At 41.0% G+C, this 57,671-nt stretch carries 58 protein-coding genes (2 of these 58 running past the window's edge); 7 read left to right on the top strand and 51 right to left on the bottom strand.

The genetic code is table 11. The features are described 5' to 3' along the window. The 17 genes from AN214_RS06325 to AN214_RS06405 form a co-directional block, all read right to left on the bottom strand. Positions 1-63: the beginning of a LamG domain-containing protein gene (locus AN214_RS06325; protein ID WP_054978939.1), read on the bottom strand. It extends 4,002 nt beyond the left edge of the window; only the first 63 of its 4,065 coding nucleotides appear in the window; its start codon is at positions 61-63; its stop codon lies off the left edge, out of view. Beyond that, complete coding sequence (locus AN214_RS06330; RefSeq protein ID WP_054978940.1) at positions 38-475, bottom strand: hypothetical protein; 438 nt, start codon at positions 473-475, stop codon at positions 38-40. Before AN214_RS06330 ends, AN214_RS06325 begins: the two co-directional genes overlap by 26 nt. 8 nt (positions 476-483) lie before the next feature. Beyond that, complete coding sequence (locus AN214_RS06335) at positions 484-1,308, bottom strand: prepilin-type N-terminal cleavage/methylation domain-containing protein (RefSeq protein ID WP_054978941.1); 825 nt, start codon at positions 1,306-1,308, stop codon at positions 484-486. Beyond that, complete coding sequence (locus AN214_RS06340; protein WP_054978942.1) at positions 1,308-1,874, bottom strand: prepilin-type N-terminal cleavage/methylation domain-containing protein; 567 nt, start codon at positions 1,872-1,874, stop codon at positions 1,308-1,310. Before AN214_RS06340 ends, AN214_RS06335 begins: the two co-directional genes overlap by 1 nt. Continuing rightward, positions 1,861-2,328, bottom strand: a complete 468-nt coding sequence (locus tag AN214_RS06345; RefSeq protein WP_054978943.1) for a type II secretion system protein — start codon at positions 2,326-2,328, stop codon at positions 1,861-1,863. Before AN214_RS06345 ends, AN214_RS06340 begins: the two co-directional genes overlap by 14 nt. An 18-nt stretch (positions 2,329-2,346) precedes the next feature. Then, positions 2,347-2,886, bottom strand: a complete 540-nt coding sequence (locus tag AN214_RS23255) for a prepilin-type N-terminal cleavage/methylation domain-containing protein (RefSeq protein ID WP_054978944.1) — start codon at positions 2,884-2,886, stop codon at positions 2,347-2,349. Positions 2,887-2,912: 26 nt separating this feature from the next. Next, positions 2,913-3,527, bottom strand: coding sequence for a type II secretion system protein (locus AN214_RS06355; RefSeq protein ID WP_054978945.1), 615 nt, complete (start codon positions 3,525-3,527; stop codon positions 2,913-2,915). Positions 3,528-3,573: 46 nt separating this feature from the next. Then, positions 3,574-3,957, bottom strand: coding sequence for a hypothetical protein (locus tag AN214_RS06360; RefSeq protein ID WP_054978946.1), 384 nt, complete (start codon positions 3,955-3,957; stop codon positions 3,574-3,576). A 95-nt stretch (positions 3,958-4,052) separates the two neighbouring features. Further along, entirely contained in the window at positions 4,053-5,279 is a 1,227-nt protein-coding gene (locus tag AN214_RS06365; protein WP_054978947.1) for a type II secretion system F family protein, read from the bottom strand. A 4-nt stretch (positions 5,280-5,283) separates the two neighbouring features. Beyond that, the gene (locus tag AN214_RS06370) at positions 5,284-6,993 is read right to left on the bottom strand and encodes a GspE/PulE family protein (RefSeq protein ID WP_054978948.1); all 1,710 of its coding nucleotides are present in this window, start codon (positions 6,991-6,993) and stop codon (positions 5,284-5,286) included. Continuing rightward, positions 6,983-8,146: a lipopolysaccharide assembly protein LapB gene (locus AN214_RS06375; RefSeq protein ID WP_054978949.1), complete on the bottom strand. Its 1,164-nt coding sequence runs from the start codon at positions 8,144-8,146 to the stop codon at positions 6,983-6,985. The genes AN214_RS06370 and AN214_RS06375 overlap by 11 nt, the downstream gene beginning before the upstream one ends. Beyond that, positions 8,143-9,045 carry an ExeA family protein gene (locus AN214_RS06380; protein WP_054978950.1) on the bottom strand — a complete coding sequence of 301 codons (903 nt, stop codon included), beginning with the start codon at positions 9,043-9,045 and terminating at the stop codon, positions 8,143-8,145. Before AN214_RS06380 ends, AN214_RS06375 begins: the two co-directional genes overlap by 4 nt. Beyond that, entirely contained in the window at positions 9,045-10,718 is a 1,674-nt protein-coding gene (mshL, locus tag AN214_RS06385; protein ID WP_054978951.1) for a pilus (MSHA type) biogenesis protein MshL, read from the bottom strand. Before mshL ends, AN214_RS06380 begins: the two co-directional genes overlap by 1 nt. After that, entirely contained in the window at positions 10,702-11,034 is a 333-nt protein-coding gene (locus AN214_RS06390) for a hypothetical protein (protein ID WP_054978952.1), read from the bottom strand. The genes mshL and AN214_RS06390 overlap by 17 nt, the downstream gene beginning before the upstream one ends. Continuing rightward, complete coding sequence (gspM, locus tag AN214_RS06395) at positions 11,012-11,704, bottom strand: type II secretion system protein GspM (RefSeq protein ID WP_054978953.1); 693 nt, start codon at positions 11,702-11,704, stop codon at positions 11,012-11,014. The genes AN214_RS06390 and gspM (AN214_RS06395) overlap by 23 nt, the downstream gene beginning before the upstream one ends. Further along, positions 11,704-12,300, bottom strand: coding sequence for a PilN domain-containing protein (locus AN214_RS06400; RefSeq protein ID WP_054978954.1), 597 nt, complete (start codon positions 12,298-12,300; stop codon positions 11,704-11,706). Before AN214_RS06400 ends, gspM (AN214_RS06395) begins: the two co-directional genes overlap by 1 nt. Next, positions 12,284-13,225 carry a hypothetical protein gene (locus AN214_RS06405; protein ID WP_054978955.1) on the bottom strand — a complete coding sequence of 314 codons (942 nt, stop codon included), beginning with the start codon at positions 13,223-13,225 and terminating at the stop codon, positions 12,284-12,286. Before AN214_RS06405 ends, AN214_RS06400 begins: the two co-directional genes overlap by 17 nt. 88 nt (positions 13,226-13,313) lie before the next feature. On the opposite strand from AN214_RS06405, the gene AN214_RS06410 reads away from it, so the two are divergent. After that, a complete protein-coding gene (locus AN214_RS06410) occupies positions 13,314-14,219 on the top strand; it encodes a 1-aminocyclopropane-1-carboxylate deaminase/D-cysteine desulfhydrase (protein WP_054978956.1) in 906 nt (301 codons plus the stop codon). A gap of 23 nt (positions 14,220-14,242) precedes the next feature. On the opposite strand, the gene AN214_RS06415 is transcribed toward AN214_RS06410, so the two are convergent. Together AN214_RS06415 and AN214_RS06420 are read right to left on the bottom strand one after the other, a co-directional pair. Then, positions 14,243-15,568: an EAL domain-containing protein gene (locus AN214_RS06415; RefSeq protein WP_054978957.1), complete on the bottom strand. Its 1,326-nt coding sequence runs from the start codon at positions 15,566-15,568 to the stop codon at positions 14,243-14,245. A 75-nt stretch (positions 15,569-15,643) separates the two neighbouring features. After that, a complete protein-coding gene (locus AN214_RS06420; RefSeq protein ID WP_054978958.1) occupies positions 15,644-16,453 on the bottom strand; it encodes an ion transporter in 810 nt (269 codons plus the stop codon). Positions 16,454-16,658: 205 nt separating this feature from the next. Between AN214_RS06420 and sbcD the strand changes: the two genes are divergently transcribed. Genes sbcD through AN214_RS06435 form a run of 3 tightly spaced genes read left to right on the top strand, consistent with a single transcriptional unit; the run spans position 16,659 to position 22,008 of the window. Beyond that, positions 16,659-17,870, top strand: coding sequence for an exonuclease subunit SbcD (sbcD, locus tag AN214_RS06425; RefSeq protein WP_054978959.1), 1,212 nt, complete (start codon positions 16,659-16,661; stop codon positions 17,868-17,870). Further along, entirely contained in the window at positions 17,867-21,538 is a 3,672-nt protein-coding gene (locus AN214_RS06430; RefSeq protein ID WP_054978960.1) for an AAA family ATPase, read from the top strand. The genes sbcD and AN214_RS06430 overlap by 4 nt, the downstream gene beginning before the upstream one ends. 11 nt (positions 21,539-21,549) lie before the next feature. Then, positions 21,550-22,008: an RNA-binding S4 domain-containing protein gene (locus tag AN214_RS06435; RefSeq protein WP_054978961.1), complete on the top strand. Its 459-nt coding sequence runs from the start codon at positions 21,550-21,552 to the stop codon at positions 22,006-22,008. Between the two features lie 392 nt (positions 22,009-22,400). Here AN214_RS06435 and AN214_RS06440 read toward each other — a convergent pair whose 3' ends face one another. The 7 genes from AN214_RS06440 to AN214_RS06470 form a co-directional block, all read right to left on the bottom strand. Beyond that, entirely contained in the window at positions 22,401-23,372 is a 972-nt protein-coding gene (locus tag AN214_RS06440) for a hypothetical protein (RefSeq protein WP_054978962.1), read from the bottom strand. A gap of 8 nt (positions 23,373-23,380) precedes the next feature. Then, a complete protein-coding gene (locus tag AN214_RS06445; RefSeq protein ID WP_054978963.1) occupies positions 23,381-23,968 on the bottom strand; it encodes a hypothetical protein in 588 nt (195 codons plus the stop codon). 1,129 nt (positions 23,969-25,097) lie between these two features. After that, positions 25,098-25,889, bottom strand: a complete 792-nt coding sequence (locus tag AN214_RS06450; protein WP_054978964.1) for a CLCA_X family protein — start codon at positions 25,887-25,889, stop codon at positions 25,098-25,100. A 112-nt stretch (positions 25,890-26,001) separates the two neighbouring features. After that, a complete protein-coding gene (locus AN214_RS06455) occupies positions 26,002-27,237 on the bottom strand; it encodes a cysteine desulfurase-like protein (RefSeq protein WP_054978965.1) in 1,236 nt (411 codons plus the stop codon). A gap of 9 nt (positions 27,238-27,246) precedes the next feature. After that, complete coding sequence (locus tag AN214_RS06460; protein WP_010561220.1) at positions 27,247-27,879, bottom strand: 2OG-Fe dioxygenase family protein; 633 nt, start codon at positions 27,877-27,879, stop codon at positions 27,247-27,249. Positions 27,880-28,029: 150 nt separating this feature from the next. Beyond that, the gene (locus AN214_RS06465; RefSeq protein ID WP_054978966.1) at positions 28,030-28,401 is read right to left on the bottom strand and encodes a hypothetical protein; all 372 of its coding nucleotides are present in this window, start codon (positions 28,399-28,401) and stop codon (positions 28,030-28,032) included. Then, complete coding sequence (locus AN214_RS06470) at positions 28,388-29,503, bottom strand: CNNM domain-containing protein (protein WP_054979014.1); 1,116 nt, start codon at positions 29,501-29,503, stop codon at positions 28,388-28,390. The genes AN214_RS06465 and AN214_RS06470 overlap by 14 nt, the downstream gene beginning before the upstream one ends. 258 nt (positions 29,504-29,761) lie before the next feature. Between AN214_RS06470 and AN214_RS06475 the strand changes: the two genes are divergently transcribed. Both AN214_RS06475 and AN214_RS06480 read left to right on the top strand, forming a co-directional pair. Then, positions 29,762-32,227, top strand: coding sequence for a S9 family peptidase (locus tag AN214_RS06475; RefSeq protein ID WP_054978967.1), 2,466 nt, complete (start codon positions 29,762-29,764; stop codon positions 32,225-32,227). Between the two features lie 149 nt (positions 32,228-32,376). Then, the gene (locus AN214_RS06480) at positions 32,377-33,063 is read left to right on the top strand and encodes a response regulator transcription factor (RefSeq protein WP_010561224.1); all 687 of its coding nucleotides are present in this window, start codon (positions 32,377-32,379) and stop codon (positions 33,061-33,063) included. Positions 33,064-33,125: 62 nt separating this feature from the next. Here AN214_RS06480 and AN214_RS06485 read toward each other — a convergent pair whose 3' ends face one another. The 13 genes from AN214_RS06485 to ccoG form a co-directional block, all read right to left on the bottom strand. Further along, positions 33,126-34,838 (bottom strand): hypothetical protein, encoded by a 1,713-nt coding sequence (locus tag AN214_RS06485; protein ID WP_054978968.1) that lies wholly within the window; start codon positions 34,836-34,838, stop codon positions 33,126-33,128. Between the two features lie 84 nt (positions 34,839-34,922). Next, positions 34,923-36,437 (bottom strand): YifB family Mg chelatase-like AAA ATPase, encoded by a 1,515-nt coding sequence (locus AN214_RS06490; protein WP_054978969.1) that lies wholly within the window; start codon positions 36,435-36,437, stop codon positions 34,923-34,925. 59 nt (positions 36,438-36,496) lie between these two features. Continuing rightward, a complete protein-coding gene (locus AN214_RS06495) occupies positions 36,497-37,117 on the bottom strand; it encodes a trimeric intracellular cation channel family protein (RefSeq protein WP_054978970.1) in 621 nt (206 codons plus the stop codon). Positions 37,118-37,119: 2 nt separating this feature from the next. Beyond that, positions 37,120-37,521, bottom strand: a complete 402-nt coding sequence (locus AN214_RS06500; RefSeq protein ID WP_054978971.1) for an ACT domain-containing protein — start codon at positions 37,519-37,521, stop codon at positions 37,120-37,122. Positions 37,522-37,586: 65 nt separating this feature from the next. After that, positions 37,587-38,186 carry a 3-isopropylmalate dehydratase small subunit gene (gene leuD / locus AN214_RS06505; protein WP_054978972.1) on the bottom strand — a complete coding sequence of 200 codons (600 nt, stop codon included), beginning with the start codon at positions 38,184-38,186 and terminating at the stop codon, positions 37,587-37,589. Beyond that, positions 38,186-39,586, bottom strand: a complete 1,401-nt coding sequence (gene leuC / locus AN214_RS06510; RefSeq protein ID WP_054978973.1) for a 3-isopropylmalate dehydratase large subunit — start codon at positions 39,584-39,586, stop codon at positions 38,186-38,188. The genes leuD and leuC overlap by 1 nt, the downstream gene beginning before the upstream one ends. Before the next feature lie 61 nt (positions 39,587-39,647). Continuing rightward, positions 39,648-40,727: a 3-isopropylmalate dehydrogenase gene (gene leuB, locus AN214_RS06515; protein ID WP_054978974.1), complete on the bottom strand. Its 1,080-nt coding sequence runs from the start codon at positions 40,725-40,727 to the stop codon at positions 39,648-39,650. After that, the gene (leuA, locus tag AN214_RS06520; protein ID WP_054978975.1) at positions 40,724-42,271 is read right to left on the bottom strand and encodes a 2-isopropylmalate synthase; all 1,548 of its coding nucleotides are present in this window, start codon (positions 42,269-42,271) and stop codon (positions 40,724-40,726) included. The genes leuB and leuA overlap by 4 nt, the downstream gene beginning before the upstream one ends. 366 nt (positions 42,272-42,637) lie before the next feature. Next, on the bottom strand, positions 42,638-43,744 hold the full coding sequence (locus AN214_RS06525) for an EAL domain-containing protein (protein ID WP_161805663.1): 1,107 nt from the start codon (positions 43,742-43,744) through the stop codon (positions 42,638-42,640). Positions 43,745-43,986: 242 nt separating this feature from the next. Continuing rightward, entirely contained in the window at positions 43,987-44,619 is a 633-nt protein-coding gene (locus tag AN214_RS06530) for a thiol:disulfide interchange protein DsbA/DsbL (protein WP_054978977.1), read from the bottom strand. A 10-nt stretch (positions 44,620-44,629) separates the two neighbouring features. Continuing rightward, positions 44,630-45,256: a thiol:disulfide interchange protein DsbA/DsbL gene (locus AN214_RS06535; protein WP_054978978.1), complete on the bottom strand. Its 627-nt coding sequence runs from the start codon at positions 45,254-45,256 to the stop codon at positions 44,630-44,632. A 9-nt stretch (positions 45,257-45,265) separates the two neighbouring features. Beyond that, positions 45,266-46,240 carry a serine/threonine protein kinase gene (locus AN214_RS06540; RefSeq protein ID WP_054978979.1) on the bottom strand — a complete coding sequence of 325 codons (975 nt, stop codon included), beginning with the start codon at positions 46,238-46,240 and terminating at the stop codon, positions 45,266-45,268. Beyond that, on the bottom strand, positions 46,241-47,665 hold the full coding sequence (ccoG, locus tag AN214_RS06545) for a cytochrome c oxidase accessory protein CcoG (RefSeq protein WP_054978980.1): 1,425 nt from the start codon (positions 47,663-47,665) through the stop codon (positions 46,241-46,243). 127 nt (positions 47,666-47,792) lie between these two features. Here ccoG and AN214_RS06550 point away from each other — a divergent pair, with 127 nt between their 5' ends. After that, on the top strand, positions 47,793-48,140 hold the full coding sequence (locus AN214_RS06550; RefSeq protein WP_152960728.1) for a hypothetical protein: 348 nt from the start codon (positions 47,793-47,795) through the stop codon (positions 48,138-48,140). A 253-nt stretch (positions 48,141-48,393) separates the two neighbouring features. Here AN214_RS06550 and AN214_RS06560 read toward each other — a convergent pair whose 3' ends face one another. The 12 genes in view from AN214_RS06560 to gspD are tightly spaced (at most 25 nt apart) and all read right to left on the bottom strand, a layout consistent with a single transcriptional unit that may run on beyond the window. Continuing rightward, positions 48,394-48,978 (bottom strand): UPF0149 family protein, encoded by a 585-nt coding sequence (locus AN214_RS06560; protein WP_054978983.1) that lies wholly within the window; start codon positions 48,976-48,978, stop codon positions 48,394-48,396. 9 nt (positions 48,979-48,987) lie between these two features. After that, positions 48,988-49,755 carry a type II secretion system protein N gene (locus AN214_RS06565; RefSeq protein ID WP_054978984.1) on the bottom strand — a complete coding sequence of 256 codons (768 nt, stop codon included), beginning with the start codon at positions 49,753-49,755 and terminating at the stop codon, positions 48,988-48,990. A 1-nt stretch (position 49,756) separates the two neighbouring features. Then, on the bottom strand, positions 49,757-50,227 hold the full coding sequence (gspM, locus tag AN214_RS06570) for a type II secretion system protein GspM (RefSeq protein ID WP_054978985.1): 471 nt from the start codon (positions 50,225-50,227) through the stop codon (positions 49,757-49,759). Continuing rightward, on the bottom strand, positions 50,224-51,420 hold the full coding sequence (gene gspL, locus AN214_RS06575) for a type II secretion system protein GspL (protein WP_054978986.1): 1,197 nt from the start codon (positions 51,418-51,420) through the stop codon (positions 50,224-50,226). The genes gspM (AN214_RS06570) and gspL overlap by 4 nt, the downstream gene beginning before the upstream one ends. Beyond that, on the bottom strand, positions 51,417-52,400 hold the full coding sequence (gspK, locus tag AN214_RS06580; protein WP_054978987.1) for a type II secretion system minor pseudopilin GspK: 984 nt from the start codon (positions 52,398-52,400) through the stop codon (positions 51,417-51,419). The genes gspL and gspK overlap by 4 nt, the downstream gene beginning before the upstream one ends. Continuing rightward, complete coding sequence (gspJ, locus tag AN214_RS06585; RefSeq protein WP_054978988.1) at positions 52,400-53,020, bottom strand: type II secretion system minor pseudopilin GspJ; 621 nt, start codon at positions 53,018-53,020, stop codon at positions 52,400-52,402. The genes gspK and gspJ overlap by 1 nt, the downstream gene beginning before the upstream one ends. Then, positions 53,021-53,401, bottom strand: a complete 381-nt coding sequence (gene gspI / locus AN214_RS06590) for a type II secretion system minor pseudopilin GspI (protein WP_235576715.1) — start codon at positions 53,399-53,401, stop codon at positions 53,021-53,023. Beyond that, complete coding sequence (locus tag AN214_RS06595) at positions 53,388-53,972, bottom strand: prepilin-type N-terminal cleavage/methylation domain-containing protein (protein ID WP_010561247.1); 585 nt, start codon at positions 53,970-53,972, stop codon at positions 53,388-53,390. Before AN214_RS06595 ends, gspI begins: the two co-directional genes overlap by 14 nt. A 21-nt stretch (positions 53,973-53,993) precedes the next feature. Beyond that, positions 53,994-54,419: a type II secretion system major pseudopilin GspG gene (gene gspG, locus AN214_RS06600; protein WP_054978990.1), complete on the bottom strand. Its 426-nt coding sequence runs from the start codon at positions 54,417-54,419 to the stop codon at positions 53,994-53,996. A gap of 25 nt (positions 54,420-54,444) precedes the next feature. After that, positions 54,445-55,665 carry a type II secretion system inner membrane protein GspF gene (gspF, locus tag AN214_RS06605; protein ID WP_054978991.1) on the bottom strand — a complete coding sequence of 407 codons (1,221 nt, stop codon included), beginning with the start codon at positions 55,663-55,665 and terminating at the stop codon, positions 54,445-54,447. Between the two features lie 2 nt (positions 55,666-55,667). Next, entirely contained in the window at positions 55,668-57,176 is a 1,509-nt protein-coding gene (gene gspE, locus AN214_RS06610; RefSeq protein ID WP_054978992.1) for a type II secretion system ATPase GspE, read from the bottom strand. Then, positions 57,169-57,671, bottom strand: the 3' end of a protein-coding gene (gene gspD / locus AN214_RS06615; RefSeq protein WP_054978993.1) for a type II secretion system secretin GspD. 1,567 nt of this gene lie beyond the right edge of the window; 503 of the gene's 2,070 nt are visible here — the last part of the coding sequence; its start codon lies off the right edge, out of view — the gene reads right to left on this strand; the stop codon is at positions 57,169-57,171. The genes gspE and gspD overlap by 8 nt, the downstream gene beginning before the upstream one ends.

Raw genomic sequence — 57,671 nt, forward strand, 5'->3', positions numbered from 1 at the left:
AACTAAATTAGGAATCAATAGCAACAGGTAGAAAAAGCTAATTAAGTGTTTTTGCTTCAACATTGATACTTCTCTGCGTTGTCCACTGGCCAGAATCACAACTTACAGTACTGGTGATCCGATACATAGTCACCGTAGAGGTTGGAGAATTTGAATCCGCCACATTATTTACCGAACTACATGACAACTCTACAAATTGGCAATTTTCCATATACTTAGTGGCATTGAAATGGTTTGGCGGCACATCAGCATTACATACGCCGTTTGGCGCATTGAGTGGAAACAACTGTGTGAGTTTCCATTCGACACCACTTTGCGCTGACAAAAATGCTTTAGAGCCATAGTACTCTACCGCATTTGATTGCGCGCCCCCTTCAATAACACGAGTAAGCGCTAATCCGAGTGCCAACAATACAATAGCAACAAATAACGATGTAATTAATAAACTGCCTTGCTGTTTAAACCTTAACGTCATACATTTCTCTAGGGCACGTTTGGAATATGCACTTCATGGTTAAATATCAAGGATTCAGAGCTGTTAAATCCCATCGCCAGCCTTATATTAACAATAGCATTTCGCGTTAAGCTTGCGTCATTAAACTCAAAAACTAAGTGATCTGAAATGTATTTTGCTAATAACTGACCCTTCACTCCATCAAGCACATGTAAAAGCGAGGGTGTTGGCTGATTCACTTCAAAATCATAACCTTGATAATAATACAAACTATCACCTTCAACACAAAAGCTAATTGGGCTGTTATTCAATACAAACAATCGCTGCGTTGGAGAGGCAACTGCAAAGCCATTATCAAATGACCAACGCTGTGTTTTATTTGTCTCTTCTTCAACCGGGTCTGCCGATAACAAGCGAACGCGATTATTACTCAAATCATAAATATCGGCAGGGCTTTGTGGATACAATGTGACACGGTCATTTTCAAACGCTTTATCTTCATTATTAAACGCCACAACAATTAAATCACCTGCACTTGAGGTATCAAGCGGTGGGTTATTGACATAAATACTGCTGGCTTTAAACGGGGTAAACTCTAAGCACTGAAACGCTTGACCTGAAACATTGCCAGCTTGAACTCGAATCGAATTAGGTGTTGCTTGGCGTAACTCTTTACTTAACCGCAGTAAGGCAAAACGCGCTTGTGCTACCACTTCATCACGCTCTGTACCCGTTGCATAAATTTGTGCACCAAACTTTATAAACTGCATCGTGCTAATGCTTACAATACCGATAATAACAATCACAATTATCAGCTCGACCAAACTAAAACCTGTTCGTTTAGCGCGGTTCATTAGTAATTACCTTTGTAGGCAGAAAAACCATATACATCGCCTGTTGGCGCTGTCACAGTTACCGTGATTAGTTTTAAGGTATCAAAATCACCAGATGTATCTGCTATACCATTGGCATCATCATCATAAACAACATTAACTGACAGGCTAAAGCCAGGATAAAGATCTTCAACTGGTTGGCCTAAGCTATTTTGTAAATCTGCGGCTTGGTAATTGCCAATAAAGTCATCTACATCGTTAAGTTTGTTACGAATACATTTTCCGTTAATATCTTTTTCTTCGGGGTCATCACAACCCAAATCACTTGGCAAAGTACATGAACTTGATGCTATACCACATTGCGTATAAGGAGGACTGCGTCGTGATTGCTCGTCAAATGAACGCCCCAAAATCTCGTTCATCATCGCCTGACCTAGTTCATTGGCTTTAACTTGAATCACAGGGTCGGCACTTTGCTTTGCCTGTGGCGCTAGCAGGCCAGTTACTATGGTAAGCACAATCGCCATTAACACTATGCCAAAAATCACTTCAACTAAGGTAAAACCCTTAAGCCTATTCACATGCATAAATGCCGCCTTGTGCAGAAATGCAAATATCCGCCTCACCAAAATCAATTTTGCAATTTGCGGCGCAATTTAAATTTGGTCTACCAAAATCATCAAACTCTAGCTCACTAAAACTGGCACTATTTGAATCAAGCGTTTGAATACGCGTTGCTGTGCTATTAGCTGGAATATTAACAACAAGATAGGCAAAGTCGAGCGCTAAGTTAGCGCAATTATTTGTTATTGCAGGTGCTATTTGAGTGCTACTAAAACACACTTTGTGGGATAAGGTATTATTGGTATTTTGCATTGCGCGAAGTTGCATAGTGCGCAATATGGTAAGGCTTCTGTCGCGGAACTCAAAGCTATCAAAACTTTCGTTTGTAAAAAATTTAGGCACCACGGTTACCGCCAAGGTGCCTAAAATTACCAAGGTTATTATTAGCTCGACAAGACTAAAACCTTGTTGTTTCATTTAAAATCACAAAGTCGATTAACAATCGTTTGTTTGAACCGTTGTAGTTGCGGCATTATAAACAAAGTTAGGTGTAGTACCAGTACGCGTAGCTGGTGCATACCAAACAAAACAACCAGCATCAGTCACAGCTGTTGGCTCTGTTGAACCATTAGCATAAAAAACACCTGCACCACTAACCACATTAAAATTAAAATCAGCAGAGTTTGCAGTTCCACCATTGTTTAAATCAGCAACATTCACGTCCATTGCTACTACAATGCCCGACGCCGCACTACCTGTTAGGTCAACGTCTGGATAACCATATACCAAGCCAATCGATTCACCTGTGTCAGCCGTGATAGTACCTGTAGCTTGCTTCTGTAAGCCTGCAATCACAGATTTACCGTAAACGATTGAGCTTGCACTGTCTGCTGCACCTGCAACACCTTGAATAGTCGAAGCATTAGCATCGCCTTGTAAATCTAAAAATTTAGGTGCAGCTGTTACTGCTAAAATACCTAAAATTACAATAACGATAATTAACTCTACTAGTGTAAAACCTGTTTGCTTTTTCATATTACTTACCTCTTTAAAGCCTATAATTAGTTACCAAAAACTCGCACTACGCCAGTTGCTGGAGAGTATTCAATACCACGTAAATTAGTGTCTAACGCGTTACCAGGTAAGGCTGTTAAGTCTAACGCACTAACCAAGTAATATAAGCAAGTATCACTTGCACCATCAACCGAGCCATTATTAACAAAACGCACTAAATACGTATTTTCTTCAACTGTCGCAGCGGCCGCAGATGTTGTACTTGACGGCGCACTTTGCAGTACAGAATTAAATACGGCTTGGCATTTTGCTGTATTTAACGCAGTTACTTCAGTTGAACCTGCAACTTCATTATTTGCAGCGTCCACACCTGATGTTGGGTAGCCAATATCTGGGTCAATACCAACACGCGTTGTATCATAATCAATAAAGTTGGTAGCAGTATTATTGTCAGGGCGACCTAACACTTCCCACTGACCACGTACTAGGCCAACTGCAGCGGCTAAACCACCAGCAACGCCTTCAACCGTTGAGCGCTCCGCTTCTTCTTGAATATCAATAAAGCGCGGCAATGCCGTCACGGCCAATAAGCCTAAAATTATCACTACAATAATCATTTCGATTAATGTAAAACCTGTGTTCTTTGCTAGATTTTTCTTCATTTGACGCCTCGACGACTTAATTGTAACCAAAGTTTACATTTATGCTCTAACTATTGCTCACTATGCCATTTAAGAACATGTACTTAAATAGTAAAACTGAATTTTTATAGTATTTACAGCCAATTATTTGACCGTGATCTAATATTTCTACACTGTTAACATCCGATAGCGCAATTGACTGTAAGTTTTCGAACAAGCCATCACATTGCGCTTTGGATGAGGTAACTACGTGGGTTACAAATCCATTACGGTTTACACGTGCTTTTAACACCCCTTCGCTACTTAGCGATGACTGTGCGACCAACGACATTTCAACTTCACTTTGCTTATCTCGCATCCATTGATGCCTAATGTGATTGATGCTAGTTACAAACTCATCTTTGGATTTTTTTGCAACTACTTGTTCAACTTCATCATATAAGCCTAGCATTTTTCCTGCCAAGACCCAGTACAGCAGACAAAAAACAATCAGTATGATAATAAAGCGATATAATCCTGTGCTAGATTCTTGCCTATCTACCACATTTATCGTCCTTTAATTGCCGACATCATATCCCACATTGGCGTAAAGATACCCAAGGCTAATACAAGCACCATACCAGCCACAATCGAAATTAAAATTGGCTCAATTTTGGCGGTTAAACTCTTTAAATCAAAATCTACTTCACGCTCGTAAAACTCTGCCGCTTCTTGCAATAGTTCTTCGACTCGTCCGGTTTCTTCGCCTACGGCGACCATTTGTAATACCAATTGAGTAAACAGCTCGCTGTTTTTTGATGCGCGCAATAAGCTTTCACCTTTTTCAATACTGCGCCGCATATCAATTACTTTCTCTTCCATAAAGGCATTGTCAATCGCTTCTGCAACTAATGATAGCCCGGTCGTCATGGGTACGCCTGCGCGCAGAATCATAGCGAACGAACGACTATAGCGAGCCAATAATGAGCGTTCAATAATACCGCCCACAATGGGAATTCTAAGCTTTACCCTGTCCCATTTCAGCCTGCCAACAGGTGTTTTTAGATAACTTCTAACGCCGATAAAAACACCTAAAATACCAAGTAAAAGCACATGCCAATACGTTACAAAAAAGTTGGATGTGCCAATCAAAATTCGCGTCATTAATGGCAGCTCGGCATTAAATTTTGCAAACATCTCAGCAAAGGTTGGAATAACGAAAATATTGAGAATAAACATCGCAATTGCCAACGCAATAACCACAAACGTTGGATAACGCATAGCTGCTTTAATACGTTTACGAGTTTCGTGCTCTTGTTCAAAATACGTCGCAAGTTGCAAAAACGCATCTTCTAACTTACCCGTGCTTTCACCCACTACCACAATCGATACCATTAAACGGTTAAATATCTTTTTGTGACTGGCAAATGCCGCGGATAAATTTCGACCTTGCTCTAGTTGCTTTGCGACATCAAGCAAAGCATCGCGAAAAACGGGGTGTGTAGTGGTTTCAGCAAGCCCAACAATTGCCCGAATAATCGGAATACCCGCTTTCATTAACGAGTACATTTGGCGTGAAAAAACAATCAACTCATCAAGGGTCACTTTTGGCTGAAAAAACGCCATTATCGGCGAGTTTTCGCCTTCTTTTTCACCAGTGCTAGGTTTAATAGACAGCGGTATTAACCCACGCCTCAATAGTACATCTGCAGCCGCATTGTCATCATGCGCCTCAAGCTCACCGTTAACCGGGTTGCCCTGTTTATCTTTTGCTTGATAGGCAAAAAACGGCATCGTCTTAACCTACTAACTCAGGCAAACTTTCAGCCACTCTAAACACCTCTTCAAGTGAGGTAATGCCTTGGCTTGCGTAATCCAATGCCATCACTGATAAAGGTTCAAACTCTGGGTTTGCACGTGCCGCTTCTGAGAATGCTTGTGTATCAGCTAAACGCAGTGCATCCATCATAGGTTCGTTCATTTCGAGTAATTCGAACACACCAATCCGGCCACGATAGCCGGTTTGATTACAACTGTTACAGCCTTTGCCCAACTTAAACTGAGCACCGCTAAAGCGAGGATTGATATGATTTATCCAAGCAAGTTCTTGTGCATCAGGCGTATAATCGCTCGCACATTTATCACATACACGACGCACTAAGCGCTGCGCTAAAATTGCGCGTAAAGAGCTTGCTACCAAATAGCTTGGTGCTCCCATATCAATTAAACGCATGGCGCTGGTAATCGCATCATTGGTATGCAATGTTGATAACACTAAGTGACCGGTTAACGCACCGCGCAAACCAATTTCAACCGTTTCTTGATCTCGCATCTCACCTACCATCAAAATATCAGGGTCTTGACGAAGTGTGGTACGTAATACAGATGCAAAACTTAACCCAATTTTACTGTTTACCTGAACTTGGTTAATGCGCGGTAATCGATATTCCACAGGATCTTCAACGGTAATGATTTTTTTGCTTGATTGGTTTAACTCACTTAATGCACCGTAAAGTGTTGTGGTTTTACCCGAACCCGTTGGTCCTGTAACCAAAATCATGCCGTGCGGTCGCTTTAGCGCATTACGCATTTTATTAAGCACTTTTAAAGGCATACCGGTTTCATCTAACGTTAATAGACCCGCCGACTGATCGAGCAAACGCATTACTACGGACTCACCATGCTGTACCGGCATGGTTGAAACACGCACATCAATATTGTGACCCTTGATGGTGATATTGAAGCGACCATCTTGCGGTAAACGCTTCTCTGAAATATCAAGGCCCGACATTAACTTAAGGCGCAGTACCAATGCCGCTGAAATAGCCACTTGATCAAGGGTATTTTCATGCAAAATGCCATCTATGCGCTGACGAATGCGTAAAATGCCTTCATCAGGTTCAATATGAATATCCGACGCACGCATTTGCACTGCATCTTCAAAAATCGACTGCAGTAATTTTACAACGGTGGCATCTGAGGTGTTTTCGTCTAGCGCATTAAGCTCAAACTCTTCGGTCTCTTGATACTCTTCTTGCAGCTGTGATGCAAAGCTTTCGATGTCTTGGGTACGGCGATATAAATTATCGAATGCATTTAGAATTTGCTGCTCTTGTGCAACAACAATTTCAATTTGCTTTGGCGCAACAATAGGCGCTAGCTGATCTAAACTCGATAAATCAGCCGGATCACTCATCGCAATTTGAATTGACTCACCAAGGTCTGCTAAAGCCAGCGCTCTAAAACGACGAGCGTAAACTTCAGGGATCAGTTTAACCACCTTTGGGTCGAGCTTTTCATTGTCTAAGTTTACAAACGCAACATTAAGTTGCTGCGCTAAAAAGCGTAGTAACTGAGTTTCTTCAATCACTTGCTGCTCAATTAATGTAGCACCGAGCTTTCGCCCCGTTATTTTTTGTGCTTGAAGCGCATCGTTGAGTTGTTGTTCCGAGATGATATGTTCATGAACCAACAAATCACCTAATCGCATTTTTAACCTAGGACGCATCGAGTCGACCTCTTATAAACTGTAAACGCTCAACAGCATAACGCTGTGATGCAGGCGACAAATTGCCAATTTGCGTCGCTGTTGTGTAATATTGCATCGCATTTTGCCATTGTTTTAAAAATTCAGCGGAACGCGCCATTGCTAACCACCACTTGCCTTGCTCAGGCTGCGATAGCGTTAATTTTTTAAAACTGCGTAAAGCCACTTCGTGTTGCTTTAACTGCTGTGCAGCTAAGCCTTTTAATATCCAAAAATCGTTATCACCTTGGCTTTCGTAGCGCTGCGGCAATACACTCAGTACTTCGTTATATTGCTTATTATCAGCGTAAATGCGCGCCAATAGAGTGCGCCACTCCATACTATCGGGTTTTAAACTTAACCCTTGCTCAAGTACATTACTGGCTTTCACGGTGTCTTGGCGACCATAAAACGCCGCAGCCAATAGGCTACGACATTCAATATGTTCATTAAGTACTGCAATACACTGCTCTAACGCGGCAATAGCCTCGCTCACCAAACCAAACGTGAAGGCTTTTTTTCCGGCTTGAAAATATTCATTTGCCTGTTGCGTTGCTGTTATCTTAGTAACTTGCTTCATCGTTGCTTGACGTTCAGTCGGTTGCGCTTTTTTGCGCTCTACAAGCTGAACGGGTGATGCTTCTTCTACAGCAGGTACCACTTTTTGCGACGCTACGCGGGGAGCTTGTGTGGCAGTTGTATCATTACTCACTTCAACACTTTGCGATACTTGTTCTGCTTGCGGTGATGATTGAGATGTTAACGATTTAGATTGCTCAGTTACTTGCTCGTTTTGTTGTTGATTTGCTTGTTCATTTGCATGTTCAGGCATACGATTTGGCATTTCGCTTGTTGGCGCACTTACAGCCAGCTTTTCGTTACTAGCAGTAACAGGAATACTTTCAGCAGCGTTTGGCGATTTTACAAAAAAATGCTGAACTAGATCTTTTTTATAAACTACATAAGCAACAAGCGATAACGCCACCACAGCTAACACTGGAATCGCTAACTTATGCAGTTTTTCGCCGATATCTGAAATTGGTGTTACGCTTACCGTTTGTTCTCGCTCTACGCTTGATGCAGCTTCTGTTTGTCTTTGCTCTAACCCCTTGAGCGTTTTATTCAGTACACTCATAGTTGTTCCTTAACAATTAGCCATGTCGCCGTACCGATTACTAACAACAAAGCTAAGTACATTGGCCAAATACGTGAGCGGGATAAACGGCAATCTTCTGTATCTTGCGCGGCGCTATACACATAGCCTACTTTGGCTTTTTGTGTACCCTCACCATAGCCTTGAATAAGTACTTTATGACTTAACAAATTAACTAAACGTGGAATACCGCGACTCGCTTTTGCAATAAGCAAACACACTTTGTTAGAAAAAAGCTCTTTCGCTTGCTCGGCTCCCGCAACTTCTAACCGATGACGAATATAATAAGCCACTTCAGCATTGGTCATAGCGCGTAAGGTATATGAAAAACTAATACGCTGTCGTAACTGACGCACTTTTTGATTTGCTAAACGGCTATCGAGCTCAGGCTGGCCAAATAACACAACCTGAATCAGCTTACGTGTTTCGGTTTCTAAATTAGTAAATAGTCGCACCGCTTCTAACGCGTCCCAACTTAAACACTGCGCTTCATCAATAATTAAAACAACGCGTTTGCCTTGATGATTTAATGCTAGTAGTTGGTCTTGAATTTTTTGGCTAAGTGATTGCTGATCTAAATCGCTGCTAATATCAATTTGTAATTCGTTAGCAATTGCATAGCGCAGCTCATCAGGACTTAAATACGAATTGGCGATATACGCTACTATGGTTGAGTCATCAAAGCTGTTGAGCAGCTTTCGACATAACAATGTTTTTCCGGTACCTACTTCACCCGTTACTTTTATAAAGCCCTCACCCATATTGAGCGCGGTAATCAGTACATCCATGGCTTCATTATGAGGTGCTAACGCGCAATAAAACTGCGTATTAGGCGTTAGCGAAAACGGTAACTCGGTCAAACCGAAATGCGATAAATACATTACTTACCGTACCAAGAATTCAACAATTTAAGGCTACGTTGCTGCTGTTGTTGCCAAGTATCTGCCATCACCACGGTTGGGCGAATAAGAATGACAAGCTCTTTTTTGTTTTGCACACGACGCACGCTTTTGAATAGATTTCCTAAAATCGGCATATCGCCTAAAACTGGCGTTTTCGATTCTTGATCTGTGGTTAAAGTTTGCATTAAGCCACCAATAATCACTATTTCGCCACTGCCTGCACGGATCACAGTATCGGATTCACGAATGTTACTTTGCGCTAGCGGCAAAACGTAGTCTTGGTCGTTTAGTGTCACGACTTTGTTTTGTTCTTCGGTTTCGGTAACCGATGGGTGAACATGTAAAATAACTGAGCCAAACTCATCAATTTGTGGTGTTACATCAAGCGCAATACCTGAGAAAAACGGCGTTAGTTCAATTTCTGGTGACGTGGTTGTCGCATTGCCCGTTACCGTAGTGCTCGATACTTCCGTAACAAAATACTCGTCTTCACCTACTTTAATCACCGCTTTTTGATTATTCGTTGCAGTTACACGTGGGTTAGAGAGCATTTGCACATCACCCTGTGTCTCAAGCAAGTTAATCACACCGCTGAAATCAGCATTTTTAAAGACTAAGTTAGTCACACCACCTAATTGAGATGAAATAGTATTGCCAACTTGCGCTGCAGCAGTGGTTGAGAAAGTTAGATCAGTCGCGCCAATATGGCCTAACACTTCGGACCAATTAACCCCTTGCTGATATTCATCGTTTAAGGTTACTTCAATAATTTTAGCTTCAAGCACAACTTGGCGCTGCAAACTGTCTTCACTGGCTTTTAAAAACTCTTTTAGCGCGGCAATTTCACTTGGTAACGCATTAACTGTTACTAAGCTTGCTTGCGGACTAACAATAACAAAACGGCCACTGCCCTTACCAATTAAGGACTCCATCGCCAATTGCAAATCTTTCCAAAAATCAGTTTCACTGCTGGTTTGAATGCTAGCACCATTAATTTGCATATTAGAGCCACCACCAAAGGTATTGTTACCACCCATATTTTGGTTATTGCTCGAATTATTGTTGCCAGAATTCCCATTACCGCCTGAGCCACCTTGATCAAACTGGCTCACGCCACCAGCAACAACGCTTACCGTAGATAAGCCGCTACGCTTCATCATTAAATAGTTTACCGGGATCGACTCAGTACGCATTTTCGCTGGTAATACTTGCACCACTTTGCCTTCGCGAAATACATCAATACCGTATAAACGCGATACAATTTTTGTCACTTCATCCATAGTGACGTCTTTTAAAGTGAGTGAAATTTCACCTTCCACCTCTGGGTGAAAAGCAACACTATACGGCGTATCGGCAACCAATCCCGCGAAGAATTCATTAATAGACACTTTATTGGCATTTACATCAAAGCGTGTCATTTCAAACTCTTTCGGTAACGAAACGCTGGTTCCTACAGAGGCTAGTAGCTCTTCTTCAAAACCTTCAGGTGCTTGTTCGGTAGGTAACTGCTCGTTTGCAGTATTTTGTGGTTTCGCATTGAGTTCTTGTTGAATATGCGGCTTTAATGTTGGCTCTGACGTAAGCTCACAACCAGACACCATTAACGCTGAAACTGCCAGCCAACTTTTTAGAATATTATTTTTTAATTTCATGCTGATAAAGTCTCAATACCTTGTTAGTTTGACCTTGCTCTAGTGTCACCGAGTCCGGTGTTATTTTTATCACTTTATAGCCTTGAACTTGGTCGCCAATTCTTACCATTTGCCCAGCAACAACCGCTAGGTTGCCTGAATCTTTTACAAACACCGATTGCAGCACCAGTGCATTATCTGCTTGTGTACTGTTAGCAACCACACTGCTCGCTTCGTGTGTTTTTGGTCGTGTTGGATCTTGCAGGCTTTTTGCCGACAGCGAAAAGCCACAACACATGCAGATTAAAATAAGGTTATAACGCAATAAATTTATCATTAGCACTTACAGTAGCAATGGTTAATGTCAATTTACCTGTTGGGTACTCGTCCACTTGGTAATCAAATTCTTGAATAAATAGCTTTTCTTCAATCTTCTTAATTTGTTTTAAATAACTTAATAGCGCGAAATATTCACCCTCTAGCTCTATCAACATAGTGTGTTGATAGAACGCGACTTCTCGCGGTGCTAGAGGTTCTTCCCCCTGAGGGTCTTGTGCCGTAGCAGGAGTGCTTGAAGTGACATAAATTGCTTCTACTGGGTTTATTTTAAAACGCGAAAGTTGAATATTTTTATGCTTACGTAGAATTTTTTGCAATACCAATGCCATATCTTCAGGCGATATATAAGTAAGACTAAAATCAGCCAATTGTTGGTTAATTTGTTGCAATTCACTTTCAAGAGATTGCTCTTGCTGCAATAACTCTTGTACATAATTTTTACTCAGCGCATCTTTCAGCACTGCTAATTGGCGCTCGCTGTTTTGCTGTTGATTGGTCAAATTAGTAATTCGCTGCTGATTATTTGAATAAGCAGTTTGCAGCGGCGAAATGACAAACCAAATGGTTAAGTAACCAATCAAAAACAAGCCAACTAAAAGTACTAGTAACTTTTCACGTTGCTCTAGCGTGCTGAGTTTTTCTGACCACTGCTGCCAAGTATCATTCATTATTGTACTCCTTGGCCGTTATATTGGGTGGCAATTTGAAACTCAACACCGGTTTCTTGCTTATCAAATTCAAGTAACGAGAAGGTTTTTGCCTCAAAATATTCTGAGCGCTTCAGGCCATTTAGCCATTCAGGAATAGCCGAGCCATGCGTAGCCTCGCCAACTAATTGAATATCGTTACCAACAAAATGGAACGATTTAAGCCATATTTCGTTGTGCGTATTACTGGCTAAATCAACCATCACTTGTGCGTAGTCAAATTCAGCTTGCTTTGATTTCGCTTGCATAAATTGTAGTAACTTTTGCATTTCAAGCATGTCGTGTTTTTTCTTATCAATGCGGCGTAATACTGGCGATTTATCTTGTTTTCGTTCTAATTCACGTTGCACTTGAGTAAGCTCAGCTTTAGTGCGGTCTAATTTGCTTTGTAGCGATAATAGCTGTTGTTTCGATGTATGTTCAAAGCGCGCGAATAATATACTAACAAGCACCAGCACAATAATTAGAGCCCCCCAGCACATCACAATATTATTAAGCGTAAAAAACTCACGCTTCGGTTTTAGCTCATCTAAGTATAAGTTAATGCGAGTCTTCATTGTCACCTCGCAAGTCCTGTGATAACGCCGCCGCAATCGCTAGCTGCACTTCAGTATTTTGCTGTAAACAGAGCGCTAGGCGTGGCTCAAACGCAAGTACTTTTGCTGGAAAAAACTGACTCAACTCTTGCGCTATGCCGTTAATTTCAAAATTTGGAATTGCCAACTGCAAACTTTTAATTGGAGGTTGTTTTAGCTGACTCTCAAAGTAATCGAGTGAGCGCTGTAACTCCAACCCTAACGCATCAAGTAACCCGAGTTTCAATTGATTTAATGGTTGCTCAGCCAATGGAATTAAGCCGCGCAGCTTACGCGATAACAATAGCTCGCCATCACGAATAATATGAATACTTGGCTCGTTGCCAAATTGCTGCGAAACCAACATATGCGCTGCATTATCTTGCGTTACTAAGTCGCAAAACATCATTTCTGGGGTGGTAATAGTGTGTAGGTCAACATCGCTATCATTAATTAACTTGAGCATGGGCATTAACAAGGTGCGGCTTGTTACCACCACATTAATTTTGTTTTGCCCACCTTGTTTTAACGATGCATCGTAATAATCGGCGATAATATCGGAAGGCTCTAAACTAACTAGCTCTTTAATCGTCCAAGGTAACGATGTCACGATATCTTGTTCTGGTAAGTTGGGCTTTTCAATTTGCACCCACTGGTATGCACTTTCAGGCATAACTAAACACACTTGCGCACCAGTGGGGAGTTTTTCCAATACTCGGTTAAATGCCGGAAGTTTTTCTGTTTCACTTTGAAACGCCTCAACCACTGTATGCTTAATTTCGAAACTATCTGAAACGCGATGCAGAATAACAGATACAACTTTATCGCTCGCAATATAGATGCCAGCTAACAGTGAGCCATTATTATTCTTGTTAAACCATGGAATTCGAGCCAATAAATTCTTCATATTTGTTATTATTTAATATGTTATCTATCAAACGCGCTATTGCTCTTAGTTTAGCAAGCAAACAAACCTAAGCAAGGAGTTTCGTGCATTGAGCATTGATTTCCAACTAAATATTGATCAAACACCGGTGCAAAAAATCACGCATCCCTTATTGGCAGAAAATAACATCTCTTTATTTGTTAAGCGCGACGATCTCACTCACCCACTCATTAGCGGCAATAAATGGCGTAAATTGAAATACAACCTTCACTATGCGCACCAAAACAAAATTAAAAATTTACTGAGTTTCTCAGGGGCTTTTTCAAACCACCTATATGCGTTAGCGGGCGCGTCGCGCTTATTTGGGTTTAACACAGAAGTAATTGTACGCGGGCCAGAACTTGATGCTAGCAACCCCTGTTTAAAATTTGCTAACGCTTGTGGCGTAAAACTAACACCTGTTAATCGAATTACTTACCGCAAACGCTATGAACAAGACTATTTATCTGAATTACAAACACAACGTCCACACAGCCTAATCATTCCAGAAGGCGGCAGCAACCAACTCGCAATGAAAGGCGTTATAGAACTCGCACAAAGCTTGCCAACCACAGATCAAGTTTGGTGTGCTGTGGGTAGTGGCGGCACCTTAGCAGGATTAATTGAAGGTCTACCCAACAGCACTCAAATTTATGGTGTTGCTGTATTAAAACAAGCAAATCATTTAAACGATGAAATCCAAAAGCTTAGTCTTAAAGCTAAACAACAAGATAATTGGCATTTATTCACCGAATATCACTATGGCGGCTACGGTAAATTTACAGATGAATTGTGGCAGTTTTGCCAAAGCATGCGTGCGCAGTTGCCACTTGAGCCCATTTACACCGGAAAATTACTCTTCACAATTTTCAGCCAAATAACGCAAGGTATTATAAAACCAAACACTCGCATCATGGCAATTCACACCGGTGGCTTACAAGGATTAACAGGACTGAAATACCGAAAGCTAATTTAACAACCTCAATTAGGAAGTTTAGTTTAATCCCAGCTTAATCCCAGCGCAATATTGCTTTCGCCTTGCTGAAAGTAGCGCCCACTAGCGCCGGAAAAGTGATGTTCTGCAAGCAAGTTAAGTTGGTATTTATTTGCCACGCCATTTGCGTATAACTGCAGTTGATGTTGATTAGCAAAATGCGCAACAGCAGTCAGTAACTTCTCTTGTTGCTCATGAGGCAGCTGAAAGCAATCGCTATCTAAACTTATTCCTGTTAAATAGTTAACGCCTTTTTGCACCGCTAATAATGCGCCATGACAACGCTCAAGCAAAATAGCAATATTATGCTTTTTAACAAATTTAAGTTGTGCTGAGATTTTCTCAAATTCGTTCACAAACACGCTTTCTGGTAAAGAAAAACGGATCACTTGCGTAAACCCCGCTTGCTCAACAAGTTCCGCTAGCTCATTTACTGCTGTATTACTTTGCCAGGTAGAGAGATCTAAACACAAAGAGACAGGTTCGCTCCCAGGGTCTTGTGCAAGTGTTTTAATAAGCTGCTGCATTAAATGCAAATCGAGCGAAATTAACTTATCTGGCTCAATACAGCCTAATAAACACTGTTTTGCATCACACAATCCGATTTTTTGATGGCGAATGGTGATACCAACTTGATGAAATAACAAAGCTTCACCATGCACGCTAAACACCGGCTCAAAAACCAATAAAAACTGATTATTTAACAAATCACTCAGCATATCTGGCAGAGAATATTGCAACAGCGCAAGATTAGTTTGATTGAGCTTTAAGGTGTGGCAAGGGTCGTGCTGTTTTGTTTTCGCGATAGCTAATGCAAGCTCGGCAAGTTGATATACATTCAACTGCTGACACGGCTCGCGATATAAACACGCGCCAAATGCAATGTCGGTATACTGCGCCATAACCTCACTAAAAAGTGTATTAAATCGCCTTTCATCGCAAACATTTGGGCATTTAATAGTAATACTTATACGCTCGCCTTTAAGTTGCTTGCAAGATACAAAGTCACTAGCGAATGCTTTTTTTAAGCGAACAACTAGCCCTTGCAAGTTATCAATAGGCGCACCACTTACCAACACAAACACATCAAACGCATTGCTGTTTAATGCATAAACAGATGAAGCGTGACGTTTAATTGAGATTTGCGGGGGCAATTTTAATAGTGCGCCGGATGACGCGCGGTGGATAAATAACAGAAGCAAAATGGCGGCAATTGCACCGCACACAACAACAGCCGTGAGACTTTCTAACAACCAATAAGCAACAAAACACGCCCAAAGCGCACAAACAACGTAGAGTATATTGAGAATACGACTAAAGTTGTTCCACATTGCACATCCGCCATACCTGCTCACCATACATAAGTGTTAACGAGGTTAGCGAGATGCGCAAGTGAGTAGCGGCGGTTACTTCAGCCGTTCGCTGAGTAATTTATTAAGCTCTAGAATTTGCGCTTTTAACTCAAGTACTTCACCTTTGGTGGCTGGCTCATCTAATTCGTCAGTATTTTCTTTTACAAAGTTATCGTGCTCTTGGGTCATTACTTCAAGCACCACACCCACCATCATATTTAAGAAAATAAACGCCGTTAAAAAGATAAACGACAAATAGTAAATCCAACTTAGCGGGTGCACCGCCATGGTTTCGTACATTACATCTGTCCAGTCTTCAAAAGTTGCCACACGGAACAGCGTCAGCATTGAAATCGATACATCGCGCCAAAGGGTTGCGTTAATTTCACTGAACATCATGCTACCAACAGCGGCATAAATGTAAAAAATTACAAACATTAACAGTGCGATGTAGCCCATGCGCGGAATCGCTTTAATCAGCGCATTCACCAGCATACGTAGCTCAGGCACCATAGAAACCAAACGCAACACACGAAAAATACGCAGTAAACGCGCAATAAACACCGTTGAACCCGCTACCGGTAACAAGCTACCAATCACAATTATGGTGTCAAAAATATTCCAACCCTTAGAGAAAAACGCTTTAGGCCCTTTTGAAGCAATAAAACGAATTGCAATTTCTACCGCGAAAAATACTGTAATACCTTTATCTAACAGCAGTAAGAGATTTTCCATCCACACAGGCAAGGCGTAAGTATGCGCACCAACACTCAAGGCTGATACCACAATGACAAAAATAACAAAGGCTTGAAACGCTTTACTGTCGTCGATTCGTTGAAATTGGCTTTGCATGGCCGTGAACATACTAAATTTCTCTTACTGGTTAGCAAAATAAAAAACGCATTATAACCATCCATTAAGCGAAGATCTAACGGATAAATTAGCGCACTGTAACAACATGTTATGGGTTGAAAGAAGCTGTTAAAAAATTATGCTTTATACAGCTTGTTGCCCTTTATGGGTTTAATTAAAAAGTGATAAAGTGAGGTTTTTGCTATCAAGAACTCTTATGCGCATTATTCACACATCTGACTGGCATCTTGGCCAGAGCTTTTTTAATCAATCTCGGCAAAAAGAGCACCATTTATTAATAAAATGGCTAGCTGAGCAAGTTAAAACGCAGCAAGTAGATGCGGTGATTATCGCAGGGGATATTTTTGATACTGGCACACCACCAAGTTATGCGCGCAGCCTCTACAGCGAGCTTATTTTGGCAATGCAAGCAGCAAATTGTCAGTTGATTGTTACCGCAGGCAATCACGATTCAGTTGCCACCCTTAACGAGATTAAAAGCTTAGTAAAAGCGCTTAACTGCCATGTGGTATCGCAAGCAAGTGAAAATGTAGCAGAGCAACTCGTCGCAATCACTAAAGCCGAAAAAACATTAGGTTATGTTTGTGCCATTCCATTTTTACGCAGTAAAGACATTATCACCAGCCGCGCCGACGAAAGCATAAAAGAAAAACAAGACAACCTTGCCAAAGGCATTTACGAGCACTTTGAAAACACCTTTAAGGCCTCGCAAACATTAAAAGCAGCGCAAGATATACCAATTATTATGACGGGACATTTAACTGCAGTAGGTGCATCTAGCTCAGAGTCAGTGCGCGATATTTATATCGGCCACCTGTCAGGTATAAACGCACATCAACTGCCAAACGCAGATTACATCGCCCTTGGTCATATTCATGGCGCTCAAAAGGTTGGTAAAGAAGGTAATGTGTTTTACAGCGGCTCGCCAATCGCCCTTAGTTTTGATGAATTAAAACACGAAAAATCGGTCAACTTAGTTGAATTTGAAGGGCAAAATGTGTCGCAAATAAGCCAACTTGAAATCCCGCGCTTTCAAGCAATGCAAACCATAAAAGGTAGCCTTGCTGAAATTAAAAACGCATTAACCGTATTTGCAGAGCAAACTGAAACAACCTGGCTGAGCATTGAAGTTACCACCGACGACTATATTAGCGACCTGCAAAATACCGTGTTAGATCTCACTAAAGACCTGCCAGTGGAAGTATTGCAACTAAAACGTGCACGTAAACATATAGCTAAACTTAGCCAACAAAAGCAAGAAAACCTGTCTGAAATAACCCCTTTAGAGGTTTTTGAGAAACGATTAGCGCTTGAAGAGTTTACGACGGACGACGATCTTGCCCGTAAAGAGCGCCTAACCCAGCACTTTACATCTTTGCTTAATATGGCAAAAGGAGCACAGTCATGAAAATAATATCGCTGCGTTTTGCCAATTTAAACTCGCTTAAAGGCGAATGGAAAATCGACTTTAACAAAGCGCCGTTTGCCGAAAGTGGTATTTTTGCAATCACAGGGCCAACTGGCGCCGGTAAAAGCACTATTTTAGATGCCATTTGCTTAGCGCTTTATAACAGCACACCAAGGCTTGGTGCAATCACGGCAAGTAGCAATGAAATAATGACCCGTGGCACCAGTTACTGTTTAGCGGAAGTTGAATTTGCCGTAAACCAAGGTGCGTATCGTGCCTTTTGGTCAATGCGCCGCGCCCGCAATAAGCCCGACGGTAACTTACAACCAGCGGAAGTAGAGCTGGTAGAAGTTGCGAGCAACAAACCTATTGCCACACAAATTAAAAAGAAAGATCAGCTACTAGAGTCGCTAACAGGCCTTAACTTTGCCCGCTTTACAAAATCCATGATGTTATCGCAAGGGCAGTTTGCCGCATTTCTACAAGCTAAAGAAGCCGACCGCGCCGAATTATTAGAAGAACTTACAGGTACCGAAATTTACGGCCAAATTTCACAATTAGTACACCAACGCTTTGGTGAGGCGCGCGATGCGCTAAATGTACTAAACGCTAAAACAGAATCACTTGAACTCTTACCAGAAGAGCGCATAACTGAAATAAACCAGCAAATTAGCGAGCTAAAAACACAACAAACTAATTTAAAAAGCGAGCTTACAAGCCTGCAAGAAAAACGCGATTGGCATAACCAGCTTATACAAAACCAACAGCGTATAGAGAAACTGCAACAGCAAAAAGCGCAGCTTGAAAATGAACTTGCTGAAAAACAGCCAGAGCTAACGCGCCTTGAAACTGCCCTGCCCGCACAAAAGCTCGCGATTGATCTAGATAAACTCGCATCGTTAAACACCGTCAAACAAAACCAAATTGCCAGTATTGAAAGTTATCAACAACAAGCAAACGCGCGCGCAAACGAACAAGCAAAGGTAGTTGAGTTAACTCACTCACTAGCCACTAAACTCGATACAGCCAAGCAGGCGCAAAAAGAGTTATTTGACCTTATCGATAATCAAGTAACGCCACTCGATAACCAACTTTCGCATAGTAAAAGCAAATTGAGCGAGTTAAATCAGCAACTAGAAAGCTTGTATATACAAGAAAATGAACTAATTAAAGCATTACAAAAAAACGAAATTAGCATAAACAAGCTTGATAGTGAAAAGCAGCAACTTGCCGCAAGCTTTGATCAAACCATCGATATAGAGCAATTTGAATATCAGCTTTCAGAGTGGCTTGATGAACACGCAAAATTACAACTAAACGCGCAATCTTTGCAACAGCAACAAAACCAGTTAACCGAGTTAGCCGAAAGCAAAACCGTCTTAAACCAAGCAATTGGCGAGCAACAAACAGGTATCGCAAAGGAGCAAGCAAAGCGTAAACAGCACCAGCTACAGATTACTCAGTTTCAAACACAATTAAGTGAACTTTGTGATAACAGTGATATTGATGTGTGTGAAAACACAATAAACTCGCTAAAACAGGTGCTAGATAAAGCCAACGCTGCAAAACAGCAGCAAATTCAGTGGCAGCAAGTCACAAACGAAATATTTGTGGATAAAGCTCAGATTCAAGTGTTACAAAAAACCCAGCCTGAATTAGAAGCCGAGCTTGCTTCACAAAATGCACTATTGAAAGCGCAGCAGCAAAGCTTAGATACCTCACTTCGCTTACAAGATGCCGAAGCCCAATTAGCACTGCTACGACAAGATTTAGAAGAAGATACCCCTTGCCCGCTGTGTGGCAGCGCTCAGCACAACTTAAGTCATTTTGAGGTTGGCCACACGTCAGGTACTGAGAACACACACATCGCGACGCTTAAACAAGAGATAAGTGACTTACAACAAAACATAATTAAACTTTCCGCAACACTTAGCAGCAACGCCCAGCAAATTGACCAATTCAATACTGCAATCGCGAATAAAACTAAGCAACTGGATTCAATCGCCACAACTTGGGCGATAGAGCATGTTGCGATTAGTGATGAAACCGCTTTGCTAACGCTTATTGCAGAAACAGAGCAACACCTTGCAACCGCGTTACAAAACCATGAGCAAGTTAAAGCAATAAATACTCAGTTAACCGAGGCGCAACACGCTGAGCGCGAGTTAAACCATCAAATACAATTGCTGAGCGAAAAACTTAATAGCACGACAGAGCAATTACAAAACGTAACTGACAAAGAGCAAAAGCTATTAACAACCTTTAATGAGCAGCAAAAGCTATATAAATCAAAACTTACAGAGCTTGTATATACAATCAGTAACAATGGTTATTTATGCCAAGAAGCCGATTTAGCCAACTGGTTTAACGAACAGAAACAGCAATTAAATACACTTAAAATACAGCATAAGAAATACCAACAAGTACAACAGCAACTCGCTCTAGCACAGCAGGCTCGCAACCATTTAACACAGCAGCAAATGGATATTGCAAAACAGCTGAGTGAATTAAAAAATCAATATGAAACCACACAGCAGAAAGTTGCAGAGCAAGCACACACACGCCAACAGCTGTTTGGAGATAAATCAACCGCGACTGAAAAGCAAATATCACAAGCGCACTTAGAAGCGCTTCATACTGAAGTAAAAACAGCCGAAGCAAATGCTCAGCAGTTACACGCTGCACTGACAAAGCTCAATGGTCAACTGAGTGAAAAGCAAGATCAACTTAATGATACCAATGTGCAATTGAATGAAGTGCAAACCAAGCTGAGCCAATTACTGGAGCAAACGCCTTATGCGACCATTGAGGAGGCGCAACAAGCACGTTTACCAGTTGATGAGTTTGATAAATTAGCTGAACTTAAACGCCAATTAGATGCTGCGCTTACACTTAATAACGAGCAAATAAACACTGTTTCAAATGAATTGAAAGCCCAACAAGCACACGAATTTAATACGCTAAACCTAAATAGCCAACAACTACAAAACGCCTTTGACGAACTAAACGAAACCCTTGGCCAAACCAACCAGCAACTGGGCTTCTTGAGCAACCAAATTAATGAAAATACAGCGCGACAAGACAAGTTAAAAGATTTAAAACACGAGCTCGATTTACTTAACCGCGAATATCAAGATTGGCATTATTTACACGGTTTAATTGGCTCGCAAAAAGGCGATAAATTTAGAAAGTTTGCCCAAGGCTTAACGCTTGATAATTTGATTTATCTTGCCAATCGACAACTTGAAAAGCTCACAGGCCGCTACCTATTAAAACGCAAAGAAGATCAGTCGTTAGAAATGCAAATTATCGACCTTTGGCAAGGAGAGCAAGTGCGCGATACCAACACCCTATCTGGCGGTGAAAGCTTTTTAGTCAGCCTTGCTTTGGCGCTTGCCCTTTCTGATTTGGTAAGTCACAAAGTGAGTATTGACTCACTGTTTCTAGATGAAGGTTTTGGCACACTTGATAAAGAAACCCTAGATATCGCCCTTGATGCGCTCGATAACCTACATGCCAGCGGTAAAACTATTGGCGTAATAAGTCATATCGATGCGATGAAAGAGCGTATACCAGTGCAAATCAAAGTGCGTAAAAAGTCAGGTTTAGGCATCAGCGAACTCGACCGCATCTATAAGTTTGATACAATAGCCAGCGAAACCAGTTAAGAGATTTATCCATGTCACAAGCTTTTGTTGTAGAACTTGAAGAGCAACCGATTGAATTATGTAACTTATTAAAGCTACTCGACCTTGTTGAGTCTGGCGGCCAAGCAAAAATGCTAATTGCCGACGGCTATGTTGCTCTTAATGGTGAAATTTGCCTACAAAAACGCAAAAAAGTATACGCTGGTGACACGGTAGAGTTCGACGGGCAACTGTTCCAAATTGCCGAATTTTCAGGTGAAAGAAGCGAAGACCATGCGCAAGAAGCGGGTTATTTTGAAGACCAAGAAGGTTATGAAGGTAACACAGTTGAGCATCAGCAAGTACCTGAGGTGATTGAAGAACCAAAAGCAACAACACCTACAAATAACAAAGCTTCATCAAAAGAGAAAAAAGCGGATAAAAAACCAGCCGCCAAAAGCGCAAAAACTAAAGATAAAAAGACTGGCAGAAAGCCTATATCTTTTGGGTAAAGGGTTGGGGTTCGCTAATTTTTAATTCTAGCTTGAACTGCAGCGTTCAAAGCAACTTCAACATTTCCATTTGAATAACTGACGCCATCCATGGCGTCCTCTTGTTCATTTTTGTTACACGACAAAAACGAACCAAAAAACGTGCCCCTAAATCAAACTAATCTTCAAAAGAATTTTAAATGTGAACATAAACGCCATGAAACAACATCCCTGTTGTACATGGCTTGCTCGACCGCTTCGCTCCCTGTCTCACATTATTCATTTAAATCCCTTTTTCAGGTTTGATTAAAGGGGGGAAAGTGTGACTCTAAACATGAGTTTTTATGACTAACTATCTGAAACGGGCGATTGTCATCAACATCATGCACAATCTAAGATACGGCCCCAAAGGTTTATCGAAGCGGTATTTCATATTCATCAATAATGGATTTTACTAACTCACGTTGATTTTCTATATATGCGCTGGAAGACAGGTCAAAATCACAAAACTCCAGCAATCCTTTTCCCTGTTGTTGTAAAGAATAGTGCCATTCAATAAAAATATGGGCAGCAAGCATCGATTGATACGACGACTTGTCATTCGCATAGTTAAAAAGTGATTCTTCTAAGTTTAAAAGATACTCTTTTTGCTCTTGTTTATTTGAAATGCCCTCCGACGTGATTTTATGTTGAAACTTTGGTGGATAATGGGTGAAGCACTTTTCAGATTTAACCGCTATAAACTCATCTGTCAATCTATCAAGCGGGGTATCTTTCAATATCGCTTTATGCTTTAGAGCCACTTCTATATGCGTGGCTTCATGCACAACACCTTGAACTTTCTTTAAAACCGAACTAAGTAAGCTTTTTCCACATTCTAGGTATTGCAATGACTGAATAGGTTTGCTGCTTAAACCATCTAAACTATCCCCGATTGTATCGATATATAGAAAAACTTCGTCATCAGTCAGGAATGTGTGATGCGTCTGATGCACATTAAAGCCCGAGCTTCGCTCTTCGGACTCCATAATATTAAAAACGTTTGTTAAAAGTACTTTTGCGTCATCAGCACACTTTAATGTATCTTTCGCAAAAACGGTCAAAGTAATGTTATCTGCTTCAAGTGTACCAAGCCTATTAAACTGAGATGCATCAAGTTGCTCCGTTCTTTTTATTGGACGATTGAGATCTTTATCAGTTGAAAAGCTAACAAAAAACATATTTGTCTGCTTACCATCCTCAAGCTGAGCTATAATTGCTAAATTCGGGATTCGTATTTCTTTGTATTGAATTTCAATATATTCATACATATTGGCAGGTGCGTAGCACCCGCCAATATTTAGAACAAATACTAATACAATTAACTTTGTAAGAGTTGAGTTCATTTCTAAAATTAATTTGGTACTAAGCTACAATCTGACTGTGGCTCGCCAGCTTCTCCACAATCTACATTGATATAAATGCCGGAGCTAGAAAGTAACTCATAACCTCTATAAATTTTAACACTGGATGAGCCAGAGCTTCCTCCTGTTACATCAGCAAATAAAACAAACTCAAACTTTGTCCAATCTGGTGATTGCACCATAAAATTTGCAACATTTTGTGGTGAGGCGATTTTATATCCAGATGCTGTAGGTTCTAATTCAACAGAAACAGAGCCACTCAAAGAGCCTTGATTATACAAAGACATTGTCGCACTTCTATTGTACTTTAATATGGGCCCCGAGGATTCATTTATCAGCCTTAGTTTTTCTAACTCTGGTTTAAGCTCATTATTTGAACAGAACTCGCGAGTGCCATTGCATACCTCTAATTCAGCTCCGATTTTTGATTCATGCTTTTGGAAAACACCACCGTTCGCAAGGTCTGCAGGGTGAATAATTGTCGTTTGCTTTATTGCACCCGCACTAAACTTTGATTGACATGCAGTTATTAAAACGCTCGCACTAAGAATAGCTAATGTACTGATTACTTTTTTCATTTTAATTCCTTTTAGTTAAGTTCGAAAAATACAATACCATTGTTTTGTTTTGTTTTGTTTTGTTTTGTTTTCAGTAAATCAAAGTAAATATTGACAAATTTACAATAAGTTATTGTATATGAAAGATAAGATAAAAGTTGTAGTGAACACCCTGAAAATTTAACTCTACAAATTAGATTATATTGAAAATCTGGGAATCAACGGGATCAGAGACGTTGAAATAACAAGAAGATTTCCTTTCTTTGAAATACATCGTTAGCTTCACGCCCTCAACCCTTAAATCAAACCTGAAAACGATTTTTTAAATGAATAATGCGAGACAGGGAGCGAAGCGGTCGAGCAAGCCATGTAGCGACATGGATGTTGCTTGATGGCGTTTATGTTCACATTTAAAAATACGTTTAAAGAATAGTTTGATTTCGGGGCGGCTTTTCTTGGTTCGTTCTTTTTGGCCGTTTTAAAAAGAATGAACGAGTGCGCCATGGATGGCGCAAGATAAATGCAGGGAAGCAAAGCTAATTCCTATAAAGGCTGCCGTCACCAGCGCGACAAACCAACTACCAAGTAACTTAAATGCGAAGATTGTAAACAACCAAGAAGGCCAACAAACTTAAAACTTCCACAAACTATTTCCTTAATTAATAATTCATCCTTGAAGCGTGGTTCCATCGGTCATCCATGACCTCACTTCCTCAAGCTGCTAAGCTTTGGTGATTTCAAGCTTCCTGCCTTTCATCCTTCGGACCAGCGACGCTGTTCAAAAATATTCCATATATTTTTGTCAGTCTTTCATCACCCCTTAAATCAAACCTGAAAACGATTTTTTAAATGAATAATGCGAGACAGGGAGCGAAGCGGTCGAGCAAGCCATGCAGCGACATGGATGTTGCTTGATGGCGTTTATGTTCACATTTAAAAACACGTTTGAAGATTAGTTTGATTTTGGGGCGGCTTTTTCTTGGTTCGTTCTTTTTGGCCGTTTTAAAAAGAATGAACGAGTGCGCCATGGATGGCGCAAGATAATTGCAGGGAGGCAAAGCTAATTCCTACAAAGGCTGCCGTCGCCAGCGCGACAAACCAAGTATCGAATAATCCAGCAGCCAAGATTAAAAGCTACATAAAAAGTACATCACTTACTCAACGCCATCCCCAATGGCTTAAAATACGCTAATAACGCCTCATAAATTCTTTGTCGATGGGTTAAGTCAGGAAACACCGGCATTACATCGGGGTTTGTTGTGCCCGTGACCAAATAACTGTTTTCAATATCAGGGCAAGTCTCTACTGCGGCTTCAAAAGCCCGTGCCATCATTTCGGTGGGTAATGAAAAGTAGTTTCTCGATAAGGCTAAATCAGCTTTTACGCTGCGTGCAACAAAGTCGTTTTTATCTTGGCCGTCGTCGCTTAATAGCATGGCGCTAAAAATATTTATTAGGCGCTCATTTAACGGGTGGGCAATGTGTGTTTTGTTTTTAAGCCAGCAGTCACTGGCGAATAAAATGCGGTTTGGAAAAATTTCCGCATCATTAATTTCAAAGGCTTTATCGGCAATGTAATGATCAAAGGCATGCCAAAACTCATGAGCAAGTGCACCCGCTCCCGCGTTTTTAGCCAGCGCCAGTTCGCGATAATGGGGCGCATAATGCGCTTGCACACCCTTTTGCCCGCCACTACCAAAGGCAAGGTTTAAGTTGCCACGCAGCCCCATGGCTTGTGGCGGTAATGCCAATATGTAAGCTAAATCAGCCAGCGCATCAAATACTAAATTAGCGGCAAGATCTCTTTCTTCACGCGTTACCCAGCTGCCCACACGAATGTTACCCATGCCAAAGGTGTGTTTAATATCTAAAAACGACACTTGTTCACCATGACGATAGTCTGGCCCTTTGCGAGTTTTGTATTTAAAGCTGGTTAACTTCAAGTTGGCTCTAATCTATTTAATCCGAATTCGGGTTATTTACTTTGATGCTGCGATTATCCAATAAAAAAGGGTAACTCAGTTACCCTTTTCACGTTTATGTATTGTTGCGAGCTTATGCAAGTAGCGGCTCTAATACATCAAAAAATCGCTCTAATTCTTCGGGTGTGTTGTAGTGCATACAACCAATACGAATAACACCGCCGTTGTCTAACACGTTAAGCTGCTGGCATAAGCCTTTGGCGTAGAAGTTACCGTCCCACACACAGATATGCTCTTTACCTAAGTGCTCAGACACTTGGCGTGGCGTTACGCCCTCAATAGTAATTGCGAATGTAGGTGTACGCTCGGCTAAGCGAGACAGATCAGAAATACCGTATAAGGTTACTGATTTATATTTTGCGATACGCTCAAGGAAGTATTTTGAAAGCTCATCTTCATGCTGTTTAGCATTGGCAAAAGCCACTTCTAAACGCGTGCGCAGTGGTTCGCTTTCATCGAGCTCGCTTAAACTTGCGATGTACTCAACGGCTTGAATAAAACCTGCCATTGCTTCAAAGCTTTGCGTACCCGTTTCCCAACGACCTGGAATTAAATCAGTCGCTGGTTCTACTTTATATGGTGTAAAACCTTCTAGGTGTTCACGCTTACCGTAAACCATGCCTAAGTGTGGGCCAAAGAATTTATACGCAGAGCACGCTAAAAAGTCACAATCAAGTGCTTGTACATCCACCAGCATGTGCGGTGCATAATGCACAGCATCTACATACACTAGCGCACCTACTTGGTGTGCCATATCAACAATCGCTTTAATATCGTTGATAGTACCTGTGGTGTTTGATGCGTAAGTGACTGCAACAAGCTTAGTGTTTTCATTGAGTAATGATTTTAACTGCACTAAATCAAGGCTACAGTCTGCGGTATCTACTTCTAATGCGTGAACTTTTACGCCTTTATCGTCAGCCGCTTGCTGCCAGCTAGATACATTTGAGAAGTGATCTGCATTGGTTACGATAATTTCGTCACCCACTTGCCAATCACGGCTAATCGCACGGCTAAAGCTAAAGGTAAGGCTGGTCATATTCGGACCAAATACAATTTGCTCTTTGCTTGGTGCATTTAACAATGTAGCCGCACTTTCACGTGCTTTATTTACTAGGTCAACGGTTTGATGACTTGAGAAAAATGCGCCACCTAAGTTTGAATTATAACGACCTAAATAAGCTGACATGGCAGTTAAAACACTTTGCGGTACTTGTGAGCCACCAGGGCCATCTAAAAATACCGGTGATTTACCTGCTACTTCCTGCATTAACGCTGGAAACTGCTTACGGATTTTAGTTAATTGCATTATCAGTTCCTACGCTGTTAATACAAAGCAGTCTAGGTAGCCTACTTTATCGTTGTCGATTTTGTTCATTGGTGTCGCGTTGTGCCATACCTGACGGTCATTCACCATGGCAAACATGCCGTCTTTAATTTCCATTTTGAAACATGGCTCTGCATCGCGTGATTCGTAAACTAGTAGCTCACCACCTTCAATATTGCTGTGCGACACACCTGCAACACAAACATGGTCAAAACCATCTTGGTGCACACCTTCTGGTGCTGGTGGTGTATCTGCATCAATCGCTAACATACGGAATTGGTGAATTTCGATATCAGTATCGCTAGCAATGCCTGACATTTCGATAAATTGGTTAACTAAATGCTGCATACCGTCAGTCGCTAACAGCGACTCTTCAAGATTTTCGTAAGTACGTTCAATGTTGCCTTGGAATTGGTTAATTGAATCATCTTGTACAAATGCTTTAGTTGGTTGCAGGCTTAATTTGCCATCAACAAGTTTAATTACAGAGTAACGGCGTAAACGAAATGCACCGTCGGCATATGGGTTTGCCGGTAAGTTATCAAAAGAAGGCTTAAGCTGCTCGATAAATGCTTGCTCAATAAAACGTAATTGCAGCAGATTCTGGTTGTTTACTTTCGTCATAACACGCTCGCAGATGATGAATTATAAATCGCGGAGATCTTAGACGGTTTTAACAGGTTTTTTGTGGTTTATATTTCATTAATGCAGGACTAATTAGATTAAAAAATCCAATTTAAACGCAAAAATTAAATATTACATTCAATTTAAAATTCAACTACTGAAAACACTTATTAAGCGAAGCGTTAAATATAGGGTAACAGCGGCCATTAACACAAAAATTAGAGTAAGAATTCTAATAAAGAACTTAGCTAATTTATGTTTAACACGTGAGAACCATGATGCATCGGCGGGAATATGCCCATCATACAAGCTAAAGCTGGCGATAAAAAAATAACCGAGCAAACTCCAGCCAAGTAGCAAAAGAAAGCCCACTTGGTAGATATTCATTTGTGGGTTATCGAGTAGTAGCGAAGCACCTAACAAGGCGCCACTAATAAAAGCTAATAACACCATAATGCCTCGCCAAGCATTTAAGCGCTTAGCGAGGTTTACAAAATAATGTTGTAGCTTAGTTACACTCATCACTGAGCGACTTTTTGTCAACTTCAGGTGTTTTAGTATCAACACCGTGCTCATCGTTTTTAATCAGGTTTTCATGATTATCAACGCGTTGCTGCCACTTTTCCTTAGCCATGGTCTGCATATTAAAGGTTTGGTCGCGTTCATCCACAATTTCCATACCCATTAGGCTTTCAATCATGTCTTCTAACGTAACAATACCTTGTACATCACCGTATTCATCTACGATTAGGCTGATATGAATGCGTTTTTCTAACAGTGTTTGCAATAAGGTGTGAACGTGCAGGGTTTCAGGCACGGTATAAATTGGCTTAACTAGCTTGGCAATTTTGTAGTCTTCACCTAAACGATGATACGCCAGCATGATGTCATTTTTGTGTACAAAACCAATGATGTCGTCAGAATCTTGGTCAAACACGAGTACGCGTGAAAACGCCACGCTACCGTGTTGTTTAAGATAATCATCTACCGTTAAGTCTTTGTGTACTTTAAACAATACTGTGCGCGGAGTTAATAAAGTATCCAACTTTAAATGGCGGAATTTTAACAGGCTGCGAATAAGCTCGCTTTCTTCTTGATGAAGTGCCCCAGCTTCGCTACCCATTTCTGCCATCGCTTCAATTTCAGCACGGATATAGTGGCTTTCACTTTGCTTGCTGCCGAGCATTTTGGTAATTATGTCTGAAAGCCAAATAAACGGCTTTAATAAGCGAACCATTACTACAAGTGACGACGATACAATTGGCGTAAGCTGACGCCAATAGTTTGCACCTAATGTTTTAGGAATAATTTCAGACAACACTAACACCAGTAGTGTCATTACCGCAGAAGCAATACCAATTGCCGCATCACCAAATACCGCAGCAGCTTGTGCACCAACACCTGCAGCACCGGCTGTGTGTGCAACCGTATTTAAAGTAAGAATCGCCGCTAACGGCTGATCTACTTTTTCTTTTAATGAGTTAATGCGCGCAGCCAATTTTGGTTTTTGCTTTTTTAAACTGGCGACATAGCTTGGGGTAATACTTAGTAATACCGCTTCCATTATTGAACATACAAACGAAATGCCTATAGCTAACAGCATATAGGTAATTAACAAAGCCACAGTAACCTCTCGAATCATGGCGAATAATAATTTCAGTCACTAGTTTACCCAATTAAACCAGTGCTGCGTATAACAACCGTATTTTAATTGTATTAATTTATAAACAGCGATAAACCATCACAATTAAAGCCCGTTACAAAATCGATTAACAATCGTTTTCGTTGTTCACCATAATTGGGCTGCAACTCAACGAGTTCAAGCATACATTCATACTTTTTTTCGCTATGATTTTGTCACGCATTTTCATAAGGACTCACAATGAAAAAATCATTTTTAGCAGCAATGCTCGGCGCTTATTTTATTTCTCCTGTCGCGCATGCTGAAGTAATTGATGCAAGCAAGATTAATTACTTAGGCCCAATTGCGCCGCAAAACGCACTCAAGCCATTTGAAACAAACCGTAAAAACGCCATTTTAACCAACCTAAAGCAAAGCTTAACAGCCGACCAAAAGTCAGTTTCGTTTTTTGGTAATACACTAAAATGGCAAAACTTAAGCAAAGTAAATGCATTAACTGAACCTGGCTTACAAGCACTTAAGTTCACATTAACAACAACACGCTTTACACCTGCAACACTTAAGTTAGATGGTGTTAAAGAAGCAAGTTTTTACCTTAATGGCGAGTTGCTCTCTAAAAAAGGCGACGCTTATAAACTACCGCTAACAACCGGACAACACCAAGTAATCATTATTACTGAAAGTGTTGAAGATTGGGGCAAGGTAGCTGTAAATTTAACCAGCGAAATTGAAGAGAGCAAAATCAGTGTTTCCAGTGATGCGCCAAACACGCTAAGCGCAAAACAACTATTTGATAGCAAAACCGTTAGTAACGTAAGCATTTCACCGAACGGTAAGCACTTAATTTGGCAAACGCGCAGCTATAACGATAAAAATGCAAATAAGGCTATTAAAGAAACTGTTGTCAAGTCGGTAAAAGACAACGAGATTGTTTACTCATTACCAGCTAACGCCAGCAATTTTGCTTGGTCAGACGATAACATCCATCTTGTATATACAAGCAATAAAGTGCTATATAAACTAAACCTTAAAACGCTAACCACCAGCGCATTAAGTGAAGATCTATTTGGCATCAGCAATGTTGATTTTTATGATAACGACACGCTTATTTTTACTTGGGTAAAGCGCCCTGAAAAGTCCACATCGCTTACTAAGTACTATAATGGTTTAGAAGATCGCTGGTCGTATGCGCGCAATAAAACCAGTGTTTACTTATACGATGTAAATTCAGGCTTAATGCGCCAAGTTAGCCCAGCTGAATTTAGTGTTAGCTTACAAGATTTTGATAGCAAACGCGGAACGCTGTTATTAAGCCGTTCTATTTCTGATTATGCTGCACCGCCACATATGCTAACAGAACTGCTGGAATACAACTTAAAAGACAATAGCCAAACTACAATTGGCAAGTACCGTACTTTTAATAGTGCGCAGTATTCTAGTGATGGTTTATACATTACCGCTGGCCCTGAATTCGGTGAAAAAGCAGGTAAAACGGTTGCTGACTCTCAGCTTAGTAACAATTACGACACGCAACTGTATTCTGTAAGCTTTGATGGTAAAAACATCACTGCGTTATCAAAAACATTTGATCCTAGTATTGGTCAATTTGCCGTATTGAAAAATGATGATGTGATTTTAAATGTTGGTGAAGAAGACAAACGCCAGCTATATGTATTTGATGAAAGTAAAAAACGCTTTAATAAAGTAAAAACGAATCTTGACGTAATTGAGCGCTTTAGTGTTTCTAACGAAAAGTCACCTACCCTTGTTTTCGCTGGAACTGGCGCACAATTGCCACAACAAGTGCAATTAAAAACTAAACTCTCTAATACTAAGTCAAAGACCTTATTTAATAGCAAAAAAGCATTCTACGCTAATACCCAATTGCCAAGTTTGGAAGAATTTAATTTCACTAACGATCAAGGCACTGAAATTAAAGGGCGCGTTTATCTACCTAGTAACCTTGATAAACAAAAGCAATACCCTGCGTTAGTTTACTACTATGGCGGTACTTCACCTGTAAATCGCGCATTTACCGGCCGCTACCCATTTAATTTATGGGCAGAAAATGGCTATGTGGTTTACGTATTACAACCTACAGGTGCAACTGGCTTTGGCCAAGATTTCTCAGCTAAACACGTAAATGCATGGGGTGAATACACAGCAAATGACATTATTAAAGGCACAAATGCATTCTTAAATAAATACAGCTTTGTTGATAAAACTAAAGTAGGTAATTTAGGTGCATCGTACGGTGGCTTTATGACTATGTTGCTGGCAACCAAAACAGATATGTTTAGCGCGTCTATTTCCCATGCAGGTATTTCAAATATTACCTCTTACTGGGGCCAAGGTTGGTGGGGTTATTTATATTCGGGTGAAGCCTCTAAAAACAGCTTTCCTTGGAATAACGCTAAGCTTTATTCAGAGCACAGCCCTGTATTTAACGCTGATAAAGTAAAAACACCGTTATTACTTATTCATGGTGATGCTGATACCAATGTACCTGTGGGCGAAAGCCACACTATGTACACAGCCTTAAAGCTACTAGGTCAAGATGTTGAATTAGTTGAATATAAAGGCGCAGACCACCAAATTTTTGCGCGTGATAAACGCTTCCATTGGTGGAATACCATGCTTGCGTATTTCGACAAACATCTAAAAGAACAACCACAATGGTGGAACGACTTATATACACAAAAATAAGATTTAAGTATTAGTAAATAATAACGGCCCACAATGGGCCGTTATTATTTCTGTACACAAGCATTTTGTGACATAACATTTCTATTTTTCATTCAGTGAAAAATTGGTGATAATATTGCTTCGGGCAGAAAAACACATTAACGAGCATTATGACAATACAAGTACTTCTAGTTGAAGATGACTCCTTGCTAGTAAGGCGCATTCAATCACATTTTAGCAATAGTGATTTTAGTTTTGTGGTAGACGAAACCGGTGCAAATGCAGCTGAAATCATTCGTTCAAACCACGAAATCAAACTAGCGATTGTTGATATTGTACTGCCGCAGGTAGACGGCCTAGTGCTCGCTAAAGAGATAAATCTAGTTTCCGATATCGGTGTGGTCGTACTTTCAAGCCGCGATTCGCAAGAAGATCGCATTTTAGGGTTAGCACAAGGTGTAGATGACTACATTTGTAAGCCAGTTGATTTACTTGAGCTAGAGCTAAGATTAAAAGCGCTTGCTAAGCGTCTTAACTTGTTTCAAACCAATGACGAATACATTGAATATTCAGATATCAAAGTGCACCCAGAACATCGCACGCTTATCATTGCCAGTGGCGACGAAATACGCTTAACTGAAGCAGAACATAAAGTACTGATTTCATTAATCGGTAATGCTGGTAAACCAACTAGCCGTGAAAAGCTATCGGAAGAAATCGGTCAATCTGACTGGAGCCCATCAGACAGAACCGTAGATGTATTAGTTGGTCGCTTACGTAAGAAATTAGGCGATGAAAAAGAACAAAAGCGTATTGTTACAGTACGTGGTAAAGGCTATATGATTGCCCTAGGTTAACTAACTCGCAGTATTTAGAAAGGCCGCATTTGCGGCCTTTTTTATTTGATAAATATTACGTTTTACCACGTACCTAGCTTTGAATTTTCGTAAGCTGCTAAGCGCGCTTTTGCTGCATCAACAAAGTAATCTTTGTCCCATGCTTCTTCAACTGCTTTTTCTTGCATATCAATGGCTTCTTCAAATTGACCTAATTTAGCATACGCCGCAGCCATATATTCATATGCCCATGGATCATCTTTCTCATCAACCACTTTTTTAGTTAATTCAATCGCGTAATTTAGTTCACCTTGATTATGTGAGTCGCGCGCATAAACGCCGGCAAGTTCACGCATTGCAATATAATCGCCCTGTTCCGAAGCCGCTGTTAGCCACTCTTTCGCTTGATTAAGCTGGTCTTTATTTGCGTTCGTTTTTTGTAAAACGCATTTTGCAGCCAAGGTTTGCGCTGGCGTATGGCCAAGATCAGCGGCAGTACCTAAAATACGTAAGTTGCAGCCCGAACCTAACAACATAAGTGATGCAAAATCACCACCTTGTGCTGCTTTTAAACGCCAGTAACTCGGCATCTCTTCACGCGGTTTGGCAATAATCTTTTTCAATTTTACGTTTTGACGATTAAGGTAGTTTGAGTAAGTACTATTTCGCGCTTCATTGTTATAGAAAAACTCAGCTAAAAATGGACCATATTCGGCTTGTTCATCGCCGCTGACCAATACTTGCCAGTTATTCATAGTTTTAACTGCTAGTTCATCGAGCTCTTTCGGTGCTTTATAATCACCGGTTGCCTCAAAGCGAAGCGTGTTACCTTGCTTATCTAACCATACTAAGTATGCAAAGTTATAAAAATCTTCTTCGAGCTGAATATTATTTGAAAAGTTATCAGCATTGCTTGCGAGTAAGTTCGCCTCACCTTGTGAACTTGAAACCGTGTCGTCTGGTAAATAAGCTACCTTTAGCATATTGTCGTCACTCATTAGCTCTAACATATCAGCTAATTCTGCTTGGGCTTTGCTGTTGCCACGCTTTGCTTTAGCAAGTAATTGTTTGTGTTTGCTCGCTAGTTTTTTACGCGTTTCTTCTGGAATATCTGTGCGTTTAAACATGCCGCTAAACTGCGCTTGGCTAAACTTTCGTAACGTACCGCCTACTTTTAAGATTTGGTAACGTGAATTTTCAAGTTTTTCACGAACGCTCTGCGCAAATTCATCGGTAGGATAGCTTTGTAACAACTGCATATCTCGTACAATACCATTGCGGTCGATATCAAATAGATATCGTGCCATACCTGGAATACCCTCTTTAAACAAACTACCTGGGTACTTGGCTTCTGGGTTTTCAGTGCGTTTAGGTGGCGGGTTATACGCACGGCCAAATGGCAATGCATAGCGAATATTCTTGCTACCAGCTTTACCATAAAAACCGATTAATTCATCTGCTTTCGCTTTTGCTGCTTTGGTTTGTGCTGGGGTTAAACGGCGTTCAACTGTTTTTAAAGCTTGTCTTGCGGTTAGAAAGCCATTTTCAATCGCCACTGCTAAGTAAGCGTATGCTAAAACTGGGTCTTGCGGTACACCTTGCCCGCGTAAGTATTGAACACCCAAATTAAATTGGCTTTTACCATGACCGAGATGAGCTGTTTTTTGAAAAAGTTTAAAGGCTTGCGCGTAGTCTTGATTGAGATAGAGATCCATCGCACGATCAGCATTTGCGCTTGCTGAAAAGCTTTGACCCACCAATAAAATGCCGGCTATTACACTCGCTAACTTTTTCATTTCAACTCCTGTCAATTGCACCAAACTTCATGTTAACAGCTGGTTAATAGTGGTGCAACTGAGGAAACGCCCAAGCTGCAGTATTTATACACGTGTAAGCGTATTTAATAGCCGTTCAAACGCGCGGTAACTAATCGCCTCTTTAATATGATTTAGCGCAACTGTTTTTTCAGCGGCTAAATCAGCAATGGTGCGCGCCACTTTTAGCACACGATGATACGAGCGCGGTGATAAATCGAGCTTATCAGTAACCAGTGCCATAAACGCCAAACTTTCATTATCGAGGGTAACGACTTGGTCAAGTTCGTTATTACTCAGCAATGCATTTAACTTGCCCTGCCTTTGGTATTGCCGCTGCTGCGCTGCAACCACTCGATTACGAATAACCTCAGAGCTTTCGCCTTGCTGTGTTGACTGTAATTCGTGGGTTTTTAGTTTAGGTAATTCTACTTGCAAATCGATTCGATCCAGAAATGGTCCTGATACACGACTTAAATATTTTAAAATTTGTTCTGGCGAGGCGCGATTATCACGATGACACCCTGTCGGGCTGGGGTTTAGCGCACAAATAAGCTGAAAGTTAGCCGGAAACTCTGACTGCCTTGCAGCGCGCGATATCGTGACCTTTCGTGTTTCTAATGGTTCGCGCAAACTGTCTAATACTTTTCGTTCAAACTCAGTAAGTTCATCCAAAAATAACACGCCATTATGCGCGAGACTAATTTCACCTGGTTTAGGGTTTGAAGAGCCGCCAACTAAAGCAACCGCAGAGCAAGTATGATGGGGCGCGCGAAACGGTCTTACTTGCCACTCGCTGTTGTTGATGGTTTTACCTATAATTGAATAGACAGTTGCGGTTTCAAGCGCTTCAGATTCAGTAAGTGGCGGCATAATGGTCGCCATTCGTGCTGCCAACATGGATTTTCCTGTGCCAGGCGGGCCAAGAAACATTACATTGTGTTTTCCTGCTGCGGCTATTTCCAGTGCGCGTTTAGCTTGAGCTTGACCTTTTACTTCTGCCATATCAATTGTGTAGCGTGAAGTTAACGCTTCAGCTTGTGGGCTGTTTAAAGTAAATTCAATCGCTTGCTGGCCCGTTAAGTCTTGGCAAACCTGATTTAAACTACTGGCATGCTTGGTATTACAGTTTGTTACCAACGCAGCTTCACAGGCATTGAACGCTGAAATATAAACCGTTTTCTCGCTGTTAACGTTAGCAATTAACGACGATAGCAGTCCCAGCACAGGACGAATTTCCCCACTTAAAGAAAGTTCGCCAAAAAATTCAAGTTGTCGCAAATCGAGCTGACCCAATTGATTAGAAGCCAACAAAATACCAACTGCAATGGCTAAATCGAAACGGCCACCTTCCTTCGGTAAGTCGGCAGGCGCTAAATTTACAGTAATGCGTTCTTGCGGAAACTTAAATTGGCTGTTGATAATTGCGCTGCGCACACGATCTTTAGCTTCTTTAACTGATGCCTCAGGCAAACCGACTATGGTAAATTTAGGTAGGCCACTGGTGATATGTATTTCTATGGTAACAAGCGGGGCATCCATCGCGACTTGTGCACGAGAATAAACACAGGCAAAAGACATTCCATTGTCCTTAATTTATTTCTTTCTTTTAGTGTAGCGTATATTTAGCGCTCAGCTGCTTACTTTTCTTTATTGTATTTGAACACGTGTAGGCTCCAGCCCCACTTTATTGCGCCCATACGTAAGCTTAATGTACCTAGCATTCCCACCAACATGGCAAGATTGGTTGGTACGCCTAAATTCAAACTTTGAGTATACAAAATACCACCGAAAATACAGGTAGTTGCGTACAACTCACTTTTTAAAACCATAGGTGTGGTACGCGCCAGTACATCACGGATCATGCCGCCAAAACAGCCGGTAATTGTGCCCATTACAATTGCGGTTAAGTCTGGCATACCTAAACTTAAGGCTTTTTGCACCCCCATCACCACAAAAAATGCCAACCCTAATGCATCTGCTATTTCAAGCAATACCTGTGGAAATCCGCGTTGACGATTAAGCCATACAATGGTGATGGCGCTAGCGATAAAAATCGAAATCAAATACGTAGGATCTTTTAACCAAAAAACCGGCACATCTAAAATCACATCGCGCGTTGTACCACCGCCTATTGCAGTCGCAGATGCTAAAACCACTACGCCAAAGCCATCTAGTTTCTTTTTATAAGCGACAAGTGCACCAGAGATCGCAAACACGGCAACACCAAATAAATCAATCCAGTGGAATAACGAATCCATAATTAACCTGCTTGCTGCGCTAATGTTTCAAGCACATCGATAGCTTTGTTTGCATCTTGCTTGGCAACTAAAATATGGTCGTGATAAAAGCCTGCAATCACATTTGTGCTAATCCCATGCTTTGCTAACGCACTTGAAAATGCTGCCGTTAATCCTACCGCATCAAGGCTTGAGTGAATTTGCAGGGTTATTAACGAAAACTCTGAAACATATTCTAACTGCCATTCAACGGCTTGTTGTTTGGTGAGAATCAACGTCGCCCCTTCTGGCTCGTTGATGCGCGCAAATACCTTACCCATATCAAACGCGTCAACATTTGATACAGATACAAATACATAGCTTTGCGGCTGTAACAGCGGTCGCATATTTTTTATCAGTAGTTGTAAGTTCGTTTCGCCAAACATAATTATTTTCCTGTATAAAAAAAGGCTGTAAACACAGCCTTTTTCATTCTAATTTCATCTGGCAGTTATTGCCAAGCCCTTTGGCTTGTAAGTTGTTGTTCAAAGGCATCAATCTTATCGTTTAGTGTTTCTGTTACACCAATAAAATCTAGCCCTGATAACAGGCGCTGTTTAATGTCGGGACGAATATCAAACTTAATATCAGCAAAGTGATTGCTTTTAATAACTTGATTTTGCAAATCAATTTCAACATTTACTTGAGCAACCTGCTCTGTTACCTGAAATAGATGATCAAGTGTTTCGCTCGGTAATGCGATAGCAAGCATTTGATTATTCGCACAGTTATTAAAGAAGATATCGGCAAAGCTCTGAGCTAAGATTACCGTAAAACCATACTGCTTTAATGCCCATGGCGCGTGCTCACGCGATGAACCACAACCAAAATTATCGCGTGTTAACAACACGCTAGCGCCTTGATATCGCGCTTCATTTAAAATGAATTCAGGGTTCGCATCGCCATTATCTAAATAACGCCAATCGTAAAAAAGCGCCTTATCAAAGCCATCACGACTTGTTGATGTTAAAAACTGCTTTGGGATAATTTGGTCTGTGTCGACATTATTTTTATCGAGTGGTGCCATTAAACCAGTGCGATAATTACTCATTAGATATCTCCTCGAATATCAACAAATCGACCATGAATAGCCGCCGCTGCTGCCATTGCTGGGCTCACTAAGTGAGTACGACCACCGCGGCCTTGGCGACCTTCAAAATTACGGTTAGATGTCGACGCACAGCGCTTGCCCGCGCCTAAGCGATCATCATTCATAGCTAAGCACATTGAACATCCCGGCTCTCGCCATTCAAAGCCTGCTTGTTTGAAAATATCGGCAAGACCTTCGTCTTCCGCTTGTTTTTTAACTAAGCCTGAGCCTGGCACCACTAACGCTTCAACGCCCACCGCTACTTGCTTACCTTTAACGAGCGAGACTGCAGCGCGCAAATCTTCAATACGACTATTTGTGCAACTGCCAATAAATACCGTGTCGACCGAGAGATCTGAAATCTTTTGGCCCGGCTTTAAGTCCATATAAGCCAGCGCACGACGAATCGCATCAGCTTTAATCAAGTCACTTTGTGCATCTGGGTCTGGGATTAATTGGTCAATGCCAATCACTTGCTCTGGACTTGTACCCCAAGTAACTTGTGGCTGAATATCCGCAGCATTCAATACAACTGTGTGATCAAACACTGCATCATCATCGCTCTTTAGGGTTTGCCAATACGCAACTGCTTGCTGCCAATCATCACCTTTTGGTGCAAATGGACGCCCTTCTAAGTAGTCGTAAGTTGCTTGATCCGGTGCTATTAAGCCTGCTTTAGCACCCATTTCAATGCTCATATTACAAAGTGTCATGCGTGCTTCCATTGAAAGCGCACTGATTGCTTCACCGCAAAACTCTGCAACATAACCTGTACCACCCGCGGTACCTAATTTACCGATAACCGCTAAAATAATGTCTTTTGCGGTAACACCAAGGTTAATTTTGCCATCAATTTGAATTTTTAAACTCTTTGCTTTTTTCTGCTGTAATGTTTGTGTTGCTAACACATGCTCTACTTCAGAAGTACCAATACCATGCGCTAACGCACCAAACGCACCATGGGTCGAAGTATGGCTATCGCCACATACAATGGTTGTACCCGGCAAGGTAATACCTTGTTCAGGCCCCATTACATGGACAATACCTTGGTTAATTGAATTAAGATCGTAAAGCACAATGCCAAACTCTTCACAGTTTTGCTTTAGTGCAATTAATTGGTTTTTTGAAACTTCACTTGCAGCATCTAATGAGCGACTTTTTGTCGATACGTTATGGTCCATTGTTGCAAACGTTTTTTCAGGGCAGCGTACTTTACGGTTTGCTTCACGCAGGCCTGCAAATGCCTGTGGTGATGTAACTTCATGTACTAAGTGTCGATCAATGTAAAGTAAATCACTTTCTTCATTAATGGCAGTAACTTTGTGAGCCTGCCAGATTTTATCGTATAAGGTCTGAGCCACGTCATTCCCCTTGCTATTATCGGTGACGGAGGCCTGTTAAATTCAGGCCTAAAATTTAAAATTAAATACGCGCAATAATTTCTTTTGCAACGTCTAACGTGGTGTAACCCGCAGTAGGGAAAATATCTGGTGTTCCCACACCGGCAGCTACAGCTTCTGCCACTGCCTTTTCAATCGTGCGTGCGGCTTCATCTTGCTTAAGTGAGTAACGCAGCATTAAGGCCGCACTTAGAATTTGTGCGATTGGGTTAGCAATGCCTTTTCCAGCAATATCCGGTGCAGAGCCACCAGCAGGTTCATACAAGCCAAAACCAGTTTGATTTAAGCTTGCCGATGGTAATAACCCCATCGATCCTGTGATCATTGCGCATTCGTCAGATAAAATATCGCCAAATAAGTTATCGCATAGCAATACATCAAATTGGCTTGGTTCTTTTACAAGCTGCATCGTTGCGTTATCGATATAAATATAATCAAGTGCCACGTCTGGATAATCTTTACTTACTTCAGTTACCACTTCACGCCACAACACGCTCGATGCCAACACATTTGCTTTATCAACCGAAGTAACTTTGTTTGCACGTAACTTAGCGGCTTCAAACGCAAAGCGCGCAATGCGTTCAATTTCTTTACGTGAATACCTTTGCGTATCGAATGCGTATTCATCAGCACCTTCTCCACTACGGCCTTTATCGCCAAAATAAATGCCACCGGTAAGTTCACGTACACATAAAATATCAAAGCCTTTTGAACTAATATCTGCACGCAGTGGCGATGCAGCACTCAATGCAGGTAATAGTTGCGCCGGGCGCAAGTTGCAGAACAAGCCAAAATGTTTACGAAGTGGCAATAACGACGCACGCTCAGGCTGCTCTGATGGTGGTAAGCCTTCCCATTTCGGACCGCCAACTGAACCGAACAAAATAGCATCGGCTTGTTCGCACGCGGCTAGCGTAGTATCTGGCAGTGCCTTACCAAATTGATCAATCGCTGCGCCACCAATTACGTGATGATTTAAGCTCAATGAAAAATTAAACTTTTCACTAACCGCATTTAATACGTCGATTGCGGCGCTCATCACCTCAGGTCCAATACCGTCGCCGGCTAATACTGCGATGTCGTAATTTGACTGGCTGCTCATACTGCTTTCCTTTGTAGTTTTAGATCAGACACTTGCTGCGCCCGATAAATTAAATTGTGAACTCGAACCAAAGCGCGTACCGACGCTTCTACTATATCTGCTGCTAAACCTGCGCCGTGATACTGACGACCGTCAAACTTAGCAATAATATCAACCTGACCAAGCGACCCTTCGCCTTGCCCTGTTGCGTCTAAATTATATTCAATTATTTCAACATCCATATTAGTCATACGTTTAATAGCTTTGAATGATGCTTCAACCGGACCATTACCCGTAGCAGCTTCAGTTACTTCTTTACCGCCAATGGTCATGCCAATACTACTGCTAGCAATTGACTGAGAATTTGATGTTGAATGAACAAATGACAATTGATAGAAATCGCTTTCATCCGATTGATTATTAAAATAAATCATCGCTTCAAGGTCATAGTCATAAACCGTGCCTTTCTGATCGGCTAACGCTAAGAAGCTTTTGTACAACGCATCCATATCGTAATCTTCAGCTTGATACCCTAATTCGCTTAAACGATGCTGAATAACATGACGACCTGAACGCGAAGTCATATTTAACTGGTTGTTTGGCACACCGACTGTTTCTGGCGCCATAATTTCGTAAGTGTTTTGCGCCTTTAGTACGCCGTCTTGGTGAATGCCCGAACTGTGAGCAAACGCATTTTCACCAACAATGGCTTTATTTGGTTGCACAGGCATATTGCAAATTTGACTGACTTGTCGTGATGCGCGATAAATTTCTTCGCTGACAATATCGGTATGTAATTTAAGGTGATCTTCACGCATTTTTAAGATCATCGACACTTCTTCAAGTGAGCAGTTACCCGCGCGTTCACCTATACCATTAACCGTACACTCGATTTGACGTGCGCCTGCTTGCACTGCCGCAATTGAGTTAGCAACGGCTAAACCTAAGTCATTGTGACAATGCACACTTAAACGTGCTTTATCGATATTTGGCACGTTATTCATTAAATGTGTGATCATTGCGGCATATTCATCAGGCGTTACATAGCCAACAGTATCAGGCAGGTTAATAGTTGACGCCCCTGCATTAATCGCAGCTTCAACAATACGGCATAAATCGCTATGCGGCGTACGCCCCGCATCTTCACAAGAAAACTCTACATCATCAGTGTAGTTTCGCGCTTGCTTAATCGAACGCACTGCCATTGCTGTTGCGTCATCAAGACTCATGCGTAGCTTATGTTCAAGATGTAATGGACTGGTTGCGATAAAGGTATGAATACGACTTTTTTCAGCTGGTCTTAATGCTAAACCGCATGCTTCAATGTCTTTTTCAACGGCACGCGCCAAACCACAAATTGATGGTCCTTTAACTTCACTGGCGATGCGCTCTACTGCTCTAAAATCAGCTGGACTAGAAACCGGAAAACCGACTTCCATAACATCAACGTTTAGTCGGCTAATTGCATGAGCCAGCTGAAGCTTATCATCCTCTGTAAGGCTTGCTTTTAATGCTTGCTCACCATCGCGTAACGTTGTATCAAATATCCAAATTTTATCGCTCATACCTGCACCTTTGCCCTAATATAAAAAAACCCCGCATTTAGCGGGGTTTTTGCAAACTTTTCAGTCAAATACACTAAGCCCCGCTTCTGCAATTACGCAGTAAGAGGTTGTTTAGAAGTAGGCTAATCGTGTTGTTTGACATTTTTATTTAGTTTCCATCATTAACTAAGGCAATTTAACCATTAGCAAAAGAACAAAACAAGCATAAAAAATTCAAAAAGCAGGTATTAAAAGCGCCCTAACAGGAATTTAAATACCAGAAACCAACAATTGTTGAAATATATTTTCACATTTGACGGTTTTAGAAAAATATTAGTTAATCGTGTTAAGTGTTATGCATAAAAAATAAAATTAAAAATGAGCAAATTAAATACGATTATTTTTTAACATCTCAAAAACTTGGTTCACAGGGATCGGCGGTGCTAAATAATATCCTTGCATAAAACTACATGAGAAATTGTTTTGCACTAGCTTCTGCTGCTGGTAATTTTCAATGCGCGCAAATATGTAATTAATTGAATGGTAGTGATAGGCTTGCGATACCTTATCCATTTGCTGCTTATCTAAATGCTGAAGTTGCGCAACCGGTACTTTTACTTCATCAATCACTAATGGCAACTTTTCAATATTACTAAGCACATCATCATCACCATCAATCGCTAAACTAAAACCCAGTTCTTTAAGCCCAGTTAATAATTCAATGACCTTAGCATTTGAGCTATAGAATGCGTCCAACGGAAACTCAAAAACGATTTGTTCAGGATTAATTCCCGCGATATCTAGGTGCTGGGTCATCACTTTGAGTAAGTCATACTGTTCAAGATCGATAAGCGATAGATTAATCGAAAGACGTACGCTGCTAAATGCGGGTAATACTTCGGCAATGCGCTTAAAGAATACTTCGCTAAAGGTCGCGATCATCTGATGATTCTCGATAGCGTTCATCACTTCGCGAGTACTGAGTTTAATCCCGTTTTCTTGAAAACGCACAAGGCATTCAAACCCAGATAGTTTTTCGTTTTGGCTGCGAAATTCCGGTTGAAAATCGAGATTAATACAATCTCGTCGTGAGAGAAGTGAAGCCAGTTTGTCTTTATCGATGATTTTCTCAGTCACCGAACGCTGACTAAACACTTGGTTAAAATCGCTTAATTTTACCGGTTTATTAATTTGTGCGACGAGTTCACAAGGTAAAAATAATGGCACCGCATCTTCATCATTTAGTAGTAAGACTAAACGGCCTTTAAAACCTGTGCCAAGCAACCAGCTCGACATATCAACATCAGTAAACGCGCTGACCGCGATAACTAAAGTGTCGTCACTGGTGCCCTGTACTACTTCACTTTGTAAACTAGCGAGATTACCAGTCGTGAAAATTCTGCCAGCCCATAAGTATTCTATACACTTTTGTGTAGTAGCTCGCTGCTCTTCACTACTGTCAAATATGTATACGGTTTGTTCTTTTAATTCCATGATAAAAACCATTTAAATGCGTAATTTAAGTCAAGCATAAATAAATTAATTTACCAGTTGCGCGACGTCAGCAAATTGAGCGAATTAATCTCAACCGCAACTTAAAACAATGCTTACTCGTAATCTTATTTAAGCTTAAATTACTGAGTGAAAATTATGGTTTATGCAACCATCCCTGAGATAAAGCAAAATTTAAACACAAAAAAAGCGCCTAAACAGCGCTTTTTTACTAATTGCTTAAATTATTTTTGAGCAAGGTAATTAATTAGATTCGCCATATCTTCAGCACTTGAAATGCCTGACTTACGGCCAAAGTTAACTTTGTACTTACCATTAACGATAAAGGTTGGTACTGAGCCTAATGCGCCTTTGCTCTTAAAGAACTCTTGTTCTTTGCTCATTTTCTTCGCTTTAGTGCGTACGCCGAAGCTCTTGTAATATTTATCGAATGTTGCAGCCTCAACACCTTTAGCTACAAATACATCTTTTACGTCTGCAACTTCATTAAAGCTTTTACGCTCACCGTGAATATGGTTAAAAATACCTGCAATCACTTGGTCTTTTTGCGGCAGCGCTTCGGCTGTTGCTAACGCTTGTGACAACATTTCTTGATTTTCTTTTGAACGACCGCCCATAAAGTTAACGTGCGCTTTTTTAAATGCCACGCCGTCTTTTAGTAAAGGTTTAATGTCGTAAATCACGTTTTCCATGTTGTTACATGCTGGGCAGTAGAATGAGAAAAACTCAGTTACTTCCGGCTTTTTAGTTGCGCGATCTGAGATCACTTCATAGTGCACGCCTTCTTCAAACTGGTTGGCAATTGCCACAACAGGCAGTGCTAAAGCTAAAAGAGCAGCTTTAAAAAATGCTTTCATTATTACTCCGTTATTTTTCTAATAGATAATCAACGAGCGCTTTTAGCTCATCGTATGATTTAATACTGGTTAATTCGATACGGTAAATATCGTTAACAATAAATGTTGGTACGCCAGTCAACGCACGCAGTTCTGAAAAACGCTTTTGCTGTTCAACCATGTACTGTTCTTGCGCAGCAATTGCCATGCTTCCAGCTAGCTGGTCAAATTTTTCTTCTGTTACAATATCGTTTAGTACAAATAAGCGACGCACATCACCGATAGTTGCGAAGCTGCCGCGATTGCGATGAATAAATGAAAAGATAGCGTCGCTCGCTTCGCTCGCTTTACCTGCTTGTTTTGCAACTAAGTAACCAACAGAAAGCAACGATTGAGTTTTTGGGTCAATGCCGTTTAAAAAGTTTACATGACTTTTAACAAAAGTACCTGCTGGTAGCTCTTTATTTAATCGCTGGGCGATCATTTCAAAATTGTAGCAATGCGGGCAGTAGTATGAGAAAAACTCGGTTACTTGTGGTTTTTCAGATTTTTCAGTTTTAATACGAGAAAAGTGTTTCCCCTCTTCAAACGTAAACTCCTTAGCAAATAGTGCTAATGGAAAAATTAATGCAACAATTAAAAATAACTTCTTAGTCATAGGGTTCTCTTATGGCAAAAGCTTTAACGGTGCTTCGTGCAACGCAGCCAATTGCTCCTTTAAACTTAATATTTGTTGTTCCCAGTATTTGTCTGATGCAAACCACGAAAAGTTCCGTTGAAATGCTAAATCACTCCAACGTTTTGCAAGCCAGCCCATATAATTAATCATACGTAAGGCGCGCAAAGGTTCGATCAGCCTCAGTTCTTGTAAATCCAGTGATGAGAATTCGTCATATGCACACAACAATGTATCCATTTGCATGCGTTGTTCACTTTCATCACCGCTTAACATCATCCATAAGTCTTGAACTGCTGGCCCCTGACGAGCGTCATCTAAATCAACGAAAGTCAGTTCATTACCTGTCCACAGAATATTGCCAATATGGCAATCACCATGCAAGCGGATCTCGTTAATTGGCGAATATTTCTCTTCAGTTAACGTGATAACCTGTTGCAAAACAGTCATAAATGGCGTTTCTAAACTTGGCGATATTAAATTACTATCTATTAGAGAACGTTTGGCGTCGTGCAAAAACTCTTGGCAACTAATTGTTGGCCTAACGGCAAACTGTTTAGTTTTAGCCACATTATGTAAACGACCGATAAAACGACCTAAAACTTCCAGGTGATCGTAATTATCTGCTTCAAACGTTCTACCACCTACGCTCGGAAACAGCGCAAAACGGTAACCTTGGTATTCAAATAAACTAGTATTGTCGCGCTTTATTGGCGCGACAACAGGCACTTCATCGTCAACCAGTTCATAACTAAAATCATGCTCTTCTTGGATTTGCAATGAGCTCCAACGCTCTGGACGATAAAACTTCACTACATAACGTTTGTTATTTTCCGCAATAAACTGATAAACGCGGTTTTCATAGCTGTTGAGCGCTAAAAGCCCCGATATAGGGTAAACGCCAATGCTTTCTACCGCGTCTAAAATACGTTCAGGCGTTAAGTCTCTAAAATCAAAAGTCGACATTTAACGTCCTTTAAAGAACTTGCTTGGCTGCGCAAGTTGCGTCTCTGATTGATCTGCACGCTGCAAGACAAAATTGAATTCGGTGATTGGCGATTTCAAATCATACGGGTCAATTGCGATTGACAACGGCAGGCTATACGACTCACCAGAACGAATATGCACCTGTGTTTTGCCAATAATATTAAAATTATTTAGTCCCTCAACCGCAATGGTGTATTCGTGGTCTTGCTGTGACTTATTAAGAATTTTTAAAGTATATGTGTTTTCAACTAAACCTTCATTAGTTACGCGGTAAAGCTGATTTCGGTCGCGAATAATATCAAGGTCCATAGGAATACGAGTCATCACATCCGCAACAAAAATACCGCAAATAACAAGCATTACGACCAAGTAGCCAATAATTTTCGGACGAAACGCGTGGGTCTTTTTATCAGATGTTAAGTTACGCTCTGTTGTATATGAAATAAGCCCTTTGTCATAATTCATTTTATCCATCACTTCGTCACACGCATCGATACATGCACCACAGTTAATGCATTCGTACTGTAATCCATTACGGATATCAATGCCTGTCGGGCAGACATGCACACACATTTTACAATCAATACAATCGCCTAAACCAAGCTCTTTTGGATCTTGTCTTCTGCCACGTGGTCCACGGTTTTCACCGCGCTTTTCGTCATAGCTAACAGTGAAGGTATCTTGGTCGAACATCGCTGATTGAAAACGCGAATAAGGACACATATGTAAACACATGATTTCACGCATCCAGCCTGCATTGCCATAGGTACAAAAAGTAAAAAACAATACGCCACCAACAGCATAGGCCGTTGCTTCAAAGGTAAAAAAATCCACCATTAATTCACGAATAGGCGTGAAATAACCAACAAAGGTTAACGAGGTAAACAGTGAGAAACCAACCCAACTAAAATGTTTCGCTGATTTTCGCCAAAACTTATCAAAGTCCATTTTACGCTGATCGAGTTTTTTGCGCTGATTCGCGCTGCCTTCGATTTTTTCTTCAAACCAAATAAAGATAAACGTCCACACAGTTTGCGGGCACATATAGCCACACCAAACCCGACCATAAAAGGTCGTTACTAAAAACAGAGCAAACGCGCCAATCATAAAAATCCAGGCAAGAATGGTTAAATCTTGCGGCCATAATGTCATGCCAAAGATATTGAATTTTTGATTGAAAATATCGAAAAGAACCGCTTGATGGCCGTTGAAACTCACCCATGGCAGTAACATAAAACTAAGCATGGCAATAAAACCAAGGTACTTACGTAACTTTTGGTGTAAGCCTTTTACAGCACGAACATAAATGCGGTTGCGCGGGTTAAAACGGTCAAATTTTTCCGCGTCAGGCTTATGTACCTTTACTTCGGTTGGAATATTTTTTACTTTAATTTGCTTGTCCATGGCGCCCCTAGGTGTGCAAACTTGTAGATAAGTTGCTTAATTATAACAATTGTCTTTGCTAGTGCGATGCATTTTATTAAACTAAATGCACAGCAAATTAGTGCTAAATCAAAAAAAAGAAAAGTTTATGAAAAATTACTTCTTATTTGTATTGGTCATTCTTATCTTAGCCAGTGTTGATCACCCAAGCATTGCTAAGCCGCGACAAGAGCTTTATGACAAAGTTATGGGCGTACTGAGCGATTCGAGCAAAGTAAAAACAGATCAAGAAGCTGCTCGTTCATTAGAGCGCGCCAAAGAAAAGCTTCGTTTGTCGCAAACTGCTGAGGACTATTTAACTAAGCAGCTTGCCACTAACCAAAAAATGTCATCGTTTAACACCCGTTACTGTGTAAAAAAAGAGCTTAACTCTTACTTTTACGGGGATGACTTAAGACAAATTTGTAAAATTATTGCGGAAGAATCTAAACGTTAATTATGGATTTTTCACAGCTTAACAAAAAGTTTGCAAAAAACTTTAATGATCAAAAAGCCGTTTTAAAAAAACTCTTAAAAGGCAGTACAGTTAATTGTGATACGTGTAACAAACCCCTTAGCGTATCACTTAACGACAAAGACGGTGAGTTTATTGTAAGTTGTGGATCTGGCTGCACTCGGCTCACTCTTGAGATAGATTAGTTAACTCAAGCTAACAAAAGCAAACTTTAGTTGTGAGTATTTAGGTGATCTCATTCGAGAGCATCTTCTTCAATGAGCCCTGCATCTAGCACACATGATTCGATAAGCTCTGCATACCCCTCAGCAAATGGTTCAATCAAGCTGATAACATCATCACACAATGAAGCGTCGTTATTTAGATCTGCAAAAAAGCATAAATAACCTAACGTCATTGCCAGTACTTCGCTTAGTTCCCCATTGAGATTATTCGCCGATACAATTGGCTCTATATAATGCTTAATGCCTTGAGTAAAACCTAGCGCCCATAAATGAAGCTCGCCGTTTTTTGATAAATTAGCAGCACTCGGTTGCATAATGCTAATGCGAGAAGATAGCGCATAGCCTTTTTCAAAAACATGATCGCTAACATCATTGTGAAAGGCCATTAACGCAAACAGTTTATCGTCGGCTAATTCCTCGCTTTTATTACCAAGCACTTCACTAACCCAAATATCTTCAATAATCGGAGCTGGTGCGGCTATAAGCGCAAATAAATACCCTTCAAGCTGGGGGAATGGCATCGCATAAGGTGCCATTTCACTGCTTGCTAACCAGCTCGTCAACGCGTGCTTATCTGTTTGTGTAAATTCAATCATGTTTTGTACTTAGAACTTAAACGGGTAGCGCCCGCTATTATCTGGCTTACCCAAAAACTTAACGGCATCATGAACTTGTTTTGGCAAACTTGCATCTGGTTTAACAAAGCCACTAACACTCATCAAGCGCAAACCATATTGCGCTTCTAGCTGCAGCCCAAGTTGGTTCTCTTCACTAATATTTAGACTTAGCGACCCATTTTCACATCCAAGCTTACCCTTGATGGTGTCAAACTCAATCCAACCTTGTAGACCTTGCACCGATAAATTGTGTGTTTCAGCATTACCTGCTAAAACATGACACAACTTATCTTTTGCTACCAATGGCAATTCAGCGTTGCTCACTTTTACTTTTAAATTACCTTTAGTTGGCAACGCCATTGGCAATTTAACATTATCCATAATACTTGATGTCGCAACGCGGATATTAGCACGGCTTAACTGCACTGTTTCAGCTGAAAATGGCAAAGTAAGTGACGCTTTGCCATACGGCGTATCAAACCCACGTAAGCTACCAAATTTAATATCAACACTCACCTTGCCAGTTAACAGACTAGCTGGTTTTAACTGCCACTCTAGCTTATCGATAAGCTGTTGATTAATTTGAGCCTGAGCGATGCGACCTTGCCAAATCGTGCCAGACACACCTACAACTTTAATATTTTTTGGTAAGTGACTTTGTGCAAAGCCAAGCACAACCGAGGCTGGTGCAAGGTACATAACAAACGCAATAAATGCGACAATAAATAACAAGATAAGAGATATCGTTTTTTTCATATTACTTCTCAACCACCAAACGACTTATGCTTACCATGCCAGGCTCGGCACCTCGATTAATATCAATCGCAGAGATCGTTAAACCACTTTCTTCGACCAGTGATTCAAGCCAAATAAGTAGTTTATTAAATTCAACTGATTCGATGGTAAGACGCAGTGTCTCGTCTTTTGGCTGCATTTTGCTGATGCTGATTTGCGCGCGACGGCTCGACACATTAATAATCTGACTTAAGCTGCCACTCACTGCGCGTTTGCCTTGTCCGCTGCCATTAATTTTTGCTGCACTTTGTTTTACAAATTGCGCTAATTCTTGCTGTTGCTGCAAAGTTTTTTCCGCTTTTTCAATTTTATTGTTTAATGGACGAATAATTAACATCACAATAATAAACAAAGTAAAAATTACCGCAGCGCATTTCAGCAGTAGCTGTTCATTTGGTTTAAGATTCTGCCAATAGGCTTCTAACTGATTCATGAACCCGCCTTAATTTTTATTTCGCCTACTACAAGGTTACCTGAGTTACTAAGTGATCCCTGCTCTACTTGCAACGCTGAACGTTCCAGCCGTTGTTTTACAACATTAAAGCTCTGGAAATCTTTTGCACTGGCACGTAAGCGTAGCTCACCTCGCTTACTGTCAAAACGTAATGTTTCAGGTGTAAAACCTTCAACATCTTTAAATACAGGCGTTAGGTGGTGCAGTAAAAACAAAAAGCCCGTTTCGCCACCAGACGATACTTGTGACAATTTAGACTGAATTTGACGGCGAATTAGATTTGGTCGCACTTTTGAACCAGGAAATGCTTGTTGATACGCTTCAATTGTCTCAGCTTTTGCAACAGCAACTTTCTGCTCCAATTGGTACGCGGTTACCGCTTTCAAAACAAGGCCAAACATTAAAGCTATACCTGCGGCAATAGCAGGCACTTGCCATACAGGCCACACACCTTTGCTTTGTTTTTTAACCTGAAATGCACCTTGCAACATATTAAATGGTTGCGTCGCAAGCTGTTTGGTAAAAATCGCTAGCGGTAGGTCATAGTGTTCTAATTTTTTTACCGCGTTGTCATATTCAAACTCTAAATCGCTAAGATGTGCGAGCGATTGTGTATCTAGGGTTGCAATAAATTCGTTTATCCAACTTGTTTCCACCTCGGCAATGCGCCAAGCATTAAGTCTAAACAACCAGTTGTTTTCAAGCGCCGTAACGGTTACATCGGCGTCATCAAATTGCGGTAGTAACAGCGCATCAGGCAGCGCACGCGTTGGCGATAACTCTGCTGTTTTTAAAATATCCAACCAGTTTTCAAACCACGCTCGCTGACAAACAGCCACTTGTAATGCGTGCTTTTCGCCCAACATACAAGGTTCACCGATACTGATCAGTACATCGTCCAATTCACACGCAAGTTCTTCTTCTAGCATAAATGGCAATGCTGACTCTAACTTACGGTTGTATTTAGTCGGCAAAACCACCGTTTTAAGCTGTACTTTGCTAGCAGGAAATAGCGCGATAACTTCCCGTGATTGCGCTTTTTCAGCTAATTCTTCAAGTACCAAGCTATTATCAATTCGACCACTTGCTATGGTTTCATTCGCATTACTTATAAGCCAATGAATTGGATCATTAACCGATTGCCCTAAGCGAATAATTAAGGTTTCTTTCACTGTACGCCTCCAAATCTACGCGCCAGTACACTAACTTTTTGATTATCTGTTATATGTATTATGGATTTCATCGCAAAATTCGTTTCAAAGAAGCTTGCCTTTATTTGCGCTTCAAAATAATTACTATTTATCACAAAGCGTTTATCTTTATCATCCAACGATTTAGCGCCATTTTGTTTGGCATCATTAATGAATTTATTAAGGTCATCCCAGCCCTCATTCGGACGCTGACTTATTATTGTCTCTGCTTGGCTCTCTGAAATATCCAGCATTGCAGCCAATAACAAACTCTGTTCAGGTTGCAGTGTATTCACATTCACTTTAAATTCGTCATATTGGGGAATAACGCAAACGTATGGCTTTAATTTTTCCACGATGATCGGGTTAAAGCCACGAATTAATCGCAGTTCCGATACGCTAGCAAATAAGTTATTGGCTGTCATATAAGGAATACTGTAAGACATGTACTCCCCTTCCTCGACCCCCTGTCTTTTTGGCATGCTATCTTCATCCAGCCAATCAAATACGCTATCTGCAAGTGCTTCTTTCGATTCTTCCATCGGTAAATCAGGAATAATATCGAGTAACGCTTCTAATGTTTTATGTGCTTCATTAAAATTTCGAGTACTGGCATTATTGGGATCAACAAACCGCAGTGCATTAAGGTTTAAACACGCCTGTAAATCAATAATTTTACCTTCAACCGTACCATCTTCAACAGGGTAAGGCGGTGTTTCAACAGCCCACTTTTGCGATAAATCGATACGGTCTTTATCTTGTTTTTTTACATCAATCAGCAATCGTTTTGCCAGAGCTTCACCCGCCATGGCATACCAACGTGCTTGCTGCTGTAATACGAGATTACTTGAACGCTGTACTTCTACCATCAAGCGCGCATTCATTTTAACTGCCAAAGATGCAGCCAGTGCCACGACAAACAGCACGATAATTAACGCTGCGCCCGTTTGCTTTTGCATCATCAGGTCGCCTCACTCTCTGGCAGCAGTAAAATGCGACTTACGATCATTTCATCGGCTAACGCAATTTCTACTTTGATGGCTTTAGGCAAACTAGGATTAGTCCAATTTTCTTCCCATTTATCATTTTCGCCACGAAAACTAATGGTGAAGTCTTTAATGTCTTCCAGTAAAACTTGGCTTTTAGGTTCAGTGCCATCAAGCGAATCGACATAAATGCGATATTTACGCACTAAGTTATCTTCTTCGACAACATAACTGAATAACTGTAATTCACTGCGCGGCAATAAGTTAACTGGGTTACTCCAACCATCTCGCACGCCTGCAACACCATGATATTGACTATCAAACAAAAAACGGTCAGCAATTAAAAACTGCTCTAAACTATCACCCGATTCATTGCGAGTGTTACGTAGCGCTAATTGGGTAAAATCTTGCTGCATCATACGGAAAACCGTATTCATAGCGCCTATTTCAGCTACTTTTTCTTTTGAATTTTGATTGGCATTAATCGCGGTCGACAAAATTTGATGACTTGCCAGCGTTACCATTGCTAATACCGCGAGTGCCACCAGCACCTCAATTAAAGTAAACCCTAAATAACTATTACGCTGAGTGACCACTTACTTACCCTCATTTTTTGCAATGTAAGTAATTAGCTCATACACATCGTGTTTACGTGCTTCGTCTGAATAAACTAACACTCTTGCTTCAAGCAAGTCGGGGCTTTCGGTTTTGGTAATTTTGTGACGCCAGTAAAACTTAATTCCCGCCTGCTCTTCATCACCAGTTTTATTATCCGCTGGCGGCCAATTGGTAGTAAGCGTTAATTCAGCTAATTGATTCTCAGCAACCCAGCTTGCAAGCTGTTGCTCTTCGATATTAGATAGGTGATTAATGTGATCACCAACCGCTTTCATTGCGGCAATGCCTGCAAGTGCACAAATGGCCATTGCAATCATCACTTCTAATAACGTAAAACCGCGTACTCTAGGCATCGTCATCCAATTCCTGAGACAATTCAACGGGCGCCATTAACTCACCCTTAATGTAATAAGGACGCGCTTTTTCGTTATCAGTTAGTGTTAGTACAAGTTGAAAAGGACTCACTTCACCGGAAGACAGCAATAAAACCTGTGGAATTTTCATTTTCTCAAGTTCCAATAAGCTTTCTTCATCTTCACTGTTAAGAAGCTGGCGCCAATCGACTTGTTGCAACAAGTTTTCTTCACCCCACGGCAAATCTTCAAGTGCCATTTCAACACTAATAAACTCACTGAACTGATGCGGTTTAAATACTTCAGGCTCTGTAATTGCAACCCACTTTTCGCTATCAAACGCCAGCAGCTCAAAGGTATTAGTATTTTTATCTATATGAAAGCCCAGCTCAAGCTGGTTCATAACGGCAAATTCAGAGGCAAGATTAATCATGGTGTGAAGCTTAAGTGCTTCGGTTTCAAGTTGTTCTTCTTGCTGATCATTAAGCGTAAGAACAACAAGGTTCATGGCAAAGCCGATAATTACCAATACCGCTAAAATTTCGAGTAAGCTAAATCCGCTTTGCCACTTTTTCATAATTTAAACTAACGTTAACGATTAACGCGCGTCTTCGTCATCCCAGTTACCAATATCATCTTCTGTACCAGCAACACCGTCTGGACCCATTGAGAAAATATCAATTTTGCTAAACTCACCAGGGCTTACTAGCTGATATGGGCTTTCCCATGGATCGACTGGTAGCTTTTCAATAAAACCACCTTCAGGAAAACGTTTTGGTAACGGCTCAATCGTTGTTTCTTCAACTAACGCCTCAAGGCCTTGTTCTGTTGTTGGGTAACGATTGTTACGCAGCTTGTACATATTCATAGCATCTTCTAATGCGCTGATATCAATACGTGCTTTGTCAATTTTTGCTTCTTCTTGTTGACCCATGATGTTCGGCGCAACTATGGCCATGATCATGCCAATAATTACCAGAACTACCATGATTTCAAGTAATGAAAATCCACTTTGCTTTTTCATTTAACACCTCTATAAAACTTAACGCTTATCCGATCGCGTTATTCATCGCCATAATTGGCTGTAAAATTGCCATTACAATAAACATGACAATGATTGCCATAAGCGCAATCATTAATGGCTCTAGTAGCTTTAGTGAAATATTCACTAACGCTTCAAACTCTTTATCTTGGTTATCAGCCGAGCGCTCTAACATTTGTTCAAGCTCACCTGACTTTTCACCACTGGCTATCATATGCAGCATCATAGGTGGGAACAGTTTAGTTTGATCAAGTGACGCTTTCAGGCTGGCACCTTCACTGACTTTTACTGCTGCCTCAGCGACTGCTGCTTTCATTTTTTCATTTGCTAAAACTTCGCCCGAAATTCGCATGCCTTCTAGCAGCGGCACAGAACTCGATGACAAAATACTTAGCGTTCTTGCAAATCGTGCTGTATTAAGACCACGGGCTACTTTACCGATAAATGGAAACTGCAATACGCGAGAATCGAACCAAAAACGTATTTTCGGTTTTCTCAAAGCATTCTTAACGGCAAAGATACTGCCAAAAATGGCGATTAATGAAAACAACCAATAATTTTGAATAAAGTTACTTGCCGCAATTACTGTTTCTGTGGTCCAAGGCAACGCCAGCTTTGAACTTTGAAACGACTTAACGATGGTCGGTACTACCGTGCCCAGCAAAATAGACACAATTGCAACAGCAAATACCACAAGAATAATGGGATAGACCATAGCTTGCGTTATTTGACTACGCATATGCTGTCTTTGTTCAGTGTAATCAGCCAAACGCACCAGTACTTGATCAAGGTGCCCCGACTTTTCGCCTGCGGCAACCATAGCGCGATATAGATGGTCAAAAATATGCGGAAACTCAGCAAGACCTTCAGCCAAACTGTAACCTTCTACCACTTTTGAACGCACTGACATCAACATGCTTTTTAAACGTGGCTTTTCGCACTGCTCTGCCACAGCAAGAACTGCCGCTTCAACAGGCAACGCCGATTGCACAAGTGTTGCTAATTGACGCGTGATAAGTGATAACTCATGAGCCGATATTTTGGCTTTAAACAATCCGCCGCTATTTTTAACTTGCTGCTTTTCTTTATCCGCAGCTTGCACCACCTCTAGCGGTGTAAGCCCTTTTTCCCGCAGCATTTGGCGAATTTGCTTTGCGGTATCAGCCTCTAAAATACCTTTTTTATTTTTACCGCGACCATCGAGCGCTTTATATTCAAACGCAGCCACGATTAACTTTCCTCACGCGTCACGCGAAGCACTTCTTCAAGTGACGTTTGCCCCGCAAGTACTCGGTTACAACCGTCTTGGCGAATACTTGGTGTGGTTTTACGTACGTATTTTTCAACCGCTTGCTCGCCTTTGCCATCGTGAATAAGTTCGCGTACCGCTTCATCAACCACCAGCAATTCATGAATACCAGTACGGCCTTTATAACCGTTGTGATTACATTCGCTACAGCCGACAGGGCGACAAATTTCAACACCTTTACCGTGTTCTATACCTAGCAACTCACACTCTCTTTCATCCGCTACATGCGACTCTTTGCAGTCACACAAAGTTCTAACTAAGCGTTGCGATAGCACACCTAGTAATGACGAAGAAAGTAAGAATGGTTCAACCCCCATATCTTCCATACGAGTAATCGCACCCGCTGCCGTGTTAGTGTGCAGCGTTGATAATACTAAGTGACCGGTTAATGACGCTTGTACACCAATTTGCGCTGTTTCTAAATCTCGAATTTCACCAACCATCACCACATCAGGGTCTTGACGTAAGATGGCACGTAAGCCGCGGGCAAAGGTCATATCTACTTTAGGGTTAACCTGCGTTTGACCTATGCCAGGGATTTCATATTCAATTGGATCTTCAACCGTTAGGATATTACGATCTCGGGTATTAATCTCGGTCATACCTGCATACAAGGTGGTACTTTTACCTGAACCTGTTGGGCCGGTAACCAAAATAATGCCATGCGGTTTACGAATTAATTCGGCGAATGTTCTACGGTTGCCCTCTGACATACCGAGATCTTCCAGATCCAAACGTGCATTATTTTTATCAAGTAAACGCAATACAACACGTTCACCAAAGCTTGACGGCATAGTTGAAACACGCACATCAACCGCGCGCCCTGCAATACGTAAACTAATACGACCATCTTGTGGAACACGTTTTTCCGCGATGTCGAGCTTTGCCATTACTTTAATACGTGAAACAAGTAATGATGCGAGTTTACGATTTGGCTCTAATACTTCTTTTAAAACGCCATCAACACGGAAACGAATCACCAAGTTTTGCTCGAACGTTTCAATGTGGATATCCGATGCACCTTCTTTAATCGCTTCACCTAACATGGCGTTGATTAGTTTAATAATTGGTGCATCATCTTCCGAGGCAAGTAAGTCTTCTGTCTGCGGTAACTCTTCTGCCAGCGAGAACAAATCGACCTCATTGCCGATATCTTCCATAATCTGCTGAGTTTCTGAGCTATCGCGTTGGTAAGCCACCTCTAACAGTAACTCAAACTCATCTTTAGTCACTTGCTTAAGCGAAAAGGTGCTTGCAGCAACACGCCTTACTTCAAGTAATGCCTGTTGGTTTAAATCGCCCGCATAACTTACTACTAACTCGTTGTTTTGTGTTTGCATCAAGATGCTGTAGCGCTTAGCAAAACTGAATGGTAAACGCTTAATAGGCAATACGGGTGCAACACTAACCTCAGAAACTATTTCAGTCATCTTGCTGATTCTTTTTGTTTTCGCCGTGTAAGAACTCTTGATACGTTGGCGGTAACACAAGCGCATCGTTCCACTCTGGTAGTACTGGTGGTACTTCATTTGGCATTAAGTTAATGCCATCGTCTTTGCGTTTTACCTGCTCGCCACGAATAAAGTTATATTTACCATGACTCAGCTTATTCATGCTTACACTGTCACGCAGAATAGTCGGGCGAATAAATACCAATAAGTTACGTTTTTGCTTGGTTGACGACGTTGATTTAAATAAGTGACCAAGCACTGGAATATCACCTAGCAATGGCACTTTTTGCACGCTTTCTTGTACATTTTCGTCAATTAAACCACCGAGAATCACCATGCTACCGTCATCGGCCAGTACAGTGTTGCTAATCGAACGCTTGTTAATTGAGATATCAACCGCTGTTGCACCTGATACACTTGATACTTCTTGTTCGATTTTTAATTGAACCGCTGTACCTTCGTTGATTTGTGGCG

Source organism: Pseudoalteromonas sp. P1-9, from assembly GCF_001399975.1.
In the GTDB taxonomy this organism is placed as follows: domain Bacteria; phylum Pseudomonadota; class Gammaproteobacteria; order Enterobacterales; family Alteromonadaceae; genus Pseudoalteromonas.

Bases quoted from the DNA above. Each gene is read 5' to 3' on its own strand.
- AN214_RS06330 (WP_054978940.1), bottom strand. From the start codon at position 475: ATGACGTTAAGGTTTAAACAGCAAGGCAGTTTATTAATTACATCGTTA.
- AN214_RS06335 (WP_054978941.1), bottom strand. From the start codon at position 1,308: ATGAACCGCGCTAAACGAACAGGTTTTAGTTTGGTCGAGCTGATAATT.
- AN214_RS06340 (WP_054978942.1), bottom strand. From the start codon at position 1,874: ATGCATGTGAATAGGCTTAAGGGTTTTACCTTAGTTGAAGTGATTTTT.
- AN214_RS06345 (WP_054978943.1), bottom strand. From the start codon at position 2,328: ATGAAACAACAAGGTTTTAGTCTTGTCGAGCTAATAATAACCTTGGTA.
- AN214_RS23255 (WP_054978944.1), bottom strand. From the start codon at position 2,886: ATGAAAAAGCAAACAGGTTTTACACTAGTAGAGTTAATTATCGTTATT.
- AN214_RS06355 (WP_054978945.1), bottom strand. From the start codon at position 3,527: ATGAAGAAAAATCTAGCAAAGAACACAGGTTTTACATTAATCGAAATG.
- AN214_RS06360 (WP_054978946.1), bottom strand. From the start codon at position 3,957: ATGCTAGGCTTATATGATGAAGTTGAACAAGTAGTTGCAAAAAAATCC.
- AN214_RS06365 (WP_054978947.1), bottom strand. From the start codon at position 5,279: ATGCCGTTTTTTGCCTATCAAGCAAAAGATAAACAGGGCAACCCGGTT.
- AN214_RS06370 (WP_054978948.1), bottom strand. From the start codon at position 6,993: ATGCGTCCTAGGTTAAAAATGCGATTAGGTGATTTGTTGGTTCATGAA.
- AN214_RS06375 (WP_054978949.1), bottom strand. From the start codon at position 8,146: ATGAGTGTACTGAATAAAACGCTCAAGGGGTTAGAGCAAAGACAAACA.
- AN214_RS06380 (WP_054978950.1), bottom strand. From the start codon at position 9,045: ATGTATTTATCGCATTTCGGTTTGACCGAGTTACCGTTTTCGCTAACG.
- mshL (WP_054978951.1), bottom strand. From the start codon at position 10,718: ATGAAATTAAAAAATAATATTCTAAAAAGTTGGCTGGCAGTTTCAGCG.
- AN214_RS06390 (WP_054978952.1), bottom strand. From the start codon at position 11,034: ATGATAAATTTATTGCGTTATAACCTTATTTTAATCTGCATGTGTTGT.
- gspM (WP_054978953.1), bottom strand. From the start codon at position 11,704: ATGAATGATACTTGGCAGCAGTGGTCAGAAAAACTCAGCACGCTAGAG.
- AN214_RS06400 (WP_054978954.1), bottom strand. From the start codon at position 12,300: ATGAAGACTCGCATTAACTTATACTTAGATGAGCTAAAACCGAAGCGT.
- AN214_RS06405 (WP_054978955.1), bottom strand. From the start codon at position 13,225: ATGAAGAATTTATTGGCTCGAATTCCATGGTTTAACAAGAATAATAAT.
- AN214_RS06415 (WP_054978957.1), bottom strand. From the start codon at position 15,568: ATGTGGAACAACTTTAGTCGTATTCTCAATATACTCTACGTTGTTTGT.
- AN214_RS06420 (WP_054978958.1), bottom strand. From the start codon at position 16,453: ATGTTCACGGCCATGCAAAGCCAATTTCAACGAATCGACGACAGTAAA.
- sbcD (WP_054978959.1), top strand. From the start codon at position 16,659: ATGCGCATTATTCACACATCTGACTGGCATCTTGGCCAGAGCTTTTTT.
- AN214_RS06430 (WP_054978960.1), top strand. From the start codon at position 17,867: ATGAAAATAATATCGCTGCGTTTTGCCAATTTAAACTCGCTTAAAGGC.
- AN214_RS06435 (WP_054978961.1), top strand. From the start codon at position 21,550: ATGTCACAAGCTTTTGTTGTAGAACTTGAAGAGCAACCGATTGAATTA.
- AN214_RS06440 (WP_054978962.1), bottom strand. From the start codon at position 23,372: ATGAACTCAACTCTTACAAAGTTAATTGTATTAGTATTTGTTCTAAAT.
- AN214_RS06445 (WP_054978963.1), bottom strand. From the start codon at position 23,968: ATGAAAAAAGTAATCAGTACATTAGCTATTCTTAGTGCGAGCGTTTTA.
- AN214_RS06455 (WP_054978965.1), bottom strand. From the start codon at position 27,237: ATGCAATTAACTAAAATCCGTAAGCAGTTTCCAGCGTTAATGCAGGAA.
- AN214_RS06460 (WP_010561220.1), bottom strand. From the start codon at position 27,879: ATGACGAAAGTAAACAACCAGAATCTGCTGCAATTACGTTTTATTGAG.
- AN214_RS06465 (WP_054978966.1), bottom strand. From the start codon at position 28,401: ATGAGTGTAACTAAGCTACAACATTATTTTGTAAACCTCGCTAAGCGC.
- AN214_RS06475 (WP_054978967.1), top strand. From the start codon at position 29,762: ATGAAAAAATCATTTTTAGCAGCAATGCTCGGCGCTTATTTTATTTCT.
- AN214_RS06480 (WP_010561224.1), top strand. From the start codon at position 32,377: ATGACAATACAAGTACTTCTAGTTGAAGATGACTCCTTGCTAGTAAGG.
- AN214_RS06485 (WP_054978968.1), bottom strand. From the start codon at position 34,838: ATGAAAAAGTTAGCGAGTGTAATAGCCGGCATTTTATTGGTGGGTCAA.
- AN214_RS06490 (WP_054978969.1), bottom strand. From the start codon at position 36,437: ATGTCTTTTGCCTGTGTTTATTCTCGTGCACAAGTCGCGATGGATGCC.
- AN214_RS06495 (WP_054978970.1), bottom strand. From the start codon at position 37,117: ATGGATTCGTTATTCCACTGGATTGATTTATTTGGTGTTGCCGTGTTT.
- AN214_RS06500 (WP_054978971.1), bottom strand. From the start codon at position 37,521: ATGTTTGGCGAAACGAACTTACAACTACTGATAAAAAATATGCGACCG.
- leuD (WP_054978972.1), bottom strand. From the start codon at position 38,186: ATGAGTAATTATCGCACTGGTTTAATGGCACCACTCGATAAAAATAAT.
- leuB (WP_054978974.1), bottom strand. From the start codon at position 40,727: ATGAGCAGCCAGTCAAATTACGACATCGCAGTATTAGCCGGCGACGGT.
- leuA (WP_054978975.1), bottom strand. From the start codon at position 42,271: ATGAGCGATAAAATTTGGATATTTGATACAACGTTACGCGATGGTGAG.
- AN214_RS06525 (WP_161805663.1), bottom strand. From the start codon at position 43,744: ATGGAATTAAAAGAACAAACCGTATACATATTTGACAGTAGTGAAGAG.
- AN214_RS06530 (WP_054978977.1), bottom strand. From the start codon at position 44,619: ATGAAAGCATTTTTTAAAGCTGCTCTTTTAGCTTTAGCACTGCCTGTT.
- AN214_RS06535 (WP_054978978.1), bottom strand. From the start codon at position 45,256: ATGACTAAGAAGTTATTTTTAATTGTTGCATTAATTTTTCCATTAGCA.
- AN214_RS06540 (WP_054978979.1), bottom strand. From the start codon at position 46,240: ATGTCGACTTTTGATTTTAGAGACTTAACGCCTGAACGTATTTTAGAC.
- ccoG (WP_054978980.1), bottom strand. From the start codon at position 47,665: ATGGACAAGCAAATTAAAGTAAAAAATATTCCAACCGAAGTAAAGGTA.
- AN214_RS06550 (WP_152960728.1), top strand. From the start codon at position 47,793: ATGAAAAATTACTTCTTATTTGTATTGGTCATTCTTATCTTAGCCAGT.
- AN214_RS06560 (WP_054978983.1), bottom strand. From the start codon at position 48,978: ATGATTGAATTTACACAAACAGATAAGCACGCGTTGACGAGCTGGTTA.
- AN214_RS06565 (WP_054978984.1), bottom strand. From the start codon at position 49,755: ATGAAAAAAACGATATCTCTTATCTTGTTATTTATTGTCGCATTTATT.
- gspM (WP_054978985.1), bottom strand. From the start codon at position 50,227: ATGAATCAGTTAGAAGCCTATTGGCAGAATCTTAAACCAAATGAACAG.
- gspK (WP_054978987.1), bottom strand. From the start codon at position 52,400: ATGATGCAAAAGCAAACGGGCGCAGCGTTAATTATCGTGCTGTTTGTC.
- gspI (WP_235576715.1), bottom strand. From the start codon at position 53,401: ATGACGATGCCTAGAGTACGCGGTTTTACGTTATTAGAAGTGATGATT.
- AN214_RS06595 (WP_010561247.1), bottom strand. From the start codon at position 53,972: ATGAAAAAGTGGCAAAGCGGATTTAGCTTACTCGAAATTTTAGCGGTA.
- gspG (WP_054978990.1), bottom strand. From the start codon at position 54,419: ATGAAAAAGCAAAGTGGATTTTCATTACTTGAAATCATGGTAGTTCTG.
- gspE (WP_054978992.1), bottom strand. From the start codon at position 57,176: ATGACTGAAATAGTTTCTGAGGTTAGTGTTGCACCCGTATTGCCTATT.